The organism is Propionivibrio sp. (assembly GCF_029255185.1).
In the GTDB taxonomy this organism is placed as follows: Bacteria; Pseudomonadota; Gammaproteobacteria; order Burkholderiales; family Rhodocyclaceae; genus Propionivibrio.
Map to the genome: position 1 here is coordinate 1 of NZ_JAPUVO010000077.1, position 57671 is coordinate 57671.

Consider the following 57671-nt stretch of genomic DNA (forward strand, 5'->3'; position numbering starts at 1 on the left):
AGCTTAGATCTTGTTGTTCTTGTCCATGGCGCTCACCCATATGGTGAATGGGGGAAACCATGCAACACCTTGTTTTCTTTGCGATCTTCGCGTCTTTGCGCCTTTGCGGTGAGGTTTCTAGGTTCAAGATTCCGAGATTCCGAAGTTTTTTAGTTTCAATCCTCCGGAAATCGTAAAATAGCCGGCCTTATTCAACGGTTTCCGGAAATCAGCGATGTCCATCAAATCCGATAAGTGGATCCGCCGCATGGCGGAGCAGCACGGCATGATCGATCCTTTCGAGCCCAACCAGGTACGCGAGATCGACGGCCGGAAAATCGTCTCCTACGGCACGTCGAGCTACGGCTACGATATTCGCTGCTCGAACGAATTCAAGTTGTTCACCAACATCAACTCGACCATCGTTGATCCGAAAAACTTCGACCCGAATTCATTCATCGAGGTCAATAACGATTTCTGCATCATTCCGCCGAATTCGTTTGCCCTGGCGCGCACTGTCGAATACTTCCGCATCCCGCGCAGCGTGCTCACCGTTTGCCTGGGCAAGAGCACTTACGCCCGTTGCGGCATCATCGTCAACGTCACTCCCTTTGAGCCCGAGTGGGAAGGTTTTGTGACCCTCGAGTTTTCCAATACCACGCCCTTGCCAGCCAAGATCTACGCCAATGAAGGAATCGCGCAGGTGCTTTTCTTCGAGTCCGACGAAGAGTGCGAAACCTCGTACAAAGACCGCGGCGGCAAGTACCAGGGCCAGGTCGGTGTGACCTTGCCCAAGATATAACGACAAGCTCTTTCGACGCAGAGTTCGCAGAGACGCAAAGAACGCAGAGAATTTTCCCGTTTGGGTTTCTCCGCGCTCTCTGCGTCTCTGCGAACTCTGTCCCCCAAGGGGATTTCCTTCGGGGCACGTTAAAGGCGGTTTGCAGTATTTTCAGGAGCAGCCATGCATTTTCATTTTCCGATTATTATCATTGACGAGGACTTCCGCTCGGAGAACGCCTCGGGGCTGGGTATTCGCGCGCTGGCCGATGCCATTGAAGTCGAGGGCTTCGAGGTGCTGGGGGTTACCAGCTACGGCGATCTGACCTCGTTTGCCCAGCAGCAGAGCCGCGCTTCGGGCTTTATCCTGTCGATCGACGATGAACAGTTCAAGGCCGACGAAGCAGACAAAACGATTGCCGAACTGCGCGCCTTCGTCAAGGAAATCCGCTGCCGAAACGAGGATATCCCGATCTTCCTGTATGGCGAGACGCGCACCTCACGGCACATTCCGAACGACGTGTTGCGCGAGTTGCACGGTTTCATTCACATGTTCGAGGATACCCCCGAGTTCATTGGTCGTTACGTTGTGCGCGAGGCCAAGACCTACCTGAAGAGCGTACCGCCGCCGTTTTTTCGTGCGCTGACCAACTACGCCTCGGACGGCTCCTATTCCTGGCACTGTCCAGGCCACTCAGGCGGCGTCGCTTTTCTCAAGAGCCCGGTCGGGCAGATGTTCCACCAGTTTTTTGGCGAAAACATGCTGCGCGCCGACGTCTGTAACGCGGTCGAGGAGCTCGGCCAACTGCTTGACCACACCGGGCCGGTGGCTGCTTCGGAGCGTAATGCGGCGCGTATTTTCAACGCGGATCACCTCTATTTCGTAACCAACGGCACTTCGACGTCGAACAAGATTGTCTGGCACTCGACGGTGGCTCCCGGCGACATCGTCGTCGTAGACCGCAACTGTCATAAGTCGGTGCTTCATTCGATCATCATGACCGGCGCCGTGCCGGTCTTCCTGATGCCGACACGCAACCACTACGGCATCATCGGACCGATCCCGAAAGAGGAGTTCCGGTGGGAGAACATCCAGAAAAAAATCGAGGCGCACCCCTTCGCTCGTGAGGTGAACACCAAGCCGCGTGTGCTGACCATTACCCAGAGCACCTACGATGGAATTCTCTATAACGTCGAGGAAATCAAGGAAATGCTCGACGGCCGGATTGATACCCTGCACTTCGATGAAGCCTGGTTGCCGCACGCCGCTTTCCACGACTTCTACGGCGATTATCACGCCATCGGCGCCGACCGGCCACGCTGTAGGGAGTCAATGATTTTTTCGACGCAGTCCACGCACAAGCTGTTGGCCGGCCTGTCGCAGGCATCGCAGATATTGGTGCAGAACTCGGAAAATCGTCATCTCGACCGCGATATTTTCAACGAGGCTTACCTGATGCATACCTCGACGTCACCGCAATACGCGATCATCGCCTCCTGCGATGTGGCGGCGGCGATGATGGAAGCGCCGGCCGGGACGGCGCTGGTTGAGGAGTCAATCGCCGAAGCTCTCGATTTTCGCCGGGCTATGCGCAAGGTCGATGAAGAGTGGGGCGCCGACTGGTGGTTCAAAGTGTGGGGGCCGGATGATCTCTCAGAAGAGGGCATCGAGGAGCGCGAGGCGTGGATGCTCAAACCGGGCGAGCGCTGGCATGGTTTCGGCATGCTGGCCGAAGGCTTCAACATGCTCGATCCGATCAAGGCCACCGTGATCACTCCGGGTCTGGCTGTGGATGGTGACTTTTCCGAGCACGGTATCCCGGCGGCGATTGTGACCAAGTATCTCGCCGAGCATGGCGTCATCGTCGAGAAGTGCGGCCTCTACTCCTTCTTCATCATGTTCACCATCGGCATCACCAAGGGTCGCTGGAACACCATGGTGACCGAACTACAGCAGTTCAAGGACGATTATGACAAGAACCAACCACTGTGGAAGGTGCTGCCCGAGTTCGTCGCCAAATACCCGCGTTATGAGCGTATCGGCCTCAGGGAGTTGTGTCACCTGATTCATGGGGTGTACGCCGCCAACGACGTGGCGCGGCTGACGACCGAGATGTACCTTTCTGACATGATCCCCGCCATGCGCCCTGCCGACGCCTTCGCCAGAATGGCCCACCGCGAGATCGACCGCGTTCCGATTGACGATCTTGAAGGCCGTATCACCAGCATTTTGCTGACACCCTACCCGCCGGGCATTCCACTGCTGATTCCCGGCGAGCGCTTTAATGCTACGATTGTCCGCTATCTCAAGTTCGCACGATTTTTCAACGAACAGTTTCCCGGTTTCGAGACCGATATCCACGGCCTGGTCAAAGAAGTGATCGACAGTAAGCCGGCCTACTACGTGGATTGCGTGCGCTGAGCTGTTGTTTTTTGGAACACGAGGCAAAACAATGGCTTGGGCCGCCGTTTTTTGTTGACCGATTTTTTGTTGTGATTTAACTTCCGGTATGCTTTGTATCTCAATGAATTTGTTTGTAAATATTGATTATATTTACGCCTTTCGCGGCGCTGCCCGGGGTGCATCATTCGTAGTCCCTGGGAAAACCTCGTAGAACCTGGGTGCTTGGAGGGAAAAACGTGGCAAAGAAATCATTTCGCAACACCATGGCCGTGCTTCTGCTTACGCTGCTGTCCCAACTGGCGTTGGCGGATGAGCTGAGCAACAGGGCGAAGACGCTACTCGATCAAGGCAAGGCCGGCGAGGCATTTCAACTGTTAGATCCGGTTGAGGGCGCACGCGCTGGTGACCCGGCTTTTGATCTGCTATTCGGCATCAGCGCTGTCGAAGCGGGGCAGCACACGCGCGGCGTTTTTGCGCTGGAGCGGGTGTTGGCGGTGCAGCCCAACAACGCCCGGGCGCGCGCCGAAATCGCCCGCGCCTATCTGGCGCTCGGTGAAACGACAACGGCCAAGCAGGAATTCGAGACAGTACAAAAGCAGGGAGTGCCGCCCGAAGTCTCGGCAACCATCGACCGTTTTCTCGATGCGGTTGATCGTCTGGATAGCGTGTCCCGCGCCACGGTGCGCGGTTTTGTCGAAGGCGCGTCTGGTTACGACTCCAACGTCAACGTTGGTTCGAACAAGAGCTCGGTGGCTATCCCCGGTTTTGGCGGCCTACCCTTCACACTGACCGATGACAGCAAGGCCAATGCCGCCTGGTTTGCAACACTGGGCGGCGGACTGACTGTGCGTTCGCCGATCACCAGCGAACTGGCCCTGGTTGGCGGCCTGTCGGGCGCTTTGCGCAATAATTTCGGGGTCAGCCAGTTTGATACCGTGACGGCTGATGCCTACGCTGGCGTGGTGCTGACACGGGACAAAAACATTTTTTCGCTCAATGCACAGTTCAACCAGTATGACCTGGCCAGCGACCGTTATCGCACAGCGGCGGGCCTGTCCGGGCAGTGGCAATACAACTGGGATGCGCGCAATCAGTCGAGCGCCTTCGTCCAGTATTCCGATCTGCGTTATCCGATGCAAGCCGTTCAAAATGCCGATCGCTGGCTGGCTGGTGGTGCTTTTGCACACGCCTACCGCGAAGGCGAAGTGACTTTTGCTAGCGGCTACTGGGTTGGTCAGCGCCCGCAGGACGGTGGTAGCCCCTGGTTAGGATTTGATGGTCTTGGCATACGTGCCGGTGGGCAAATGAATTTCGACGCAAAAACGGTTCTTTTTGCCGGTGGGTCGGTTGAATATCGACGCTATGCTGCTGAGGACCCCTCATTCCTGAAGACACGCAAGGACACCCAGTATGATCTTGCACTGGGCGCCAATTACACACCGGCCAGAAACTGGAAGGTGACTCCCAGGATCAGTTACACCCTTAATGAATCGAACGTCGAACTGAACAAATATAACCGCGAGACCGTCTCGGTGACTGTACGCCGCGACTTTTGACAGCGAGGGATTTTGCCATGTCAGCACAACTGTTTTCCCGTTTGCGCACCCCGGCCCTGTTGATCGCCCTGGCGGCAACTTTTCCGGTGCTTTCCTACGCTGCCGGCGCAGCCAACGTCGATTTTGCCGCTGGCAGCGTGACTGCGGTCAGTGCCGCTGGCGTGCAGCGGCCACTGAGCAAGGGAGCGGAGATTGGCAACGGTGACACCATCCGTACTGGCGAGAGCGGCCGCGCCCAGGTGCGCTTCTCGGACGGCGCGATGGTCTCGCTGCAGCCGCAGACCGATTTCCGTGTCGATAACTACCAGTATTCCGGAACGGCTGACGGGCAGGAAAAGGGTTTTTTCAGCCTGCTCAAGGGGGGCTTACGTACCATCACCGGCCTGGTCGGGCGTACTAATCGCGATAATTACAAGGTCACGACCGGGGTGGCCACCATCGGCATTCGCGGCACGGAATATAGCGCTGGTTTAAGCCCCTCGGGCGACAATCTGACAGTAGCGACCGGGGAAGGTCTGGTCGAGGTCTGTAATGGCGCAGGGTGTGTAGTGCTTGCCAGTGGCGAGTCAGGAACCGTGTCTGGACTCGGGACGCTGCCCCGGCGCACCCAGTCGCATCCGCAACTGCCACCCGCTCAGCCCGACGATAGCCTGCTGCCGGCCTATTCGGCCGTTGATACACGAACTCCGGATGGCAGTTTGAATATGCTTGCGTTGACTGGCTCTGAGCCAACCACGACGCTCCCGCCACTTACGGGAACGCAGACCTACTCGACGGTTTACGGGAACGTGGGTGGTTTCGGTCCTGCGTCCGAAAGAGGCGTCGGAATTGGAACGCTTGATTTAAGCGGCGCGCTGACTGCCTTTGAAGCCGACGATGGACCTGCCGATCCCAATATTTCTGGAGGTAATTCGGTACAGAAGCTGGATAACGACGGCATTGTGGCCTGGGGACGCTGGGTCAATAACGGCAGCGGATTTGGTGGATCTCTAGGTGGTACCTTAGATGGGCCAGGCTACCTGCATTACGTGACAGGAGTTCCGACCGCAGACAGCCAGGTGGCCCTGGGCCCCCTGTCGGGAACCTACACCCTGCTCGGTGGCGGAGTGGCCGGCAGCCTTGATGGTCTCGGCAGCGTGACAAGCGCCTCGATGACCGTCAACTTCACGACGGCGACGGTGACTGCACTTGACGTTGGCATGACTTTGACGACCGGTAACTACAATGTTGCGGCTAGCGGTCTGAGCATTACGGGATTCGGTAATGCCGTTGTTTTCTCTGGAACCGGCTCTGTTTCGGGCTCAGGATGCGCTGCAGAGTGTTCGGACGCGCACATCAAAGGCGCGTTCTTCGGCGCCGGCGCCCCGCGTGCCGGCGTCGCATTCAAATTTAACGATAGCTCGCAGTATATTGCCGGCGCCGTTGCTTTGAAAAAATGATGCTCAGGTTCTATGCGTGCGTTTACGCAACCGATTGCTTTCGGCGCTGATACACCACAAAGGAAAATGCGGGTCCGGACGTTCCTTGGCTTGGCTGGCGCGAGATTTCTTCCCAGTCCTGCCGACAAATCTCCGGGAAAAAAACATCGCCATCGGCGCATTCCTCGATCTCGGTCAGATAGAGGCGGCGGCTTAAAGGCAGGGCCTGTCGATAGAGTTCGGCGCCGCCGATGACGAATACCTCATTGCTCTCCCCAGCCTCTTGTATAGCGGTTTCGAGCGTGCTGACGAGGGTGGCGCCGGGTGCCTGATACGCCGGGTTGCGACTGACCACGATATTATGCCGTCCGGGGAGCGGGCGGAAGGAATCGGGCAGCGACTCCCAGGTCTTGCGCCCCATGATCACCGGCTTGCCGCGCGTTGTTTCGCGAAAGTGCCGCATGTCTTCCGGCAGGTGCCAGAGCAGTTGTTGAGCCTTGCCGATGGCGCGGTTGCTGGCCAGGGCAGCGATCAATGAAATCATGGCTGGCGCTTATACGGCAACCGGCGCGGCGATGTGCGGGTGCGGGTCGTAGCCTTCAAGCGTGAAGTCTTCGAAGCGAAAAGCGAAGAGGTCACTGACCTGGGGATTCAGGCGCATGGTCGGCAACGGGTGGGGGGTGCGGCTCAGTTGCAGTTGCACCTGGTCGAAATGATTGCTGTAAAGATGCGCGTCGCCCAGGCTATGCACGAAATCCCCCGGCTGATAGCCGCAAACCTGCGCCAGCATCAGGGTGAGCAGGGCATAGGAGGCAATATTGAAAGGGACGCCGAGAAAAATATCGGCACTGCGCTGGTAGAGTTGGCAGGAGAGCTTCGGTCGCTGGTCGATGTCCTCCGACCTGGCCGGGGCAACATAGAGCTGGAAAAGTGCATGACAGGGGGGAAGCGCCATGCGTTCGACATCGCCTGGGTTCCAGGCGCTGACCAGGTGACGGCGCGAATCCGGATTATTTTTCAGGCCGTCGACGAGCTGGGCAATCTGGTCGATCTCGCGCCCGTCCGCCGTTTTCCAGTGGCGCCATTGGTGCCCGTAGACTGGGCCGAGGTCGCCGTTTTCGTCAGCCCACTCGTCCCAGATACGGACGCCGTTCTCCCTAAGATAGCGGATGTTGGTGTCGCCCTGCAGAAACCACAGCAATTCGTGGATGATCGAGCGCAGATGCAGTTTCTTGGTAGTCAACATCGGAAAGCCGGCGCCAAGGTCAAAGCGCATCTGCCAGCCGAACACCGAGCGGGTGCCGGTGCCGGTGCGGTCCGTCTTGGAAATGCCATGTTCGAGGACATAGCGCATCAAATCAAGGTAGGGCTTCATGCGTTTTCTGGGATGATTTTAATCCCCGGAATTGTAATGGATAGCTTGCTTGTCCCGACTGCTATTTAAAAACCCGGCGGGCTGTAGCTCAGGAACGGCTACGAAATAACTTCCCGGATTGATACGGAGTTAGCCTTCCGGAAATAATCCACGCCGTCCGTCTCTTGCTGTTTTTCGGCGTCGGGTCGACGGCAAGACGGTGCGCGGGTTCCGCTTTTCTCCTGTTGTGGCTTCGATCTTGGCATAGAGGCGTGAATTGCCCATCGGCTGACGTTTGGCATACGCTGGCGTTGATACAATGGCAGCCTCGTTCCCATTCTTAACCCTTCTTTCAAGAAAGATCGCATGGCTCTGAATAACGTTCCCTCCGGCATTTCTCTCCCCAACGACTTCAATGTCATCATCGAGATTCCGATGCACGCCGACCCCGTGAAGTACGAGGTCGACAAGGTCAGCGGCGCGATTTTCGTCGATCGATTCATGTCGACGGCCATGCATTACCCCTGTAATTACGGCTACATCCCGCACACCATCTCCGATGACGGCGACCCGGTGGATGTTCTGGTGCTGGCGCAGTTCCCGCTGCCGCCGGGGGTGGTCGTCCGCTGCCGCCCGATCGGCATGCTGGAAATGGAAGATGAAGCCGGTGGCGATGCCAAACTGCTCGCCGTCCCGGTCGACAAGCTGACGACGATGTATCGCCATGTCGTCAGCACGCGCGACCTGCAGCCCATGATCCTCGATCAGATCTCACACTTCTTCGCGCACTACAAGGATCTGGAACCTGGCAAGTTCGTCAAGCTCAAGGGCTGGCTTGGCGTCGAAGAGGCGAAGCAGGAGATCATGACCAGCGTCAAGCGTTTCAACGACGCCAAGGAAAAACCGGCGTACTGACCCGCATTTACTTCGCCAACCCGTACAGCGGATGGCGATCAAGGCCGGCGGCGACCCAGCCGCGCATGCCGGTGGGGAGTTCACGGATGACGGCTGCGGCCGTCTCCTGGCGTGGGAACTCGGCAAAGACGCAGGCGCCAGAACCGGTCATACGCGCTTTCCCATGAGCGCCAAGCCAGCGAAGGTGTTCGGCGATAGCGGGGAAGCGTGCAACGGCCACGGCTTGCAGATCGTTGCCGCCCATGCCTGGCATCCACTCGGCCGCCAGGATGGCCGCCGTATCGCGCGGCAGTTCGGGCGCGCTGAAAATTTCTGCCGTCGGTACGGCAACCGGTGGTTCCAGTACCACATACCAGGCCAACGGCAGTTCAAGCGGGTGCAATGCTTCGCCCACTCCCTCGGCAAAGGCGTTGCGTCCGCCGATGAAGACCGGCACATCGGCGCCCAGGGTCAGGCCGATTTCCTGCAAGCGCTGGCGCGGCAGGCCAAGCTGCCACAGATGGTTGAGCGCGAGCAGCACGGTGGCCGCATCCGAGCTGCCGCCGCCCAATCCGCCGCCCATCGGCAAGCGCTTTTCGACGTTGATTTCAACACCCCTACGACAGCCGGTTTTGGCCTGCAACAGACGCGCCGCACGCACCGTCAGGTCGCTTTCCGGCGGCACGCCGGGCAGCGGCGTGGTCAGGATCACTACGTCATCCGAGCGCGGCAAAAAGCGCACGCGGTCGCCGTGATCGACCAGGCGAAACAGGGTTTGCAGCAGATGGTAACCATCAGCGCGCCGCCCGATAACATGTAGAAAAAGGTTGAGCTTGGCCGGCGCCGGATACACGCTTTGCCAATCCCACTGCGCTGCACTGAAGCTCATGGCAGGCTGCTCCACTCGTCAATGCGCAGACGCAGTGTCAGCCCGTCGGCGCGTTCGGCAAACAGGCGGCTGGGCAGGGCCTGCGCCTCGCTGCTGTCGTACTCATAGTCGATGCGCCAGTCTTCATGACGCAAGCGCAGCGGGCGGCCCTGCCCATCCAGCTCAGCCAGTCCGGCGGCGCCGCGTCCGCGCACCCAGTCGGTCAGTTGCGCCAGCGGCAGCGGGTAACCGAGCACCTGGCGAGTCAGCATTTCGCTATTGGACGCCACGTACACCTTGCCGTCACTCGTCGTCAGTCGCGCGCCGCTGTCGCTGGTGGTGATTTGCGCCATGCCCTGGCCAAACGGCGAGGCCAACAAGAGTTCATTGTTCGCTCCATCGTGCCGCCAGCTCAAGCGCCCGGAGTAGTTCTTGTCGTCATGGTGCAGGGAAAACCGTCCCTCCAGGGCGAACGCCGCCAAGCTATCGCGCTGCGCTGGCGTGGCAGTGGGGGGCGCAGCAAGTGTGCTGCAGCCGCCAAGCCAGAGCAGGGTGGCGAAGAGCGCTCCAGCGCCGCGCCAGTGACGCATGATGAAGGGATTCAAGAACGCCTGCTTCAGGGCGCGAACTTCCTGACCGCATCAATCAGGGCCTCGTTGCCGGGGTATTTGTGCATCGCCTCGTGCAGGATGTGCCGCGCATCGTCCGTGCGCCCGAGTGCCGACAGCACCTCACCCAGATGCGCCGCAATTTCCGGGTCGTCGCGCTGGGCATAGGCCCGTTCGAGCTGGCTTAAGGCGGCAAGCGGATCGCCCTGGCGGTAAAGCACCCAGCCCAGGCTGTCAAGAATGAAGGTGTCCTCCGGCGCCAGCTTGAGCGCCTTTTCAATCAACTCACGCGCTTCCGGCAGGCGAAGATTGCGCTCTGCATAGGAATAGCCCAGCGCGTTGTAGGCCTGGGCACTGTCCGGGCGCAATTCGATCAGCTTGCGCAGGCGGCTTTCCAGAATGTCCATGCGTCCGAGTTTTTCAGCGAGCAGCGCGCTTTCATAGAGGAGGTCGGGCTGCTCGGGCTGGCCGCCGAGCGTCTGTTCGAGCAGGTCAAAGGCGGCCTGCGTCTGCTTGGCTTCGCGCAGCAATGCCGCTTCGGCGATCACCAACTGGACCCGCTCCTCCGGCGTTCTGGCCTTGGCTTCCCGGAGTTGGCTACGCGCCGCATCAAGCTTGCCCTGATCGGCCAGCAGGTGAGCGCGGCGGAATTGCGCCGGGAGATAGTGCTCGCCGGCGCCAACCCGCGCGTAATGGGCAATGGCCTCCTCGCTGCGTTTATCCCCTTCGGCAATCTGACCGAGGTAATAATAGGCCAGACTCTTGTCCGGAATATTGAGCGTCAGCAAATGCTGCAACTGCGCTTGGGCGAAGTCCCTGTCGTTCTGCTGCAAGGCCAGCAGGGCCGCCGGATAGACGACTTCCGGGCTATCCGGATAATCCCGTAACAACTGATCGAAATGGTGCTTGGCCTCGGCATAACGCTTTTCACCAAGCAGCGCACGGGCCAGAGTCAATTGCACGTCACGCGCTTTCGGGTAACGCTCGAGGAAGCCCTGCATGAAGCTGAGCGCTTGGTCAGCAGATTCGCGTGATAACAACTGTATCTGAAGCAGGGCTGCCATTTCCCAATCCGAGCGCAACTCGAGCGCGCGCCGGATCTCGGCCAGCGCACGTTCGTGCAGGCCGGCCGAACTGGCCGCCATGGCTAGCGAATAATGCGCTTCGGCAACGCCGAAGAAAGGCCGGCAGACTTGATCGATCAGGTGGAAAACGGCTTGACGATCGGTGTTGCGGGCAAACATGCGATTGAGCCCAAGGAGGTTCTCGCCAAGCGACGCCTTATCGACTTCAAGCATACGCACCAGATTTGGCGCGAGTTCGTCCAGTTGATTGGACAGGATCATGGCACTGACCACCAACTGCTGCGCGCGCTTTGATTCAGGCTCAAGCTCGACCCACAGGCGCGCAGCTTCAAGCGCCAGATCAAAACGGTGCGCATACCCGGCCACTTCGACCGTTCGCTCAAGCACCTTCGAATCACGGGTGCGCAAGGCGAGATCAGCGTAGGCCTTGCTGGCCAGAACTGCATCGCCGCGTTGCAGGGCGATTTCGGCAAGCAACACCTGATACACCAGTTGCCCGGGCTGATCCGCGTATTGCACGTCGCCAGGCCGGGGTTCGGCAGGCTCCAGGCGCTTGGCCTCGCGCACGACCGGCGCTGGTTTTTTGGCCAGAACCGTGCCGTCAGCGGCCAGGGCCGGTGGAGCGAAGACTAGGGTCAGCGCGGTAAAACAAAGGGGGAATCGAATGAATTTCATGTGTTCCTTGCATTGCTCGATCAGATAATGGTTTAGTACATGTTATGGACTTTTACCGGTAGCAGCAATGCCAGAACTCCCTGAAGTTGAAGTCAGCCGCCAAGGATTAATGCCCTTTTTAGTCGGGCAGCGCATCGTCAAGGCCATTTTTCGCACGCCAAAACTGCGCCACGAACTGCCGGCCAGCCTTGTTTCACGGCTGGCCGGCCTGCGTATCGACGCGATTTCCCGGCGCGGCAAGTATCTCCTTTTCGACTGTGAAAGCACGCAGGGCGGCGGTTGGCTGATTCTGCACCTTGGCATGTCCGGCAGTGTCCGCCTGGTCAAGCCGGACATGCCGCTACAAAAGCACGACCACGTTGACCTGGTCTTTGCCCATACGACCTTGCGTTTTCGCGACCCGCGACGCTTCGGCACACTGCTTTGGCACGAAGGCGAGGGGGTTGGGCAGCACCCGTTGCTGGCTGTGCTCGGCATCGAACCGCTCTCCCCTGCTTTCGACGGCGACTGGCTCTTCGCACAGACGCGCCGGCGCAGTGCGCCGATCAAACCCCTGTTAATGGACAGCCATCTGGTCGTCGGCATCGGCAATATCTACGCCGCGGAAAGCCTTTTCCGTGCCGGCATTTCACCTCTGCGCGCGGCCAATCGCATCAGCCGCGAACGCTACCGGATTCTCGTTCCGGCCATCCGCACCACGCTTGAAAACTCGATCGCAGCCGGCGGCAGCAGCGTTCGCGACTATGTACACAGCGACGGCGGAGCGGGCTGCTTCCAGCTTTCCTGCGCCGTCTATGATCGCCTCGGGCAACCCTGCCCGACCTGTGCGCAGCCGGTGTGTTCGCTACGCCAGGCGGGTCGGTCAACCTTCTACTGCCCGCGCTGTCAACGGTAACAGCTCATTCTGCCCACGCTTTCTTGTCTTGGTATCGCTGCGTTCCAGCGTATACTCGAGGCTTCTTGAAGCTCGCCCGCCCTCAACATGTTTGCAACCATTGCCACCTCTCCTGCCGACGCCTGTGACGTCGCCACACTCGGCCAGGTCTTCACGCCACCGGCCATCGTCGACTGTATGCACGCGCTGGTGCGCAATAGTGGTCGAGTACTCGAACCGGCCTGCGGCGATGGCGCCTTTCTCAGGCACTTCCCCGATGCGCTGGGGATCGAGATCGACCCCCGTCATGCCCCGCCAGGAGCCGAGGTCATGAACTTCTTCGAACTGGCGAAGGATGAATTTTTTGCCACGATCATCGGCAACCCACCTTACGTTCGCTATCAGGAAATCTCACCCGGTACGCGGCGACTGGCTGGCGACAGCGTGCTCGACAAGCGCGCCAACCTGTATCTGTTCTTCATCGAGAAATGTATTCGTCATCTTGAGCCCGGTGGCGAGTTGATCTTCATTACCCCGCGCGACCTGCTCAAAGCCACGTCGGCCGTACCGCTTAACCGCCTTTTGTTTGCCGAGGGAACGATCACCGATTTCATCGATCTGGGCGACTCGCGCCTGTTTGACGGCGCCACGCCCAATTGTGCGATCTGGCGCTTTGAGCGGGGCAATCACGCGCGACGCACACGCTATGCCACGCTGGGTCTGGCTGACGGCGCTGCCGGCCTGGAGCGCTTGCAGTGGCAAGACCGGCGTTTCGTCGAAAGCGGCGGCCACCTGTTGTTCACGCGGCACGACTATTCGCTGCATCTGTCCGACATTGCCTTTGTCAAGGTCGGTGCGGTATCGGGGCTTGATGATATTTATACCAGCGACATATTTGGCAATCGCGATTTTGTCTGTTCTTCAACGGTGGCGGATAGCAAGACCAGGCGCATGATCTGGTGCGAACCCGGTGAGCCACCGCCCGAGCCGCTACTGCCGCATAAGGCACGCCTGCTGGCGCGCCGCATCCGCACCTTTGACGAATCCAACTGGTGGCAGTGGGGACGGGGCTACTACCAGTCGCCACGGCCCCGCATTTACGTCAATAACAAGACGCGCCGGGCGCAACCCTTTTTCGTCAATGACTGCCCCAATTACGACGGCTCCGTGCTTGCCATCTTTCCAGCCGACCCGACGGTTGACGTGCAGGTGCTTGCCGCAGCGCTCAATGATGTTGACTGGGCTGACCTTGGCTTTGTCTGCGATGGCCGCTTTCTCTTTACCCAGCGCAGCCTGGAGCAATCGCCCCTACCCAAGTCTTTTCATACGTTCATGCCGGACGCCGGTTCGGCATGGTGGAGCAAACTCAAGAAGCTGTTCTGAAACTGACAATTCGTGCTTGCGGGCACAATTGGAGATAGATCATGGTTCCTCATCTGACGACCGCACTTAGCGGCCCCCTGCTGGCTTTGGAAGCAAAATTCCTTGACGCCACGCCAGACATTGAACGCTGGCTGCGTGGTCAGTGGCAGGAGCACACCCCGCCGTTCTATGGCTCGGTTGACCTGCGCAATTCGGGCTTCAAACTGGCGCCGGTCGACATGAATCTCTTTCCCGGCGGTTTCAACAATCTCAATTCCGCTTTTTTGCCGCTTTGCGTCCAGGCGGCGATGACGGCGATCGAGAAGATCTGCCCGAGCGCCAAAAGCCTATTGCTGATTCCCGAGAACCACACGCGCAATCTTTTCTACCTGCAGAATGTCGCCCAGCTCGTTGTCATTCTGCGCCTGACTGGTCTGGACGTGCGCCTCGGCTCGCTGCTACCCGAAATCGTCAAACCGACGCCGGTCGCGTTGCCCAACGGGACGACCTTATTGCTCGAACCACTGGTCAGAAGCAAATACCGGCTCGGCCTTGAGGGCTTTGATCCCTGCGCGATCCTGCTCAACAACGACCTGTCGGCCGGCATCCCGGAAATTCTGCAGAATCTCAACGAGCAGTTCGTGCTGCCGCCACTGCACGCTGGCTGGGCGATGCGTCGCAAATCCAACCACTTTGCCGCCTACGACGAAGTGGCCGGTGAATTCGCCAAACTGCTGGCTATTGACCCGTGGCAGATCAACCCCTACTTCTCGGTATGCGACAGCGTCAACTTTCACGAGCGGCAGGGCGAGGATTGCCTGGCATCGAACGTCGATGCCGTGCTAGGCATGATCCGCGAGAAGTACAAGGAATACAACATCAGCGAAACGCCATATGTCGTTGTCAAGGCCGATGCCGGAACCTACGGCATGGGCGTAATGACGGTCAAGGACGCTTCTGAAGTGACCGGTCTGAACCGCAAGCAGCGCAACAAGATGTCGGTCATCAAGGAAGGCATGAACGTCTCGCAGGTAATCATCCAGGAGGGAGTGCACACCAACGAGCGGGTCAGCGATGGCGTCGCGGAACCCGTGGTCTACATGATTGACCGCTTTGTCGTTGGCGGCTTTTACCGCGTGCATTCCGGCCGCGCCAAGGACGAGAATCTCAATGCTCCAGGCATGCACTTCGAGCCGCTGGCCTTTGAGACCAGTTGCTCACTCCCCGACCATTGCCAGAACCCGGACGCCCCGCCGAACCGCTTTTACGCCTATGGCGTGGTCGCCCGCCTGGCCCAACTCGCCGCCGCGCTGGAACTCGAACGCACAGCGCCGGAGGAAGCTTAGGTATGTTGGATGATTGATGTAAAAAGATTCACCACCAAAACACCAAGGGGGCACCAAGAAAAGCCTCGCAAATCTTCTGATTTCTTGGTGAGTCTTTGTGTCTTGGTGACTTGGTGGTTTGCTTTTTCTCGTTAACCGAATACAAGCTTCGACACTAACAAGGAGTAGATTCATGCGTTTCGCTTTCATTCTCGATCCACTCGACTCTCTGAATGCCCACAAGGATTCAAGTATTGCCATGATGCGTGCCGCGCAGGATGCCGGGCATGCGGTGTGGACTATCCAGCAGCCGGCCATTCATTGGTCGGCGCTGCACGGGGTATGCGCCGAAGCGGTGCATCTGGAACTGCTTGAAGACGATGCGCAGTGGTTCGTCGAGATCGACCGCCATGTTGTCCCGCTGCGTGATTTCGCCGTCGTGGTGATGCGCAAGGATCCGCCCTTCAATATGGAATACGTCACCGCGACCTGGCTGCTGACATGCGCGGAGTCGGAAGGCGCACGCATTTTCAACCGGCCGCAGGCGCTGCGTGATCATTCCGAGAAGCTTTCGGTCATGGAGTTTCCTCAATTTTCCGTGCCGACGCTGGTCGCGCGCGACGCCGGGCTGATCCAGGCGTTTATCGACCGACAGGGCGACGCCATTCTCAAACCGCTCGACGGCATGGGCGGCAGCCAGATTTTCCGCGTCCGCCATGACGACCCGAACCGCAACGTGATTGTCGAGACGGTGCTGCACGAAGGCGCACGCACGATCATGGCGCAGCGCTACATCCCAGAGATTGCCGACGGTGACAAGCGCATTCTGATCGTCGGCGGCGAAGTCGTTCCCTATTGCCTGGCGCGCATTCCCAAGGCCGGTGAAACACGCGGCAATCTGGCGGCGGGTGGTATCGGCGTAGCACGCGAACTGACGGCGCGCGACCGCGAAATCGCGCAGACCTTAGCTCCCGTGCTTGCCGCACGCGGCCTGCTGCTGGTCGGCATCGACGTAATCGGCGACTGGCTGACCGAAATCAACGTCACCAGCCCGACCTGCATGGTTGAAATCTGTGATCAGTCCGGCTTTGACGCGGCGGTGATGTTCATTGTCGCGCTGGAGCGTCAATGTGCACTGCAAAGGTGAAGTTTTCAGGTTTATTCCTGCTCTGCGCTCTCACCGCCTGTAGCAAGGCGCCGCTGCATCAACAGGAATCCTTCGTTTTCGGCACCCGCGTCGAACTGTTAATCGCCGGGCTCGATGAAGCGCAGGCGCGTCCGGCGGCGGCCGCCGTGCTGCGTGAGTTCGACCGGCTGCATCGTACTTACCATGCCTGGAAGCCATCCGAACTGAGTGAGCTCAACGCCGCCATCGCGACCGGGAAGTCACCCTCGGCGAATCCCGAAATGGCGCTTCTGATCACCGACGCACAGCAGCTTTCGAAACTCGGTGACGGGCTTTTTGACCCTGGCATCGGCGGCCTGATCCGCCTGTGGGGGTTTCAGTCGGACGAATTCAAAGCCCAACTGCCCGACCCCGTGGCGCTTGCCCAATGGCGTGCAAGCAAGCCGGGCATCGCTGACCTGCGGCTTGCGGGAGGGCGTGTGAGCAGCAAAAACAAGGACGTTGCGCTTGATTTTGGCGGCTATCTCAAGGGCGTCGCGCTTGATCGTGCAGCGGATATCCTCAGAGCGCAGGGCGTCAATAACGCCCTGATCAATATCGGCGGCAACGTTATGGCGCTCGGCACCAAGAACGGCGAGCGCTGGCGGGTCGGCATCCAGCATCCGCGCCAACCGGGCCCTCTGGCCATGGTTGCGCTTGACGATGGCGAGGCGATTGGCACCTCTGGCGACTACCAGCGCTACTTCGAACTCGATGGCAAACGCTATTGTCACCTGCTTGACCCGCGTCGTGGCGAACCGGTCATGCACACGCAAGCGCTGACCGTGCTCATCACGCCGCGGCCGGCGGCCGGTACGCTCTCCGATGTGGCGTCCAAACCGCTGTTCATCGCTGGCGCCGACTGGCCGGCCCTGGCGAAACGGCTGGCCATCGACCAGGTGTTGCGCGTTGCCGCCGACGGACGCATAGAGGTCAGTACGGCACTGCACCGCCGTCTTGAGTTTGTCGAGGTTGAACCGAAAATGCTAAAAATCATCCCCTGAGCTAATTCCAGCACTTCCGAATACGCTGGAAACCCTTAGAATGTTGGCTGGTTTGCACAGGAACGCAAGATGATCGGCATTCTCCTGATAACGCACGGCACGCTCGGTGAAAGCCTGATTCAGAACGTCTGCCATGTTCTCAACAAACGCCCGCCACTGATCGGCCAGTTTGGCGTTGCCGCGCAGGATGATCCTCTGGACGTTCTGCCGATGGCCAGGCTGCTGCTCAATGAAGTCAATGGCGGTGCAGGGGTGCTGATCATGACCGATATTCTGGGCGCCACACCGTCTAATCTTGCGCTCAAGCTGCTCGAGCCAGACCTGGTCGAGGGCGTTGCCGGCGTTAATCTGCCAATGTTGCTGCGGGCCCTGACCTATCGCAAGAACGGTATGGAGACGCTTTTAAAAAAAGCCATTAGCGGCGGCCATGACGGAATCATTAACTTGCATCGGCACTAGCCGAATGACCAACAGGACACCTTGATGGCACGCGCCGAAATAGAGATTTCCAACAAACTGGGCTTGCACGCTCGCGCTTCGGCCAAACTTACGCAGCTGGCCGGTAGTTTCAATTCCGAAATCTGGATCGAGAAGGGGCCTCGACGAATCAATGCCAAAAGCATCATGGGCGTGATGATGCTGGCCGCCGGAAATGGATCGACTGTCGTTGTCGAGACCCTTGGTCACGATGAGCAACCGGCTCTCGAATCCATCCTCAAACTGATCGCTGACAAATTCGGCGAAGGGGAGTAGGCAAACCATGAGCTTCACTCTGCACGGGCTTGCCGTTTCGAGCGGCATTGCGATTGGCCAGGCGCATCTCATCTCGCAGGCCACGCTCGAGGTGTCGCACCTGGTCATCACCCCACGGATGGTGGAGAAAGAGGTCACGCGCTTTGAATCGGCGGTGACCCAAGTTCGCAACGAGTTCCAGTCGATGAAAATCGGCATGGAAAACTCGCCGACCGATATCGGCGCCTTCATCGACCTGCATCTGATGATCCTTGCCGATCCCGAATTGTCCGAAGTGCCCAAGCAGATTATTCGTGAACGGCGCTGCAACGCAGAATGGGCGATCGTGCAGCAGATGGAAGTGCTGGTCGCCCAGTTCGAGAAAATCGATGATATTTACCTGCGCGAGCGCAGTTACGACGTGCGCCAGGTGGTTGAACGCGTCGTCCGCGAACTCGTCGGTCGGCCAGGCCATGCGGCGGTCAAAGTACCGAAATCGACCAAGGGAGAAGCCCTGATTGTCGTTGCCCACGATCTTTCCCCGTCCGACGTTATGGCCTTCAAGGATCAGCATTTTGCCTCCTTTGTCACCGATGTCGGCGGCGCCACTTCGCATACGGCGATTCTGGCGCGCGGGATGGGAATCCCGGCGGTGCTTGGTCTGCACAACGCCCGCCAACTCATTCGCGACAAGGAAACACTCATTGTCGACGGCTCCCGCGGCGTGCTGATCGTCAACCCCGATGCGCGAGTCATCGAGGAATACACGCTCAAGAAGAGTCAGCTCGAAATCGAGCGCGCCAAGCTCAAACTCCTGAAAACCGCACGCGCGACAACGCTCGATCGTGTCAAAGTCGATCTGCTCGCCAACATTGAGGAGCCGAGCGATGTCGCTGCCATGCTTGAAAGCGGCGCTGACGGCGTCGGCCTGTTCCGTACCGAATTCATTTTTCTCGGTCGCGGCGACATGCCCAGCGAGGAGGAGCAGTTCGAGGCCTATCGCAAAGCCGTCAAAGGCATGCAGGGACGGCCAATAACGATTCGTACCTTTGACCTTGGCAACGACAAGAACCTGCAACCGGAGGACACGCTCGGCGAGCGGCAACGCGACAACCCGGCGCTTGGCCTACGCTCGATTCGCCTCTCGCTGGCCGATCCGAAATCCTTCCTGGCGCAATTGCGGGCCATTTTGCGCGTTTCAAAGTTGGGCAAGGTCAAGATCTTAATTCCCATGCTTTCGCACGCCATCCAGATTGACCAGACCCTGGCGCTCCTGGAACAGGCCAAGTCCAGCCTGCGCGGGGAAAAAATCACTTTCGACGAAAGCATCGAAATTGGCGGAATGATCGAGGTTCCGGCGGCCGCACTGGCGGTCGGCATGTTCCTCCGCCGCTTGAATTTTCTCTCCATCGGCACCAATGACCTGATCCAGTACACCCTGGCCATCGACCGTACCGACGAACAGGTTTCGAACCTCTATGACCCACTACATCCGGCCATACTGATGCTGTTGGCGCACGTTATCAGCACCGCCGAGAAGGTGCATATGCCGGTATCGATGTGCGGCGAAATGGCAGGCGACCCCAACCTGACCCGCCTGCTGCTGGGCATGGGTTTACGCCAGTTTTCGATGTACCCGGCGCAGATTCCGGCGGTCAAGCAGAGGATCAAGCAGAGCGACATTTCTGAAGTGACGCCGATCGTACGACGCATCCTGCGTCTTGAGGAGCCGGCGAAAATTCAGGAGCAGATCGAACGCCTCAATATGTGACGGGCACAGCACCAGGGAACAGCAGCTTCAAACCACAACGAACACAACGGGCACAACGAAAACCAAAAAACAAACGAGTCAAACTTTATCTTTCGCTTTCCTTGTGCCCGTTGTGGTTAACTACTCCCTTTAAGCATAAAATATGTCACCAAAAAATTCAGTCGGAGTCGTTGCTGCGCAACGGGTCCGTTTCGATGAGCCGATCGTTTTGAAAAGCGGCGCCGTGCTGCCCGGTTTTGAACTCGCCTTCGAAACCTATGGCGCGCTTAATGCGGCGCGTTCAAATGCCGTGCTGGTTTGCCACGCATTGTCCGGCGGCCATCACGTCGCCGGTGTTTATGCCGACAGGCCGAAGGATCTTGGCTGGTGGGACAACCTCATCGGCCCGGGTAAGCCGCTCGATACCAACAAGTTCTTTGTCGTCGGAGTCAACAATCTCGGCGGTTGCTACGGTTCAACCGGGCCGTTGTCGATCAATCCGGAAACCGGAAAACATTACGGTGCTGATTTTCCGATGGTCACGGTCGAGGACTGGGTTGCGGCGCATGCCCGGCTTGCCAACCACTTAGGCGTAGACACCTGGGCCGCAGTCATCGGTGGCAGCCTGGGCGGCATGCAGGCGCTCGAGTGGTCGTTGCAGTTTCCCGATCGCATCCGGCATGCCATGGTGATTGCCTCGGCACCCAAACTTTCAGCACAGAACATCGCCTTCAACGAAGTGGCCCGGCAGGCCATCATCTCCGACCCCGATTTTCGCGGCGGACATTACGCCGAACATGGTCTGGTGCCGACCAATGGCTTACGGCTGGCGCGCATGGTCGGCCACATCACCTACCTTTCAGACAGCCAGATGGGCGAGAAATTTGGCCGCCAGTTGCGCCATGGCGAGCATCGTTTCAGCTACGACGTCGACTTCGAGATCGAATCCTACCTGCGTTATCAGGGCGACAAGTTCGCCGGTTTTTTCGACGCCAACACCTATCTGATCACCACCAAGGCGCTCGACTATTTTGACCCGGCTTACGCCTATAACGGCGACCTAGCTGCGGCACTGGCGCGCGCCAAGGCCCGTTTTTTTGTCGCCAGCTTCTCAACCGACTGGCGCTTTGCCCCGGCTCGCTCGCGCGAAATCGTCTTCGCCCTGCTGCACAACCAGCGCCATGTCGCCTACGCCGAGATCGACTGCGACGCCGGGCATGACTCATTTTTGCTTGATGACGCCCACTATCACGCCGTGCTGCGCGCTTATCTGGAGAATATATCCGTATGAACTTTACGGCCAAAGAACGGGAGCGTTTCGACTTCGCCGTCATCGCCAACTGGATTCCGCCCGCTGAGCGGGTACTCGACCTCGGCTGCGGTGACGGACGATTGCTGCGCTATCTGCGCGAAACCAAGGGGGTCACCGGTTATGGCGTCGAGATCGATCCCCAGAGCGTACTCAACTGCATTCGCAACGACGTCGACGTGATCCAGATTGACATTGAAAGAGGGCTCTCGGGCTTTGAGAACCAGTCCTTCAATCACGTCATCATTTCCCAGGCCTTGCAGGCCATGCATGCCACCGAACGCATCCTGGGCGAGATGTTGCGTGTTGCCGAAGAGGCCGTCGTCAGTTTCCCGAATTTCGCCTATCGCGCCAATCGGGCAGCAATTGCGCAGGGGCACATGCCGGTGTCCGAGAATCTGCCTTATCAGTGGTACGAGACGCCAAACGTGCGCTTTTTCACCATCGCTGACTTTGAGGCGCTGTGCGGCAAGCTCGATATCAAAATCCGCGAACGCCTGGCTTTTGACGAAAACGGGCAAGAGGTGAACGACGACCCCAATCTGAATGGCAGCCTGGCCTTTTACCGTCTCGGTCAAAAAACCTGATGCCAGGGGAGTTGCCAGACGCTCTGCGCGTCTTGCTGACGCGCAAGATGTTGATCTGCGTGTTCACCGGTTTTAGCTCTGGCCTGCCGCTCTACCTGCTGCTTAATCTTCTCCCGGCATGGCTGCGCAGCGAGGGGGTCAATCTCAAAACCATCGGTTTTTTTGCTCTGGTCCAGATCCCCTACACCTGGAAGTTTCTCTGGTCTCCCTTCCTCGATCGTTATGCCCTGCCCCTGCTTGGCCGGCGGCGCAGCTGGGCCCTGCTCATGCAGATCAGCCTGCTGCTGTGCATCGGCCTGCTCGGCGGGTTTTCGCCGCGGGACAACATTGCTCCGGTGCTGTGGATCGCGACCTTGCTCGCACTTTTCTCCGCGACCCAGGACATCGCGCTCGATGCCTATCGGCGCGAGTTGCTCTCTGAACTCGAACTGGGCCTGGGCAACGCCGTGCATGTCAATGCTTACCGCGTCGCCGGGCTGGTCCCGGGTTCGCTGTCGCTGATTCTGGCCGACCTCTTGCCGTGGTCGCAGGTCTTCTGGATCACTGCCGCCTTCATGCTGCCCGGCATGGTTATGATCCTGCTGGTCAAAGAACCAGCCGCTGCCCATGCCGCGCCAAGAACCCTGCGTCAGGCCGTCGTCGAACCCTTCAATGAATTCATGGGGCGCGCCGGTTTGCATGGCGCGCTGCGGGTGCTGGCCTTCATTTTCCTCTACAAGCTCGGCGACTCGCTGTGCACCGCGCTGGCCACCCCCTTTTATCTCGACATGGGCTTCACGAAAACCGACGTCGGCCTGATCGCCAAGCACGCCGGCCTGTGGCCGGCAGTGATCGGCGGCCTGCTCGGCGGCCTGTGGATGGTACGCCTAGGAATCAATCGCGCGCTGTGGCTGTTCGGCGTCGTGCAACTCGTTTCGATTCTCGGCTTTGCGATGCTCGCCTGGCTCGGGCCGCAGACAGTCATCGGCGTCGACCAGCGTCTGGCGCTGGCCGCCGTCATCGGTGTCGAGGCGCTCGGCGTTGGCCTGGGCACCGCCGCCTTTGTCGCCTTCATTGCGCGCGCTACGCACCCGGCCTACACGGCCACCCAGTTTGCCTTGTTCACCAGCCTGGCCGCCGTCCCGCGCACCTTCATCAATGCCTCGGCAGGCGCTCTGGTCGAAAGTATGGGCTGGTTTCACTTCTTCCTGCTATGCACCGTGCTGGCGGTTCCCGGCATGCTGCTGCTATCGCGCGTGGCGCCGTGGAATACACCTCCGCCACCGCCCCCTGTAAAAGGAGTGCCCGTTGCCTGAGCAAACCATCGCCGAAACACTGATCGCCGCCGCCCGCGAATTGTCGGCCAGGGTCGAAAATCTCGCTTTCGCCCCACCCGTGTCACACCGCTACAATCCGCTCGACTACGCCTGGGCCCCGCATGAGTTGTATCTGCGCAGCTATGGCGCCAGTCGCAAGAAGGTGGTTTTCATTGGCATGAATCCTGGCCCCTTCGGCATGGTGCAATGCGGTGTTCCCTTTGGCGAAATCGCCGCCGTTCGCGACTGGATGGGAATCGAGGCCAAAGTCAAACAGCCGGAACGGGAAAACCCAAAACGTCCAATCGAGGGCTTTGCCTGCACCCGCTCCGAGGTCAGCGGCCGGCGCCTGTGGGGCCTGTTTGCCCAGCGTTTTGCCAGCGCCGACGACTTCTTCGCCGAGCATTTTGTCGCCAACTACTGCCCGCTAGCGTTTTTCGACGGCGGTCGCAACCTCACCCCGGACAAGTTGTCCGCCGCCGAAACGATGCCACTCTACGCAGCCTGCGACCAGCACCTCAGAGCGCTGATGACGGCGCTCGAACCGCAGTGGGTGATCGGCGTCGGTGGCTTTGCCGAAGCACGTGCAGCGCAGGCGCTGGACGGAATGGGTGTGCGCATCAGCAAGGTGCTGCACCCGAGCCCGGCCAGCCCGGCTGCCAACCGCGGCTGGGCCGAGGCGGCGACAAGGCAGATGACGGAGTTGGGAATCTGGGCCTGAGCCTTGAACCAGAAGAGCCCTTTTAAATGGGAGTTTGATTTCCATGAACGAATTCAGATTGCGCGCTGAAATAATTTTATGGCATATTTAATCGTCAAGAGAGAATCGGTCTCAGTTCGGCCATTTGACTACTCCACAACGGATGCTCGCGTCGGCTGTAATGCCCTATTGCGTCTCGCAGGCAACATCAAGCGCGCAAGCTTGGCATGGCTATCGGAGGTGCTCTCATGCGCCCGCTGAAACTGAGCAAGGCTTTTACTCTGATGGAGTCAGGGCCTGTGGTCCTTGTGACGACGCATGACGGGAAAAAAGACAACATCATGACTATTTCCTGGACCATGGTGATGGATTTCACTCCGGTATTTGCTATCACCACGGGTGAGTGGAATCACTCCTTCGCGGCGTTGCGAGAGAATCGGGAGTGCGTCATTGCCATTCCCACCGTCGACCTACTGGATAAGGTGGTTGGCATAGGGACGTGCTCCGGGGCGGATACAGACAAGTTTGCCCGGTTTAAGCTCACCCCAGTGCAGGCCAAGCTCGTCAGGCCGCCCTTGATCAAGGAGTGCCTCGCCAACATCGAGTGCAGGGTCATCGACATCATCCAAAAGCACAACATTGTCGTGTTAGAAGCGGTTGCCGCATACCTCGATACCACACGCAAGGAGAGGCGTATGGTTCACGCTGTTGGTGACGGAACGTTCATTGTCGACGGGCGCAAGATCGACCGGAAGGAGATGATGGCCTCCAAGCTCCCATCGGATATTTAGCGTTCATTGCCCAGCCCCCCGGCTCAAGTCGGCCGGATTCAGCCACTCCGTCGGGATGCGAGTATGCTGGCTCCGATTTATTTGAAGCGCGACAAACGACAATGTCACCGACAAAGAACCGCTAGGAGGTCAAAAATGGGACGGGGAACGGAGTTCTTCCGTTGTCTGCTGTTTGGCAGCATTTTCTGCTCATCAAGCACGAAAATTGGCGATCCAATTTAAACCACGCTCCGAGTATTCCGAGCGAAATTCATCATCTGAATGTGTTCTGCGTCAAACATCCCTGAATTGGGGATTTTAGTCCCTAAAATGGGGAGTATAAACCGTCAGGGATTGACTCTTATTCCTCCCGGCACATGCGGCGAATCTCGTTTTCCCTGATTGCCATCTCGACCTGCAACAGCACCGCATCGACGTCGGCGAGACTTTCGTCAAGCTCGACGCGGCCGGTCAAGGGCAGTTCTGGGGTCAGCAGGCCGCTTTCGTAGTGCGCCCAGATTTCCTTGCCGTACTGGCTGTCATTGAGCGAGGGGGCGAAGGCGCCAAAATAGCTGCGCAGGTTATTGACGTCGCGCGCTAGCAATTCGGCGGCGTTGCTGTTGCCCGCCGCATCGATCGCTTGCGGCAGGTCGATGATCACCGGGCCGTCGGCACCGACCAGGATGTTGTATTCGGAAAGGTCGCCGTGAATGACACCGGCGCAGAGCATGCGCACCACCTGATTGATGAGTATGTCATAAAATTTCAGCGCTAGTTCCTCGGAGAGTTCGACATCATTCAGACGCGGCGCCGGATGACCTTCAGCGTCGACCACCAGATCCATCAGCAAGACCCCCGCGAAGCAGATATGCGGCTGTGGAACCCGCACACCGGCGGCAGATAGGCGGTACAGGGCATCGACCTCGGCGCTTTGCCAGACTTCCTCCTGCATCTTGCGCCCGTAACGGCTGCCTTTTTCCATGGCGCGCGCCTGCCGGCTGTTCTTGACCTTGCGCCCTTCCTGGTAGGAAGCGTTATTGCGGAAGCTGCGCTGATTGGCTTCCTTGTAAACCTTGGCGCAACGGATATGCTCACCACAACGAACAACGTAGACGGTGGCCTCCTTGCCGCTCATTAGTTGGCCAATCACCTCGTCGACGAGGCCCTCTTCAACCATCGCGGCGAGTCTTTTCGGAGTTTTCATGAAATGGTCATGGTTTCGCTGTTTTTGGAAAATGGTTTCGAGGCGCGAGTGAGCTGAAGTCAAACATGCAGCAACGCAATTTTCAGCGGCGCCTGCCCGTCTGAGCTTGGAAAATCTGCTTCGGGCGCAATCCACTCGACGTCACGAATCCCTCTCCTGGCCTTGCGCGCGCTGCGTTCGAGTTGATCAAGCCAGGTTTCGGAGTTGACCTCGGCAACGTTATTGCAGCAGATCAGCGTGCCGCCTTCAGCGGTGCACAACAGCGCCGGCTTGAACAGTGCGGCATAATCGTTGACCAAATCGACGACGCCAAACGGGCTCTTGGCATAACGCGGCGGATCGAGAAATACGACGTCGAACTGGTGCGCATCGAGCTTGGGAAAGGGGGGCATGCGTTTTCCGCGCACCATCTGCGCCTGTCCCTGCCCGGAGAGCTGACGCAACGCGGCGAAGGCGTCGCTTTTGACGAAACGCAGGCGAATCGGCAAGTCGTTCAGACGCGCATTGTCCTTGCCGATGGCGATGCTCGCTTCGGAAAAGTCCACATTCACCACGTGCCGCGCGCCGGCCCTGGCGGCGGCAATACCGACGCCACAGGTATAGGCAAAGAGGTTGAGCAGCGATTTTCCGGCGCTTTCCTGCATCACACGGCGACGACCAGCACGCAGATCGAGGAAGAGCCAGGGGTCCTGCCCGGCGTGTCGCGCCTGAAAGCGATAATTGACGCCCATCTCCTGAAACTGGCGTAACTCGTGAGCGGCGGCAATACTCTCGGACGGCAGCGCATTGGCGATTCTCGAGTTGGCCTGGCTGCGATCGTTGTAAAACACGGGCAGTGCGGGAAATACGCCAGCGTAGAACGTTTCAAGTTCAGCCAGCAGACTCGCCTCCAGCGGTCGGTGGAAACTCTGCGCCAGCAATACGTCGCCATAGCGATCAACCGTCAGTCCGGCCCCCCCTCGACGCTGCCATGAAAGAGGCGGTAGGCATTGGTTTGCTCGGCGTGTAGTTGTTCAAGCAGGGTGTGGCGCGCGGCCAGGGCGGTACCCAGAAGATCGCTTAGATTGGCGGGCATTGGTGATTCCTCAATTGCGAGCAACTTGTGACTGCTCCAAGCTATCGCGACTGCGACATCGAGAGCACCGGTTGCGTCTCCGACTCGGAAACCAGTACGGTGAGTAGATTGCTGGCAAGCTGCACCCGATCGGCGTCGGACAGGGTGACCACGCCATCGGCCTGCAATTTGTCGAGCGCCATCTTGACCATGCCGACGGCGCCTTCGACGATCAGCTGGCGTGCGGCAATGACCGCTGCGGCCTGCTGCCGGCGCAGCATCGCGGCAGCGATTTCCGGGGCGTAGGCGAGGTGGGTGATCTTAGCTTCGATGATTTCCAGCCCGGCCAGTTCGACGTGTAACTGGATCGTTTCGGTGAGCATTTGCGCTACAGCGACAAGATCGCCACGCAATGAGTTTTGTCCATGCGGGTCGCCGTCGTAGAAACGTGTGCTGCTTACTGCACGGATCGCCGACTCGCCTTGGATGGCGAGGAAGGCGGCATAGTCTTCAACCTCGAAGCTGGCTTTGGCGGTATCGTTAACGCGCCAGGCGATGACAGCAGCAACTTCGATCGGGTTGCCGGCCATGTCATTGACCTTGAGCGTCGGGGTGTTGAGATTGACGACGCGCAACGAGATGTTCTGCCGTCGGCTGAAGGGGTTGAACCAGCAGAAGCCACCCTCGCGAATGGTTCCGGAATAGCGCCCGAAGAAGATCAGCACACCGGCAATATTTGGCTGCAGAATGACGAAGCCCTTGCTCAGAAATCCGAGCAGCAGGATGCTGAGCAGCCCGGCGAGGGGCAGTTCACCGCGAAACAGAATGCTGCCGATAAAAAACCGGACAACCCCTGCCAGTGCCAGCAGCCATAAAAAAAGCGCCAGCCAACCGGAGAGATAGTGCGCTTTTCGTTCAGAGATCGTTTTGCTGCCCATAGTGTTCTCCCGTAACAATCGTGCCGCTATTATCCCCCTTGAACGATCGGCAACCGTTAGAGAATTCGCCCTAACTGGCCGGCCTGAGCCACGGCAAGTTCTACCGCGGATTGAACACCTGAAACAGGCAAGCGAAGACCGTAAGAAACGGTGATCGACCCGTTTCAGAATCTGCGTCGCCCGATCAGCGAAGAATAAGGTTGTCGCGGTGAACGATTTCGGGCTCGTCGATATAACCGAGAATCGCTTCGATGTCCTGGCTGGCGCGCCGGGCAATCCGTCGCGCGTCGCTGCTGCCGTAGTTGATGAGGCCACGGGCGACCTCGACGCCATCTGCTGAGAGGCAGGCAACAGCAGCGCCACGCTCGAATTCGCCCTGAACGCCGAGCACGCCGATTGGCAGCAGGCTTCTTCCCGCGCGCAGCGCCTTGACGGCACCGTCGTCGAGAACAAGTTTTCCATTAAGCAGCAGGTGATCGGCCAGCCATTGCTTGCGTGCATTGAGTGGCTGGGTCTCAGACACCAGCAGGGTGCCGAGGGATTCGCCAAGCGCCAGCCGCGGCATGACGTTCTGCTCACGCCCACTGGCGATGACGGTGTGTGTGCCACTGCTGGCCGCGCGTTTGGCAGCGATAACTTTGGTGATCATGCCGCCCTTGCCGAATTGCGTTCCGGCGCCACCGGCCATGGCTTCCAGCGCCGGGTCGCCGGCACGGGCTTCGGCAATCAGCGAGGCGCTCAAGTCCTTGCGCGGATCTGCGGTAAACAGCCCCTGCTGGTCGGTGAGGATGATCAGACAATCGGCGTCGACCAGATTGGCAACCAGTGCGCCGAGCGTGTCGTTGTCACCGAACTTGATTTCGTCAGTAATGACTGTGTCATTTTCGTTGATGATTGGCACCACTCCCAATTGGAGCAGGGTGGACAGGGTTGAGCGCGCATTCAGGTAGCGCTTACGGTCGGCGAGGTCGTCGTGTGTGAGCAGGATCTGAGCAGTGTGCAATCCGTGGCTGGCAAAAGCGCTTTCATAGACCTGCGCTAGCCCCATCTGGCCGACCGCAGCACAGGCCTGAAGTTCATGCACCGCGCGCGGACGTTTGCTCCAGCCAAGGCGCTGCATACCACAGGCAATGGCGCCCGAGGACACCAGAAGAACCTCCTTGTTGCTCTGCCGCAACTGGGCAATTTGCCGCGCCCATTCGTTGATGGCTGATAGATCGAGGCCCTCGCCATTGTTGGTGACGAGGGCTGAGCCTACCTTGATGACAAGTCGTTTTGCTTCAGCGATGCGGGTCGGGGCCATGGCTAGGTGTTTGCGTCGTCGTTTTCTAAATCTTCCGGGAAATGCTCGTCAAGCGCAGTATCGGCCATCGGGGGCGGCGGGGCCAAAGTGTCGAGCGCGTCCTGCAATTTGTAGATCAAGGGACGGCAGCCTTCGCCGCTGATCGCGCTGATCCGGAAAAAGGGGGCGTTATCACCATCACCGTAGGCGGTCAGAAAGTCGCTGACACGCTGGTCACGTTCGTCTTCGGGGATCAGGTCCAGTTTGTTGAGAACCAGCCAGCGTGGCTTGGCCGCAAGTTCGGGGCTGTATTTTTCAAGTTCCCTGACAATCGCACGGGCGTCATGAACCGGATCGGCTTCCGGGTCGGGCGGTGCTAGATCGACAATGTGCAGCAGCACGCGCGTGCGTGCCAAGTGTTTGAGAAAGCGGATGCCCAGGCCGGCGCCTTCGGCTGCCCCTTCAATCAGGCCGGGAACGTCGGCGATAACAAAACTCTTGTTTTCATTGACGCGAACCACGCCCAGATTCGGGTGCATGGTGGTGAAAGGGTAATCGGCAACCTTCGGACGCGCCGCCGAGACGGCACGGATAAAAGTGCTCTTGCCGGCATTGGGCAGGCCGAGCAGACCCACATCGGCGAGTACGCGCAGTTCCATGCGCAGATCGCGCTCTTCGCCCGGCTCACCCTTGGTGAATTGGCGAGGTGCGCGATTGATGCTTGACTTGAAATGGATGTTGCCGAGGCCGCCACGACCGCCTTTGGCGATCAGAACCGTCTTGCCGTCAACGTCGAGGTCGGCGACGATCTTGTCGCTGTTGACGTCGGCAATCACGGTGCCGACCGGCACGTGCAGGGTGATGTCGTCGCCGCCTTTGCCGTAGCAATCGCTCGACGCCCCGTTGCCACCGCGCTGGGCAAGGAATTTCCGAGAGTAACGGAATTCGATTAGGGTATTGAGATTGCGATCGGCGACCGCATAAACACTGCCACCGCGGCCGCCGTCACCGCCATTTGGACCACCTTCCGGCTCGTACTTCTCGCGCCGGAAGGTTGCGGCGCCGTTGCCGCCGTCGCCGGCTGCAACGTAAATTTTGGCCTCGTCGATGAATTTCATGAAACGGTTCCGTGGTGGATTCGGTCTGCGAAATTAAAAAGCCCTACCAACAGGATAGGGCTTTTGGGCAGAGGTGTTACGCGATCAGGCAACAGGAGCGATACTGACCGTGCGCCGACGCTTTTCACCTTTGACGGCAAATTGAACGTGACCTTCAACCAGTGCGAACAAGGTGTGATCCTTGCCCATGCCAACGTTTTCACCCGGGTGAAACTCGGTGCCACGCTGGCGAATGATGATATTACCGGCAACCACCAACTGTCCGCCGTAACGCTTTACGCCAAGACGCTTCGACTCGGAGTCGCGACCGTTCCGGACACTGCCGCCTGCTTTTTTATGTGCCATGAGTCAGTTTCCTTTCAGTTAAGCCGCGATGCCGTCGATGCGGATTTCGGTGTAGTTTTGACGGTGGCCCTGATGCTTCTGATAATGCTTGCGGCGACGCATTTTGAAGATCGTGACCTTGTCGTGACGGCCTTGTGAAAGCACAGTCGCCTTGACTGAAGCACCGGTAAGCAGGGGAGTGCCGACTTGCACGGACTCGCCTTCGCCTACCATGAGGATCTGGTCAAGAGTGATTTCTGCGCCAACTTCTGCCGGTATCTGTTCTATTTTCAATTTTTCGCCGGTGACAACGCGATATTGCTTGCCCCCGGTTTTTATGACCGCGTACATGTTGGACTCCAAAGAACAAAGTAAAGTGTTAAGAAGAACCGCGCATTATACGCGATTTCCTTGCGATGCAAAAAATTGAAAATACTCCCAGAGCGCAAGCTCGAAGAAATCGAGCGCTTTCTGACCGAGGCCGAAGCGCCCCAAGCCTACGATGCCTTTAGCATCCTATCGAGCGCCAGCCGGGCGAGGCCGGCTTCGTGATCTGGCACCTTGATCTGGTTGACGACATTGTCTTCGGCCAGATTTTCCAGCACCCACGCCAGGTGCTGCGGGTCGATGCGCTGCATCGTCGAGCACATGCAAACGGTCGGCGCCATGAACTGGACGGTCTTGCCTTCGAGCTTTACTTCTTCGGCCAGCCGATTGACCAGATTGAGTTCAGTACCAACCAGCCAGCGCGTGTTTGGCGCGGCCTCTTTGATGGTCTTGACGATCAGTTCAGTCGATCCGACGAAGTCCGACTGCTTGCATACCTCGAAGCTGCACTCGGGGTGAGCGATGACCAACCCGTCCGGGTGCTGGTTGCGGAACTTCAAGATGTGCGCTGGCTGGAACATCTGGTGCACGGAGCAATGGCCTTTCCAGAGCAGCAGCCTGGCTTGGCGGATTTGCTCCGGAGTCAGCCCACCCATTTCGAGATCGGGATCCCAGACCATCATTTCGTCGAGCGGGATTCCCATTTTGTAACCCGTCCAGCGGCCCAGATGCTGGTCGGGGAAGAACAGGATCTTCTCGCGCCGGGCGAACGCCCATTGGGCAATCCTTTCCGCATTCGACGAGGTGCATACAATGCCGCCATGGTCGCCGCAAAAGGCTTTCAAGTCAGCCGCCGAGTTGATGTAGGTCACCGGGGTGAACATCTCATCGGCGCTCAACACCTCGTTCAGTTCGCGCCAGCAGCGTTCGACCTTGGCCAGATTGGCCATGTCGGCCATCGAGCAACCGGCCGCCAGATCGGGCAGAATCGCCTTCTGGTGCGGTTTCGACATGAAGTCGGCGACCTCGGCCATGAAATGCACGCCGCAGAAAACGATATAGTCGGCGTCGGTCTGCGAGGCCAGGCGCGAGAGCTTGAGCGAGTCGCCGGTCAGGTCGGCGTATTGATAGACATCGGCGCGCTGGTAGTGGTGACCGAGAATGACCGCACGCTGGCCAAGTTTGGCGCGAGCGATGCGAATACGCTCGTGGCAGGCGGCATCCTGCAATTGGTTGAATTTGTCGAAATTAATGCTGGCGGTCTTCATTGACTGATCTCGGATCGTCGGCGCGGTCAGCTTTTCCAAGGCAGGCCGGCGTGGCGCCAACCGCCAGTCTTTCCGCGCTGTCCGTTGGCGTCCTTGTCGCCCTCGAAGCCTTCAAGTACGTTGTAGGACGCGCTATAGCCGGCCTGGCTGGCGAGGCAGGCGGCGTTGTGCGAGCGCGCGCCGCTGCGGCAAATAAACATGACCAGCGCTTCCGGGTCGACCTGTTGCTTGAGCTGGGCGAGGAAATGGCTGTTGGGCTGATTCACCGGGTAGCTCATCCACTCAATTTCCTCGGCCCCCGGAATTCTGCCAACCCAATCCCACTCGGCACGGGTGCGGACATCGACGAGTTTGGCGCCGGGGGCCAACTGCCCAATTTCGAAGGCTTCTTTTGGCGTCAGGGCGCCGGCATAGGGCAGTCCGAGTTCGCGCGCGCGCGCCTGGGCGAGATTAAGAAGTTCGGTAAGCTTTCCCATGATGGCAAGGTCCAGATTTAAGAGTTCAAAGTATAAATCAGTTGCCCCACCCGTGCCGGTCCTGGAACATACACGGCAAGGCACTGTTATGGTGCAAAACTTGAATACAGCGCACCATGTGGACGCGGAAAAATACTCCGGGCAAGCCATAATGCCTTATGGCACAATGCCACGTTGCCCGCGCGTGAGTTGGCATGGATTCTGCTGATACCGAGAGCACCTTTTTCTATTGTCGCCGGATTCACCGGCATCCGCTGAGGAGATTTTGCATATGGCAAGCCCGCAAGACGTAATCAAGATGGTCAAGGAAAACGACGTCAAGTTTGTTGATTTCCGTTTCACCGATACCCGTGGCAAGGAACAGCACGTCACCGTTCCGGTCAGCGCCTTTGGCGAAGACAAGTTTGAGAACGGCCACGCTTTCGACGGTTCTTCAATTGCCGGCTGGAAGGGTATTCAAGCCTCTGACATGCAGTTGATGCCTGACCCCACGACCGCTTACATCGACCCCTTCTTCGACGAAACAACCCTTGTTTTGACCTGTGATGTTGTCGATCCGGCCGATGGTCGTGGTTACGATCGCGATCCGCGCTCGATCGCCAAGCGCGCTGAAGCTTATCTGAAATCCACCGGTATCGGCGACACCGCCTTTTTTGGTCCGGAACCCGAATTTTTCATCTTCGACTCGGTCGAGTGGAGCGTCGATATGTCCGGTTGCAACCTGAAAATCTATTCTCAGGAAGCGGCCTGGACTTCGGGTGAGAAGAGCGATGGCGGCGGCGGTTCGGGGCACCGTCCAACAGTCAAAGGCGGCTATTTCCCAGTGCCGCCGGTCGATAGCCTGCACGATATCCGTTCGGCCATGTGCCTGACACTGGAAAGCCTCGGCGTTCCGGTTGAAGTGCATCACCACGAAGTGGCCACCGCCGGTCAGTGCGAAATCGGCACCCTGTTTAGCACACTGGTCAAGCGCGCCGACTGGACGCAGATCCTCAAATACGTGGTGCATAACATTGCCCACCAGTACGGCAAGACGGCGACCTTCATGCCCAAGCCCATCGTCGGCGACAACGGCTCGGGAATGCACGTGCACCAGTCGATCTGGAAGGATGGCAAGAACCTGTTCGCCGGCAACGGCTACGCCGGCCTGTCTGAACTGGCGCTCTTCTATATTGGCGGTATCATCAAGCATGCCAAGGCGCTCAATGCCATCACTAATCCGGGCACCAATTCGTACAAGCGTCTGGTTCCGCATTACGAAGCGCCGGTCAAGCTGGCGTACTCGGCCAAGAACCGCTCGGCGTCGATTCGTATTCCGCACGTTGCCTCCGACAAAGCGCGCCGCATCGAAACCCGCTTTCCGGATCCGATCGCCAATCCTTACTTATGCTTCACGGCCTTGCTCATGGCCGGCCTGGACGGCATCCAGCACAAGATTCACCCCGGCGATGCTGCCGACAAGAACCTCTACGATCTGCCGCCAGAAGAAGATGCGAAAATCCCGACCGTTTGCGCCAGCCTTGAAGAAGCTCTGTCCGAACTCGACAGGGATCGCGACTTCCTAACGCAAGGTGGTGTCTTCTCCAACGACTGGATCGATGCCTACATCGAACTGAAAATGGACGAGGTCAACAAGATTCGCATGACGACCCACCCGGTCGAATTCGATTTGTACTACAGTTGCTAATGCGTTATTAGCCGAGCAGGCAGGAAAGGACGGGCGTGCCCGTCCTTTTTTTGTGCACCGTCCGTGTGCTTGCGGCGTTTGTAATTCACCGGGTCATCCCATACACTGCTCTTCGTAGTCGACTTCAGGCCACCACCAACGGACAGGAACACGATGAATTCCCAAAAGCTGTATTTTCCGGTCGCATTGTTTTTTCTGGCCGCGATGCCGGTACAGGCGGATGTCATGTATCAGTGCGTTGACGAAAGTGGGCACAAATCGTTCTCAAACATCAAGTCCTCCGCCAAGGGCGCCAAATGCACGGCTATGGATCTAGGCACCCCCGCCGCTGTTCCAGCACCAGCGCCCAGGGCGGCAGTAAAACCGTCGACGCCAGCAACTTTTCCGAAGGTTGACGACACGACGCAGAAGGCGCGCGATACGGATCGCCGGCGTATTCTCGACAGCGAGTTGGCGGCCGAGCAGAGAAATCTCGAAGAGGCCAGGAAGGAACTTGCCGAGCAGGAGGCGACCGTACTGCCCAATGAACGCATGCAGAATAAAGGCGGTGGCGGCATCAGTGGCGGCAAGATTGATGAGCGGGTGCAGCCTTACCGGGACAAGGTGGCTTTGCACGAGCGCAATATCGAGGCTATCCAGAAAGAGATTTCCAAGCTGCGCTGATCCTGGCCTGGCACTGTCACTGGTCCCTGAAGAAAATGCCTGACCCCTCGCTCAATCCATTCGGCGGGCTTGACCTGCTGTCCTCGTCAGTGGTGCTGCTCGACGAGAATTTTGCCATCCGTTACATGAATTCCGCTGCGGAGAATCTGCTGGCGATCAGCAGCAAGACCTTTGTCGGATGTCGCCTGGACAGCGTTGTTGAATGCCCGGGCGCACTCCAGGATGCGCTCGAAAATACCTTCGCGCAGGGCTGGAGTTATACCGGCCAGAGCATCACGTTCAAGCGCAATGATGGGGTGGTCCTACATCTGAACTGTACGGTCAACCCGACCGATTCGCCGCAGGCGCGCCTGCTCGTCGAGTTGTGGCCGATCGATCAACAACTCAAGGCCTCGCGTGAAGAGCGTCAGATTACCGATCAACTGGCGAGCCGCGAACTGATCCGCAACCTGGCGCACGAAATAAAGAACCCGCTGGGGGGCATCCGCGGTGCGGCGCAGTTGCTCGAACACGAGCTTAACAACCCGGGCCTGCGTGAATACACCCAGGTCATCATCAAGGAAGCTGATCGCCTGCAGGATCTGATGAAGCGGCTGCTTTCGCCGCATCGGCCGATGCAGCCGGGGCCGGTCAATATTCACGAAATACTCGAACGGGTGCGCAGCCTGTTGACCGCCGAATTCCCGCAGACGCTTAGCGTCCGCCGCGATTATGACACCAGCCTGCCAGAACTGGTGGGTGATCGCGAGCAACTGATTCAGGCCGTTCTCAATATCGCGCGCAATGCCGCGCAGGCCATCAAGGCGTCGCTTGGCGGCGAGCCCTCGGTCGGCCAGATCACGCTGCGCACCCGGGTCGGCCGGCAGGTTACGCTGGCCAAACGGCGCTACCGGCTGGCGCTCGAATTACAGGTGATCGACAACGGCCCGGGAATTCCGGATGACATTCGTGAGCGCATGTTCTATCCGCTGGTTTCCGGTCGCCAGGGCGGCAGCGGCCTTGGCCTGACCCTGGCACAGAGCTTTGTTCAGCAGCATCAGGGAACGATCGAGTGCGAGAGCCGTCCGGGCTACACCTGCTTCACGATTCGCATGCCGCTAATCACGGGGTGATGGCAAGCTAATTGCTACAGCTTACGCATCCTCTTCATGATGTCTGATAAAACAATGAAACCTGTCTGGATCGTCGACGACGACAAGTCAATTCGCTGGGTGCTCGAAAAGACCCTTGCCCGAGAGCAGGTGCCCTTCCGCAGTTTTTCCTCGGCCAGCGAAGCGCTTTCGCAACTCGATCTGGGCACCGAACCTCCACAGGTGCTGGTCTCGGACATTCGCATGCCGGGTGAATCGGGGCTTGAGCTGCTCAAACAGGTCAAGCTGCGCTTCCCCTCGCTGCCGGTCATCATCATGACCGCCTACTCGGATCTGGACAGCGCGGTCGCCGCTTTTCAGGGCGGAGCGTTCGAGTATTTGCCAAAACCCTTTGATGTCGACCAGGCGCTGGAGCTGATCCGCCGGGCCATTGACGAGAGCTTGCACCAGATTGATGCGTCGAGCGAAATTGGCCTGGTGCCCGAGATTCTTGGTCAGGCGCCGGCTATGCAGGAAGTTTTTCGGGCTGTTGGCCGCCTGAGTCAGTCAAACGCGACGGTGATGATCACTGGCGAATCGGGTTCGGGCAAGGAACTGGTCGCTCGTGCCGTGCATCGACACAGTCTGCGTTCAGACAAACCCTTCATCGCCATCAATACGGCGGCGATTCCCAAGGATCTGCTCGAATCCGAGCTTTTTGGTCACGAACGCGGCGCTTTTACCGGCGCCGCAGCACAGCGGCGCGGACGTTTCGAACAGGCCGAGGGCGGTACGCTTTTTCTCGACGAGATCGGCGACATGCCCGCCGAATTGCAGACACGCCTGCTGCGCGTGCTTTCCGACGGCAACTATTACCGTGTCGGCGGGCATTCGCCGATCAAGGCCAATGTCCGCATCATTGCGGCAACCCATCAAAATCTCGAAACCCGAGTCAAGGAAGGCTTGTTTCGCGAAGATCTTTTCCACCGTCTCAACGTGATTCGCGTGCGTCTGCCGAGCCTGCGTGAGCGGCGCGAGGATATTCCGATCCTGGCCCGTCATTTTCTGCACAAAAGCGCGCAGGATCTTGGGGTCGAAGCCAAACGCTTTTCCGAGGCGGCACTCAGACATCTTGCGTCGCTCGATTTTCCAGGCAATGTGCGACAACTGGAAAACATCTGTCACTGGCTCACCGTCATGGCTCCGGGGCAACTGGTTGATCTGGCCGACCTGCCCGCTGAACTGCGCGATTCGTCGCTACTGTCCACGACGTTCGACTGGGAGAGCGGACTGGCCATGGAAGTTGACCGTTTGCTCGCCGGCAGTGTTGGCCAGGTTCACGAGAAACTGATCAGCAGCTTTGAGCGCGTCCTGATTGCACGGGCGCTGGCCCACACCGGAGGGCGGCGGATCGAAGCAGCGCAGGCTCTGGGCATCGGCCGTAACACCATTACGCGCAAGATCCAGGAACTGGGTCTGGACAGTGAGCGGAGCAACAATCCAGAACCCGCGCCAGGATAATCAGTGATAATGCCGGCATTCGCTGATGCCGACGCAATGACTGACACCCCCTCTTCCCTGCTGATCGATCCGCTTCGTTTGCCCGCCCTGCTCGGGATTGCGCGAGGGCGTTTTGATGTCGATGCATTGCTCGCCTGCGAATCAACCAGCACGCTGCTACTCAAGCGCGCCGCCCAGGGCGCGCCGTCCGGTAGCGTTATCGTCGCCGACCGGCAGAGCGCCGGGCGCGGCAGTCGCGGACGCCAGTGGCTGGCGACGCCGGAAGCTAGCCTCACCTTTTCCGTACTTTGGCGTTTCGACGGTGGGCTGGAACGACTGGCTGGACTCTCGCTGGCGGTTGGTTCCGCCGTGGTGCAGGCTCTTGAAGCCTGTGGCGCCACGGGCCTGTCGCTCAAATGGCCGAACGACATTTTGCATGACAACGCCAAGCTGGGAGGCATTCTCGTCGAGTTGCAGAACGAGCCCGACCGTGCGCTGGCGGTGATCGGCATTGGCCTCAATCTGACCCTGCCGGACAGCCTGGTCGAACGTGACGACTTCGCGCTGCCCGCTGCCGCCCTGGATGGCGTTCTCTTGCCACTACCGGAGCGTCATCGCCTGTTTGCACAACTCCTGCTTGAACTGGCGCAGGTTCTCGACCGCTTTGCCGACGGTGGATTTGCTGTGTTGCGCGACCAATGGCAGGCGCGGCATGCCTGGCAGGACAGGCCAGTGCGCCTGCTGCGCGATGGCCGGGTTGAGATGGAAGGGGTCTGCCGCGGCGCCGACCTTGACGGCGCCTTGCTGGTGCAGACCGGGACCGGTATTAAACGTTGCCTGTCCGGCGACCTTTCCCTGCGTGCCCTATGATCGCCATCGACGCTGGCAATACGCGCATCAAATGGGGCATCCACGATGGCGTCGCCTGGCAGGCGCAGGGCGCCCTACCCACGGCCCAAGCGTCACGCCTGGCTGAAGTTTCCACCGGGTGGCCAGACGCTGAGCGCGTGGTCGCCTGCAATGTGGCCGGCGAGGCGGTTGGTGCGGCAATCAGCGTGGCACTGGCCAAACGCTACGACCCGCTGCTCTGGTTGCACTCGAACGCAGCATGCTGTGGCGTGCGCAATGGTTATGAAGTGCCCGAGCGCCTCGGCGCCGATCGCTGGGCAGCGCTGATCGGCGCCCGCGCTCAGGTCTCCAGCGCCTGCCTGGTCGTCTGTGCGGGGACAGCGACCACCGTCGATTGGCTCGATGCGCATGGAGATTTCCGTGGCGGCCTGATCCTGCCCGGCGTTGACCTGATGCGCGCCTCGCTGGCGCGCAACACGGCGCAACTGCCGCTGGCTGAGGGCGAGTTCCGCTGTGCGCCGCGCAATACCATAGATGCCATCGTCAGCGGCTGCCTGCATGCCCAGATCGGCGCTATCGAACGCATGTTTGCCGCGCTTTCCGCCGAACCAGGCGCTGTCTGCCTGCTGACCGGGGGAGCTGCGCCGCGCCTGACGCCACATTTGGGCATTCCGTTCCGCATGGTGGAGACTCTGATTCTCGATGGGCTGGTACGCTTTAGCGCTTCGCAGTAATCTTGCGCCTATAGTGACCGGATCAGTCCGGCCACGTACCGGAGTCTGTTGGCGTGTCCTGGAGAATGTCATGCTGCCCAAAATGTTGACCCTGCTACCCACCTTTCTGGCCTACCTGTCGCTGGCCGTCGGCTTGCTTGCCGCATTCCTGCTGGTCTATGTCAACGTCACGCCGTATGACGAAATCGCCTTGATCCGGCAGGGCAACACGGCAGCGGCGGTGAGCCTTTCCGGCGCCGTGCTCGGTTTTGCCATGCCGATCGCCAATGTCATTGCTCATAGTGACACCCTGGCCGACCTTGCCGCCTGGGGAGCGATTGCCGGCGCCGTCCAGATTCTGACCTACCTGCTTGCCCGCTTTACCCTGCCGCATCTGACTGAAGACATTCCAGCCGACAAGGTGGCTCCGGCCATTTTCCTGGCGGCACTTTCACTGACTGTAGGCTTAACTAATGCCGCTTGCATGAGTTATTAACCGAAACTCTTTCAACGCAGAGATCGCAGAGGCGCAGAGTACGCAGAGAAATTCGATGTTCACCCTACAGAGGATTAGGCTTCTTCTCAAAACTCTTTAAGTTCTCTTGGTTTTTCTCTGCGTCCTCTGCGCCTCTGCGATCTCTGCGTTGAAAGAGGTTGCAACCAACGTTTCACAGATTAATCCGGAAGTATTTTTTCAGGGAGATTGACATGGCACTTATGGATTTCATCAAGAAGCAGTTCATCGACGTCATTCACTGGACAGAGGACGGCGATGGTGTTCTGGCCTACCGCTATCCGATGCGGGACTTTGAAATCCAGAATGGCGCCCAGCTTACGGTGCGCGATTCGCAGATGGCGGTGTTCGTCAATGAGGGGCAGGTCGCTGATGTCTTCGGACCTGGTCTGTATTCACTGACCACGCACACGCTGCCGGTTCTGACCAACCTGAAGAACTGGGACAAGCTGTTCGACTCGCCTTTCAAGTCCGACATTTATTTCTTCTCGACTCGCCTGCAACTCGACCACAAGTGGGGAACGCCGAACCCGATTACCATTCGCGACAAGGACTTCGGCATGGTGCGGATGCGCGCCTTCGGCATCTATTCGTACAAGCTCACCGACCCGGGCAGGTTCTATAAGGAAATCTCGGGAACCCGCGAGCAGTATGGCGTCGATGATCTTGACGGCCAATTGCGTGGCCTGGTGATTGGCACCATGACCGACCTGTTTGGCGAATCGGGCGTTCCCTTCATCGACATGGCGGCCAATCAGGCCGAATTTGGTGCGACGCTCAAGGACAAGCTCACGCCGGTTTTCGACCGCTATGGCCTGGCGCTCGACAGCTTTGTCGTGCAGAACGTCTCGCTGCCCGAAGAATTGCAGAAGATTCTCGATACCAAGATCAGCATGAATATGCTTGGCGACATGGGGCGCTTTACCCAGTACCAGGTGGCCAACAGCATACCGCTGGCGGCGCAAAATGAAGGCGGGATGGCTGGGATCGGCGCCGGTCTGGGCGCTGGCCTGAGCATCGGGCAGGGCATGGCACAGGCCATGACCCAAGCCATGCAACCGGGTTTGGCCGCAACTGCTGCGGCAACGGTCAATGCCGATGAGGTGGTCGCTACGCTGGAGAAATTGCACGCACTGGTGGCCAAGGGCATCCTCTCGCAATCCGAGTTCGACACCAAGAAGGCCGAGTTGCTGGGCAAACTAAGCTGAAGCGCTAGCAGCCTCTCGCCCTTCAGTGAAAACCGCCAACTGCCCCTCCTGCGGCGCGCCGGTCAGCTTCCGCTCGCCGGCTTCGGTTTATGCCGTGTGCGAGTTCTGTCGCAGCACCTTGCTGCGTGACGGCGAGGCTCTGAAGAACCTCGGGCGCATGGCCGACCTGATGGATGACCCGACTTGCATCCAGATCGGCAGCGAGGGAACATTCCGTGGGCTTCACTTCGGCGTCATCGGGCGCATCCAGCTCAAGCATGAGGCAGGGCTCTGGAACGAATGGCACATCCTCTTTGACGATGCGCGCAGTGCCTGGCTATCGGAGGCGGGTGGCGAATACGTCGTCAGTTCGCAGGTGCCGGTGACTGACATACTGCCTGCATTCGAGGCTCTGCGACCCGAAATGCAGCTTAGCATCGCCGGACGCAGTTTCCGGGTCAGCGATCTTGCGTCAGCACGCTGCATCTCCGGGCAGGGCGAACTACCGTTCAAGGTCGAGGCCGGTTACGACGTCAATACCGCCGACCTGAGAAGCAACGACCGCTTCGTCACCCTCGACTACAGCGAAACGCCGCCACTGGTTTTTGTCGGCTACCCGGCGACCTTCGACGAACTCAAGCTGACCCATCTGAAGGATGCCACAGCGGCCTCTGCTGGCGGCGCCACCATCAAGGCCACGGCCTTCAACTGCCCGCATTGCGCGGCGTCGCTCAGCGTGCACTCGGGCGCCATCGAGAGCGTCGCCTGCGACAGTTGCGGCTCGGTCATCGGCATTGAAAACGAGAACGTCCGACTGCTCGCCAGTGCCGCACAGTCGATGCGCATCGTTCCCTGGTTACCGCTTGGCAGCAAGGGCCGCTTGCACGACGCCGACTGGGAAGCGATTGGTTTCCTGCGCCGCAGCACACGAGCTGACGACGTAGAGTACGCTTGGTCCGAGTACCTGCTGTTCAACGCCGAACAGGGCTTTGCCTGGCTGACGGAATACCAGGGGCATTGGAACTACGCGCGAACCCTTTCCAGCCCGCCCTCGGTCAGTCGCGGACAACCTTCCTTCTCGCGCAAACGCGACGAGTTCAAACTGTTCAGTTCGGGCCGGGCGGAAGTCACCTACGTCGTCGGCGAATTCTACTGGCGCGTCGCAGTCGGTGAATCCTGCTTCATTGAGGACTACATCTGCCCGCCGCTGATGCTCTCGCGCGAGGTCACAGACAAGGAGGCCAACTGGTCGGAGAGCGAGTATCTGGAACCGGAAGACCTTTGTAGCGCGTTCAAAATCAGCTTTTCGCCACCGGCGCGGATCGGCATTTTTGCCAACCAGCCCAACCCGCTGGTCGAACGTCATCGCGCCATGGCGCGCCTATTCTGGAAACTGGCGCTGGCGGCGACGCTGGTGCAACTGGCCTTCGTTTTCTTCTTCTCGTCGCAGCTCGTTCTCAAACAGCAACTGGTACTCTCGCCGCATAATGAAGAAGCGACACTGAGCACGCAGGAATTCGTGCTGCACAGCCGGGCGCGGACCCTGCGCGTCAAGCACAGCACCGACATTGAGAACAACTGGATCGATCTCACCACCACGCTGGTCGAAAAGCAAACCGGCGAGGCCTATCAGGGTGCGCAGGAAGTCAGCTACTACCGTGGCGTCGATGATGGCGAAAGCTGGTCGGAAGGCGATCGGAATGACGCCATTGCCTTCCGCAACCTGCCACCCGGAAATTATTACCTGAGCATTGAGTACGAGTTAGGCAAGGACCGCCGAGCCGCCGTCGTCGATACGGTTGAAGTCATCCGCAATCCGGTGACCTGGTCGAACTACGTGCTGGTGATGATCCTCCTCGTCGTTTTCCCGCTCTTTTCGCGCTGGCGGCGCAACGCCTTTGAAGCGCAGCGCTGGAACGAAAGTGCCATTGAGGGCGATGCTGAAAGTGATTCAGAGGGCGAGGAGGACTAGATGATTAGGACCAACCTCGTCATCGGTCTGCTCGCGCTGGCTTTCTTCGCCAACGCCCAGTATCAGGGCTGGAACCTCTTCGAGCGCAATACCGGCGCGCAGACCTCGCGCCTCTCGGGCAGCGGCAGCCGTGCGTACCACAAGTGATGAATTTAAGAACCTCACCGCAAAGGCGACCAAAGAAAGTGCAGAGCCCGGGACCCAGCATCGGAGACTTTCCCTTTAATCGATTTGGATATGAAACTCTAACAAACAGGATAAAAACATGAAGATTCCTACAGCATTTTTTCTCGCTGCGCTTTCCTGCTGCAATTCGGTTTGGCCTGCTACGGGTGCCCCCGTCGATCTGCAAATGCGGGTCGGTCGTTACTACGAGTCTTTTCTCGTGAACGAAGACGGGACCGCTGTCGAATCACTTGAGTGGTCGAAGACCGTACTCAAGGAAACGGCACTGGAGCGAAGCAAGCGTGCGATTGTCAGTTACAGCACTAGCGCTCAAACTGCCGAAGTCATCGCCGCTTACACATTGAAGGCGGATGGACGGCGTATTGACGTCCCGAAGGATAATTACCAGGTCGAGGTCAATCGCGGCCAGGGCAAGGATTCGCCGGTGTATTCAGACTGGACCACGCTGACTGTGGTTTTTCCAGAGGTCGCTGTCGGGGATTCGGTTGTGCTCTCCTATAAAGTCACGCAAACCGAGCCTATGTTTCCGCAGCACTACTCGACGGCGCAATTCTTCAGCAATCAAATCGCCTTCGATGACCTCCGTGTGCGCTTCGATTACCCCGCATCGATGTGGGTGCAGTATGAGGCACGCGGCATGAAGGAAGCGGAAAATCGAGTGATCGGGGATCGCAAAATCATCGAATGGCGCTACGCCAACGAGCGGCCTGTCCAGAACGACCGCCGCGATTACACTGTCTTCGACCCGGACCAGGAAATAGGTTACGCCTTTTCCACCTTCAAGACCTACGCCGACATCGCGACCGCCTATGGTGCACGCGCGCTCCCCAAAGCCGTGGTTACAGAGCGTATCGCAGCGCTCGCCACGGAAATCGTCAAAGGCAAAGCAGCCAAGGTCGACCAGGCTCGCGCGCTATATGAGTGGGTAGCCAAAAACATCACTTATGCGGGCAACTGCATCGGCGTCGGCGCGGTCGTACCACGCGACGTGTCTTTCGTTATTGACAACAAGATGGGCGACTGTAAAGACCACGCCACGCTGCTTCAGGCGCTCCTGACTGCGCAGAGCATTAAAAGCACTCAGGCCCTGGTTAATGCCGGCTCGGTCTACCGGTTACCGAAAATCCCGGTTGTCGCCAACGTAAATCACGTCATCACGTACCTGCCGGAATTCGATGAGTACGCCGACTCGACATCGGATTCAACGCCATTTGGGATGTTGCCGTTCAGCGACCAAGACAAGCCGGTCTTGCTTGTTGAAGGGTTCAAGGAGGGTGCCAAGACGCCTGTTGCACCGATCAATAGCAACCGCGAACACGTAAAAAGTGCCATCAAAATCGCACCGGATGGGTCTGCCTCAGGCAGCATTGAAGTTGTTGAAAAAGGGGAAGGCGCCGTGCGCTCGCGTGCTTGGGCGCGCAAGATATCGAAGGATGCCGAGGAAGATTTGGTCAAGAACGTTTTCCGTGGCCAGGGCATGATTGGTTATGGCAAGTTTGAAAAGGACGACCCGACCGGGATGGTCGATAGCTATCACTACAAAGCGAGTCTTAACGCTGAAAAGTTCTTGAAACTGCCAGGCCCGGGGGCTTTTTATATCTCACCGCCACTTGGTCTCTCAGCGTCAATTGCGGGTGCTGTCAGAACGCCCGCCGAGTCTGAAAAAGAGGCTGATGTCACGTGTTCAGGCGGTTCCATCATCGAAGAGTATGTGATTGAACTTCCCAAAGCGCTAAGAGTATTGTCGATTCCGAACAACGCGAAACTGAAGAACGAGTTCCTGTCCTACGCTGCAACTTACGTTTTGAAAGGCAAGGTGCTAACCGTAAAACGTACCCTTGACGATCACACAAAAGGTAACGTCTGCTCGCCGCAGTATTTCGCGGAATACAAAAAAATTGCCGACAAGGTGATGGACAATTTGAAAGAGCAAGTGCTGTACAAGTAGACTAAGGTTTGTGGCTGAGCCGTGGGATTGTGATTTTTTGCGGCACTCCGCGTTTTTTTGGCCCTGCACTTCCTTCGGTCGCCTTTGCGGTGAATATCTGAGCTTTTCAGTATGAATCAGGCGCTGCTCTTTTCGGTTTTCATCGTCGCCTCCTGCGGCCTGGCCTACGAGCTGATCGCTGGCGCGCTGTCGAGCTATTTGCTCGGCGATTCGATCACCCAGTTTTCCACCGTCATTGGAAGTTATCTGTTCGCTATGGGCATTGGCTCGTGGCTGTCGCGCTACGTCGAGCGCAATCTGGTGGCGCGCTTTGTTCAGATCGAGCTGATGGTTGGCGTACTGGGCGGGTTTTCGGCGGCTGGACTGTTTTTCATTTTTGTCTGGTTCTCGACGCCATTCAAGCTCGCGCTGTATCTGGCGGTATTTGGCATCGGCGTGCTGGTCGGGCTGGAAATCCCGCTGATCATGCGCATCCTCAAGCGCGACCTGAGTTTCAAGGACGTGGTTTCACAGGTACTGACCTTCGACTATCTGGGCGCGCTCGCCGTCTCCATCCTCTTCCCCCTGCTGCTGGTGCCGCAACTCGGGCTGGTGCGCAGCGGCCTACTCTTTGGCCTGCTCAACGTGCTGGTCGCCCTGTGGGCGCTGTGGCTGTTTCGTGAACCGCTGCGCAACAGCGGCTGGCTGAAGACCCAGGCTTTCGTCTCGCTCGCCGTGCTGACCATTGGCTTTGCCGCCGCTGGTCAATTCACCTCGCTGGCCGAAGCGCATCTTTATGCCGATGAGATCGTGTACAACGAGACCTCGCCGTATCAGCACATTGTCATTACCCGCTGGAGGGATGACCTGCGCCTGTTTCTCAACAACAACCTGCAATTTTCTTCGCGCGACGAATACCGCTATCACGAGGCGCTGGTGCATCCGGCACTGGCCACGCTGCCCGGTGCGCGGCGCGTGCTGGTCCTCGGCGGCGGCGACGGACTGGCGGTGCGCGAAATTCTGAAATACCCGCAGATCGAGTCGGTGACCCTGGTCGATCTCGATCCGGCGATGACGCAACTGTTCTCGACGGCCGCTGCGCTGCGCAAGCTCAATGCGCAGGCACTCAGTTCGCCGAAGGTCAGGGTGCTCAATGCCGACGCACTGAAATGGCTGGAGGATAACGACGATGTGTTCGACTTTGTCGTTGTCGACTTTCCCGATCCGTCCAATTTCGCCATTGGCAAACTCTACAGCGCGGCCTTCTATCGCCTGCTGGAGAAACACCTGTCAGCGGGCGCGCTGGCCGTCATTCAATCGACCTCGCCACTTTACGCTCGCCAATCATTCTGGTGCGTCGTGGCGACGCTGGAGAGTGTCGGTCTGGTGACCACGCCCTATCACGCGCTGGTGCCGTCTTTCGGCGAGTGGGGCTTCGTCCTGGCAGGTCGTCGCGCCTACCAGCCTCCGGCCGGTTATAGCGTCGAAACACGTTTCCTGACCGCGGAAACCACCCCGGCGCTGTTCCAGTTTGCCAAGGACATGGCGCGCGTCGACGCCGAAGTCAATCACCTGAACAATCAGGCGCTGGTCCGCTACTTCGAGCGCGAGTGGCGACAGGTCATCCGCTAAATCATGGAGCGCCGTGATTTTCTCTCCGCACTGGCTGCCGCCGGCCTCGCGTCCTTGCCCGGATGCGGCGCTCCGGCCCAAGCCGCCTTGCCGCCCGGTGCACTGCTCGGCACAGCAATCGACCCCGCCCATCGGCTACGCGAGCGTAATCTGCCGCCACCATCCGCGACGCGCGAGGTTCCAGTGCTCATCGTTGGCGCAGGAATCGGTGGACTATCGGCCGGATGGAAGCTCGCCAAATCCGGATTCAATGACTTTCTCATGGTCGAGCTGGAAGCTGAAGCGGGCGGAAATTCGCGGTCCGGACGCAACGAAGTCAGTGCCTTCCCTCTGGCAGCGCATTATCTACCACTGCCGACACGAGAAGCGACTGCCGTACGCGAGTTGCTGGCTGAACTCGGCGTTCTGCACGGCGACCCGCGCGCCGCCCGACCACGTTATGACGAGCGCTACCTTTGCGCCACGCCGCAGGAGCGGCTGTACCGCAATGGCTGGTGGCAGGAGGGCATCCTGCCGCACAACGGCGTCAGCGCCGCCGAGCTTGAGCAGTACCGACGTTTTTACGCGCTGATCGACGCTTTCAAACAGCGGCGCGATGGCCAGCGCCGCGCCTTTGCCCTGCCCATGGCGCTTTCCAGCCGCGCCCCCGACCTGCTGGCGCTCGACCGGCTCAGCATGCGCGACTGGCTGCTGGCGCAGGGACTCGATTCGCCGCAACTACACTGGTACGTCGACTATGCCTGCCGCGATGATTACGGCACCAACATCTCTGAAGTTTCGGCGTGGGCCGGCATTCATTATTTTGCCTGCCGCAGCGGTGAAGCGCAGGACGCGGCAAGCGATACCGTGCTCACCACGCCGGGGGGCAATGGCTGGCTGACCGAAGGCTTGGCGCAAAGCATCAAGGCCCGTGCCGGAGACCGTCTGCTCACCGGGTCGCTGGTTTTTCGCGTTGCCGAAGAGGGCGGCCGAACCAATGTCGATCTGTGGCAGCCTGAGCAACAGCGCACTGTGCGCCTGTCCGCCGGACAATTGATCTGGGCCGCGCCGCTCTTTCTCGTGCCGCATGTCTTTGCCGGACAGGACACCTTGAAGCTGGCCGCCCGGAGCTTTTCATATGCCCCTTGGCTGGTTGCCAATCTGACGCTGTCGCGTTTCCCGACGGACAGGGCCGGCGCGTCAATGGCCTGGGACAACGTGCTCTACGATAGCCCCGGCCTAGGCTATGTGGTGTCGACCCACCAGCAGATGCGGATGCGTCCCGGCACGACGGTGTTCACCTACTACCGCGCGCTCTCCGGAATGTCGCCGCAACAGGGCCGGGCGATTTTGCAGGAGACGACGCGCAAAGCCTGGGCCGATCAGATTCTCACCGAGCTCGAGCGGCCGCATCCGGATATCCGGCAGGTGACCACACGCCTGGACGTCTTCCGCAATGCACACGCCATGGCGCGGCCACTGCCGGGGTTGATCTGGGGCCAGCAACGTGCACTATTTGCCGCCGACCGGCCGCGTCTGCGCTTTGCCCACGCCGACGTCAGCGGCTTCTCGCTGTTCGAGGAGGCGCAGTATCGCGGCGTGCTGGCGGCAGAGCGAACGCTGCATCGCCTTGGAAAATCCTTCGTCACGTCGTTAAGCTAAGAACCCTTGTCATGAATGGATTACACCTCATCGCCGAACTCCACGACTGCCGCTGCGCGTCACGTCTGCTATGCAGCGTCGATGCACTACGCGAACTATGCCTCGCGGTGTGCGCGGTCCCCGGCCTGACGCCGGTCGGCCAGGTCTTTCATCAGTTTGGCAGCGCCGCCGAACCGGCCGGCGCCACCGGCGCCGTGATCCTTGCCGAGTCGCACCTGGCGGTTCACACCTGGCCCGAGCAGCATGCCGCAACGCTCGATCTTTACGTCTGCAATTTCAGTCAGGACAACAGCATTGCCGCTCGCGCCGCCTGTGAGCAACTAATCGCCGCTTTTGCGCCACAGCGGGTTGAACTGCGCGAGGTACAACGCGGCGCGCCATCAGCCATGCATGCTGCTCCTTGCGATGCGCAGCATTGCCAGGAATTACCTGAACAAGGAGGATGATTGATGCAGGGGTTTAAGGTATAAGTCATCCCCACGGCTATACTTGAACTTTTCCGACCAATAACAAGTGCCACTTGCCGAAGTTTGCTTGAGGTTCCCTATGCGCGCCTTTGTTTTTCTGTTGATCCTGATCAATCTTGTGTTTCTGGCGTGGACGCAGGGCTACCTCGGCACGTCGTTCGAGCCCGATGCTTTTCGTGTGCAGCAGCAGTTGCTGGCCGATCAGATCAAGGTGGTAGCGCGCGACGAAGCACCGGCCGAAACAGCCAAGCCTGAAGTCGTGAAGACAGAGGAAAAGAAGGCGCCCGAGCTATGCCTTGCGCTCGGTGATCTCCCGGTCGCCGACAGCACGCGCATCGAAAGTCTGTTGGCCGAAAAGTTTCCGGCATTCACGACGGCGCGTACCACGATCGAGGGCAGTGCCAATTATTGGGTCTATATCCCCCCATTGTCCTCAAAACAGGAGGCCAACATCAAAGCCGCCGAGTTGAAAAAGCTGCGTGTTCCGGAATTCTTTATCGTGCAGGAGACCGGGCCGGACAATCGGGCCATTTCGCTTGGCCTGTTTTCCAGCAAGGAGGCGGCCACGGCACGCCTTGAAGCGCTGCGTAGCCAGGGCGTCAAATCGGCCAGGGTGGGCGAGCGCAACGTCAAGCCGGCAAGCACCTTGCTTGAAATTCACGGGTCGGAAACGCAGGCCGATTCGTTGCGCAAAGCCATTGCCGAGGCGCTGCCGGAAAGCCGGATGGTTGCCTGCAAGAAAACGACGGCGCAATGAGCCTGGTCATTGGCCTGACCGGCGGTATTGGCAGTGGCAAGAGTACGGTGGCTGATTTATTTGCGTCGCTCGGGGTGGCGATCGTTGATACCGACGTCATCGCGCATGAGCTCACCGGCGTGCAGGGCGCCGCCATGCCGGAAATTGCTGCCGCTTTTGGCCCGTCAATGCGTCTTGCCGACGGCGGTCTGGATCGCTCGGCAATGCGCCGCCTTGTTTTTTCCGACCCATCGCTCAAGAGCCGGCTGGAGGCCATTCTCCATCCGATGATCCAGCGTGAGAGTAAAGCCCGTTGCCAGGCCGTGTCGGAAGCACCCTATGTGCTGCTGGTCGTGCCCCTGCTCGTCGAGTCCGGGACGTATCGTCAGTTGGCAGACCGGATTCTGGTGGTCGATTGCGACGAAGCAGTGCAGCGTTCACGTCTCATGGCGCGCAGCGGCCTCTCACTCGATGAAGCGCAGGCGATCATGAACACCCAGGCAACGCGCACAGAACGACTGGCGGTCGCCGATGACGTAGTCTTCAATGGGGCAGGACGCGATAATTTGCAGGCTCAGGTTGTCGCCCTGCATCGGCGCTATCTTGCGTTGGCGGCAGAGGCCAAAAATCCGCTCAATACTTAATGCAAACTGTTGAGATTTTGCTGCAAATGCCTCAGAATCATGCGAATTTCGCGTTTTCTTACCTGGCGGCGGCGTGATCACATACGAATATCCCTTCAATGAGCGCATACGCACGCTGCTGCGCCTTGAGGATTTGTTCGACAAGGCGAACTACTTTCTTGAGCGGAAAGGCTCGCGGGAGCATCACGCGGCCCTCTTGGCGCTATTTGAGATTCTCGAAGTAGCCGGTCGCGCCGATCTCAAGATGGACATGATTCAGGAACTCGAACGTCAGCGTCAGTCCCTTCTTGTCTTTCGCAATAATCCGGATATTTCCGAAGAGGCGCTTTCCGGCGCACTCTACGAAATTGAGCAGTGCTCTGCGGCGCTGCTCGGCATGACTGGAAAAATCGGCCAGTTTTTGCGCGAGAACGACTGGTTGATGGGAATCAAGAGTCGCGCCGTGATTCCCGGTGGCGTCTGTGAATTCGATTTGCCCTCCTACCACTACTGGCAACACCAGGCGCCCGAAGTGCGCCGTACGGCCTTGCTCGCCTGGCTTAAGCCGTTAACGCCGCTGCGCAGCGGCTTGTCCATCGTACTCAGGCTGTTACGCGGCAGCGGACGTTCGGAGCATCAGCTTGCAGAGGGCGGCGCATTCCAGATGATGCTCAGTGGCAGTGCCGCGCAGATGGTGCGGGTTTCGCTCAAGCCGCAAGTGGCGTTCGTTCCGGAAATCAGCGCCAACAAATACGCGCTCAATATCCGCTTCACCTGCCCTGACTACGACCATCGACCACGTCATGCCGAGACCAATGTCGAATTCGACATGGTTTTCTGCAATCTGTAGTGACTTTTCTGCGTGCTGCCCTCCTGCTTATCGGCTTGGGCGCTCACGCCGACGAAGTATGTCGCCATACTGGTTAGCATCGGCATGACACGTAGGGCGGGTTGCCGGTTCGGCAGCAGGGCGATGCGTTCGCGCTGTTCGCTCATTTTCAGTCTCGTTTCTGCTTCAGGTAATTTAGCGGCCCGCCGGTAAACGGGGAAAAACCGGTGCCGAAGATGACTCCGGCGTCGGCCAGATCGGCGTCAGCGACAACCCCCTCGTCCGCAAGCTGCTGTGCACGTTCAAGCAAGGGCTTGAGCAGGCGCTCGGCCAGACCTGCCGGAATGGGTCCCGCCGCAGCCTTGACCACGCCTTTGCCAGAGCTCCCGCTGGCATGGTCGTAAAAACCCCGACCGCTCTTCTGGCCAAGATGGCCCGCATTGAACCGCTCGAGCAGACACTGTGGCAAGTCGATATTCGCTCCCCCCAGTCCCTTGCCGGCAGCCATGGCAACATCGAGCCCGACCATGTCAACCAGTTCGATCGGTCCCATCGGCATGCCGAAGGCGAGCATCGCTGCATCGACGGTTTCCGGCGTGATGCCCTCATCGACCGCACGCATTGCTTCGAGCATATAGGGGGCGAGCACGGCGTTGACCAGAAAACCCGGGGCGCTTCTGACCGGCAAGGGCAAGCGGTCGATCTGCCTGACGAAGGCGGCGGCACGACTGGCCATCTCGGGATCGCCACCTGAGGCTGAAACAACTTCGACGAGCGGCATCTTGGACACCGGATTGAAGAAATGGATGCCAACCAGACGTGCCGGATTGGCCAGCACCGTGCTCAAATCTTCGAGTTTCAGGCTGGAGGTATTGGTGGCCAGCACTGCGCCCGGCTTCATCACGGCCTCCAGCTTCTTGAGCAGTGCCTGCTTGGCTTCGATGTTTTCGAAAATCGCCTCAATGACGACGTCAGCCTGCGCCGCGCCGTGGCCTTCGGGATCGGGAATCAGCCGGTCCATCACGTCGCGTAGCTGCAACGGGTCACGAATGCGCTTGCCGTAGGCCGCATAGGCGCGCTTGAGCGCCGGCGCAATACGTTCCATTCCCTGATCCTGCAAAGTCACCGTCAGGCCGCGCAGGGCGCACCAGGCGGCAATGTCGCCGCCCATGACGCCGGCGCCGACGACATGCACCCGCCTGGCCTGGAAATCACTTTCCTTGCCAAAACCCTTCAGGCGTTCCTGCATGAAGAAAACCCGAACCAGGTTGCGCGCGGTGCTTGAACGGACAATGGCGTCAACCAGTTGCGGTGCCGCGAGGGCGTTGCCCTGGTGTTTGGCCCAGATGTCGATGATCGCGTAGGGCGCCGGATAATGTTCGGGGCGGGCGCGTATGGCGACCTGCTTGCGGGCGCCGCTGGCCACCAGTCCCTTGAACGGGCCGCCCAGCAGACGCTGCAAGAGACTCAATGAACGACGCGCAGTATTGGAGAGGAGCAGCATTGTTGCCGCATTCTCCATCACCCGCGATGGCACGCACTCGTCGGCCAGCCCCATGCGTTTGGCGCGTTTGGCATCGATGGTCTTGCCGGTGAGCATCATGTCCAGCGCCGCTTGTGCACCGACCCGCTGCGGCAGTCGCAGCATGCCACCCCAGCCGGGAAAAATGCCGAGCATGACTTCCGGCAGCCCCATTTTGGTCGCCGGCTCGTCGACGGCCAGCAGATAGCGGCAGGCCAACGCCAGTTCGAGGCCGCCCCCCAGGCAGTGCCCGCGCACCATAGCCAGCGTCGGGTAGCGTACCGCCGCCAGCCGGTTGAAGAGATTCCAGCCACGAGCCACCAGTTTGAGGCCTTTTTCCGGCGTGTCGAGTTGGGTGAATTCCTGGATGTCAGCACCGGCGATGAAACCGGCCAGCTTTCCGGAGCGGATGATCAGCCCCCTGGGCGGACTTTCCTCAAGCTGGTCAAGAATCCGACCAAATTCATCCATCACTGCGCTGGACAGGGAATTGGCCGTCTCACCGGCTTTGTCGAAGGTCGCCGAGGCGATTCCTTCGGCGTCGATTTCGAGTTGCCAGTGCTGGTAGGCTCTTGTGCTCATGGTCGTCAAATCCTTTTCTCGCCGATCAACTCAGGGTTTCGACCAGCATGGCGCCACCCAGCCCGCCACCGATGCAGATCGAGGCGATGCCGCGCCTGGCTTGATTGGCACGCAGCACGTGCAGCAAGTGGAGCACTATGCGGGCGCCGGAGGCGCCAACCGGATGACCGAGCGCAATGGCGCCACCATCGACGTTGAGCCGGCCGTGCGGCAGCGTGCCCAGGGCTTCCGGCAAACCAAGCTGTTCACGGCAGTAGTCGTCTGACTCCCAGGCGGCAAGACAACCGAGCACCTGGGCGGCGAAGGCTTCGTTGATTTCCCAGGCGTCAATATCGTCAAGACCCCAGCCGTGACGCTGCAAAATTGGCGTTGTGGCATGCACCGGACCGAGCCCCATCTGTGCCGGATCAAGGCCGGCCCACTGGCTGTCGCTGATTCTGCCGATCGGCTGCAACCCCCACTGGTCGACGGCGGCTTGCGAGGCGAGAATCAACCAGGCGGCGCCGTCGGTGATCTGCGAACTGTTGCCCGGGGTGACGCGGCCGTATTTCTTGTCGAAGAAGGGTTTGAGTTTGGCGAGGCCAGGCAGGCTCGAATCGAGACGAACACCGTCATCTTCGGCGTACACGTTACCCTTGGCATCGACCAGTGGAACGATCTCGTCATAATGACCTGCCGCACGGCCCTCGACGACAAGCTGATGGCTATGCACCGAGAACTCATCCATCTGCTCGCGCGAGATGCCGAACTTCCAGGCCAGATTCTCGGCAGTTTGCCCCATCAGCAGGCCGACCATCGGATCGGTCAAGCCCTTCATGATGCCAATCACCGGCGCGAGCAAGGCCGACGGTCTCAACTTTGCGAACATGCCTAGTTTCTGACCCAGGCTTCTGGCCTGCATCAGCCCGGCAAACCACATGACCATGACCTTGTTGTAGAGCAGCGGCGCGTGCGAGAGAGCGTCAGTACCTCCGGCCAGTACCAGTTGCGCGCGTCCAGCCTGAATGTTAGCGATCGCCGAATCGATGGCCTGCATGCCGCTGGCACAGTTGCGCATCGCCGTCCACGCCGGAACCTTGTGACCACACCCCATGCGCAGGGCAACGAGACGCCCGATATTGACTTCATCCGGCGAAGGGCTGGCACAACCGAGGATGACCTCGTCAAGCTCAGTCGGCGCAAAGACCTGGCGCATCAGCAGGGCACGCCCGGACTGGACGGCAAGATCGCTCGCCGAAAATGGCCCGGGCGCATTGCGCGCTTTCAGAAACGGTGTTCTTGCGCCATCAACAATGTAGACGGGTTGAAATGCCATGGCACTCCCTTCGAATCCTTGAATGAATTGATGCCTGGTGGAAGTTAGACGTTAGAGGTTACGCAACGGCTTTATGCGCCAAGGGCTGGCATTCGCTGGAAGCATAATCGAAGGGGAAATCGTCGACGTGGATAACAATGTCGCGCAGTTGGTTGCGCCGCTTGAGCAGCGCGTATTCTTCTGCGTTGACCAGTCCTTTGGCGAATGCCACCTGGGCAATGTCACGCACATTGGCCGCCGGCAGGTTATCAAACACGCCTTCCTTCTCGGCGGAACGAATCCTGGCCTCGATCGGCTCGGCATCGATTGTCGCCCTTAGCGCCAGTTCAAGCGCACCGACCGCCTCGGTCTCGACCTTCGGCAGATAGGTTTCGGCAGTCAGACGATCGCGCGCCGCTGACGGTGTAAGCAGCAGCTTGGCCACCTGATGGCCGATCTTGTCAGACGGCACATCATAGGGATGGCCGAGCGGGAAGATGATGCGGTAGAGCATGCGGCCAATCAAACGGTTCGGAAAGTTGGCGATGACGCCGTCAAAGGCCATCTGTGCCTTGTACATGGCATCCCAGATGGCCCAGTGCATGAGCGGCGCATCGGCCTGCTGACGCCCTTCGGACTCGTAGCGCTTGAGCGTCGCCGAGCACAGATACAGCATCGACAGGATGTCGCCGAGACGGGCTGAAAGCTTCTCGCGACGCTTGAGTTCACCGCCCATGACCAGCATCGAGATGTCGGCGAGAAAAGCAAACGCCGAAGAAAACCGCGTTAGTTGCTGATAGTAGCGCCGCGTTTCCGGAGCAACGTCGGTCGGCACCGGAACAAAGTGCGAACCAGTGACACCTTTTCTGAGCGCCCTGACAAAATGGCGAACGGTAAAGGCGATGTGATCAAACAAGGCCTTGTCAAAATCAATCAGCCCCTGCTCGGTATCCGGATTGTGCGCCGCCTGCATTTCCTTGAGTACATAGGGATGGCAGCGGATGGCGCCCTGCCCGAAAAGAATCAGGCTGCGGGTCAGGATATTGGCGCCTTCGACCGTAATGCTGATGGGAATTTGCTGATAAGCACGACCCAAAAAGTTCGACGGGCCAAGACAAATGCCCTTGCCGCCGACGATATCCATGCCATCATTGATCACCTTGCGGGCCAATTCGGTAACGTGGTACTTGGCGATCGCCGAAGCAACCGAGGGCTTCTCGCCAAGGTCGACCGCACCTGCGGTCATCTTGCGAACAGCGTCCATCATGTAGGTGTACGCACCAATCCGCGTCAACGGCTCTTCTATCCCTTCAAAGCGACCGATGGCCATTTTGAATTGACTGCGCACCCGTGCATATGCGCCGACAGTACGTGCCGTCAATTGCGCCATGCCAGCGTTCGATGACGGCAGAGAGATCGAGCGGCCTGCCGCCAAACACTCCATCAACATGCGCCAACCGTGACCGGCCATCTGCTGCCCGCCAATGATGAAATCGAGCGGCATGAAGACATCCTTGCCGCGTGTCGGGCCGTTCATGAACATGGCATTGAGCGGAAAATGGCGGCGCCCAAGTTCGACTCCGGGCGTATCTCGCGGCACCAGAGCGCAGCTTATGCCCAGATCCTTCTTGCCGCCAAGCAAGCCTTCCGGGTCATACAAACGAAACGCCAGTCCGAGAATAGTACAGATGGGGCCGAGCGTAATGTAGCGCTTGTCCCAGGTGACCCGCATACCGAGCACTTCCCTGCCCTGCCACTGGCCCTTGCAGACAATCCCGTTGTCAGGTATCGATGCGGCATCGGAACCCGCCCACGGGCTGGTCAGAGCGAATGCCGGAATCTCCAGCCCCTTGGCCAGACGTGGCAAGTAGTAGTTTTTCTGTTCTTCAGTGCCATAGTGCAGCAAGAGTTCCGCTGGGCCGAGCGAGTTGGGCACCATCACGGAAACCGCCTGCGCCGAACACCGCGTGGACAGTTTGGTCACCACCTGCGAATGCGCGTAGGCTGAAAACTCCAGACCACCGTACTGCCTGGGAATGATCATGCCAAGGAAACCCTTTTCCTTGATGAATTTCCAAGCCCCCGACGACATATCATGCAATTCGCTGGTGACTTGCCAGTCATCAACCAGAGCACAGGCCTGCTCGACCTCATTGTCCATGAAGGACTGTTCCTCGACGGTCAGCTTGGGCACCGGATAGGCAAGCAGCACGTTCCAGTCGGGATTGCCCTGGAACAGCTGGCCTTCCCACCACACCGTGCCGGCTTCGAGCGCATCGCGCTCAGTTTCCGACATCTGCGGCAAAATGCTCTTGTAGGTCTTGAAGATGGAGCGTGACAGCAGCGCCCGTCGCAACGGAGAGATGCAGAAAAGTAGAACGCCTCCGACCAACGCTAGCACCACGACCATTAAGATCGTTATTAGGATCATTTTTTCTTCTCCTGTGATTTACTTCGGACCGTCTTGGCAAGCGGCGCCTGTTGTCGATTGGATGAATCAGCGAACTGCGGCAAGGCCGCACGCAGGCCGCCGAGAAGAAAAGGCATGAGGCGCTCGGAAAGTCGCCTGGCTTCACTCTTGGTGCCCTCTTCCTTGCCCGAAATATCACTCATCTCATGACCGGTGATAACGCGCAGGATGTCGGTCCCGGCAATAGCGTAGGACATTGCCCCCAGCATGAAATGAAGACGCCAGACGATTTCCGCCTTGGGGACGTCCGGCACGGCACGAAAAAGCGCCAGCTTGTAGCGTTCGATGACTTCAGCATATTCTGTCGCAAAAAAAGTACGGATGAATTCGGCCGGGTCGGTTAGCGTACGTCCCAGCAAGCGCAGGAAAGTCATTCCTCCCAGACTCTCGTCCTCCCCGATGCGCAACAAGGTGCCGAAAAATGCTTCCAGCACTTGCGAAGGCTTGAGCGGCGCCCCCTTGGCACGTTCTTCAAGCGCATCAAGTACCGCCAGACGCTCACTGTTCAGCCAAGTCAAACGACGCCTGAAGACCTCGCGCAACAGACCTTCTTTCGAACCGAAATGATAGTTAACCGCCGCCAGGTTAACCTTCGCCATACTCGTGATCATCCGCATCGACGTCCCCTCGTAGCCGTGCGCCATGAACTGGCGTTCGGAGACATCAAGGATGCGTACTCGCGTATCAGAATTCAGTTTAGCGTCGGGCATTGGCCGGCCATCAAGTTTCCGCAGTGTTGCGACAGTGCACAGTAGCGCATAATTCATACGTTCGTTTGAATAGTAGGATCTTGCCCTTGTCTTTGCAACAATTTTTTACTGGGTGCGCACGCAACAAAACGTCATACTCGGCATTATCAAACTCTCGGATACGCTAGGCATGCGCCGTTCATCCAACAAGTCATACTCCTTGCGTCCACCTGTAGCAGACTCCAGCGTCTGGAAAACGCTGCGCAGTCTCGCGCCTTATCTGTGGCAATACAAATGGCGCGTTCTGATCGCTCTGTCCTGCCTGATAACGGCAAAACTGGCCAACGTCAGCGTACCAATCGTTTTCAAGTCGATGATTGACAATCTGACCAACAATCAGTTGGCCATTGCCTTGCCGGTTACGTTGCTGATG

55 protein-coding genes (1 of these 55 running past the window's edge) are annotated in these 57671 nt (G+C 59.0%); 36 read left to right on the plus strand and 19 right to left on the minus strand.

Annotated elements, in window-relative coordinates; translation table 11 throughout:
• Positions 1-214: 214 nt before the first annotated feature.
• From dcd to Q1J43_RS04585, 4 genes are all read left to right on the plus strand, one after another.
• Positions 215-781 (plus strand): dCTP deaminase, encoded by a 567-nt coding sequence (dcd, locus tag Q1J43_RS04570; RefSeq protein ID WP_301101202.1) that lies wholly within the window; start codon positions 215-217, stop codon positions 779-781.
• Between the two features lie 162 nt (positions 782-943).
• Positions 944-3181: an arginine/lysine/ornithine decarboxylase gene (locus Q1J43_RS04575; protein WP_301101203.1), complete on the plus strand. Its 2238-nt coding sequence runs from the start codon at positions 944-946 to the stop codon at positions 3179-3181.
• A gap of 218 nt (positions 3182-3399) precedes the next feature.
• Positions 3400-4719 carry a surface lipoprotein assembly modifier gene (locus tag Q1J43_RS04580; protein ID WP_301101205.1) on the plus strand — a complete coding sequence of 440 codons (1320 nt, stop codon included), beginning with the start codon at positions 3400-3402 and terminating at the stop codon, positions 4717-4719.
• A 17-nt stretch (positions 4720-4736) separates the two neighbouring features.
• A complete protein-coding gene (locus Q1J43_RS04585; protein ID WP_301101206.1) occupies positions 4737-6158 on the plus strand; it encodes a FecR family protein in 1422 nt (473 codons plus the stop codon).
• A gap of 22 nt (positions 6159-6180) precedes the next feature.
• Here Q1J43_RS04585 and Q1J43_RS04590 read toward each other — a convergent pair whose 3' ends face one another.
• Both Q1J43_RS04590 and Q1J43_RS04595 read right to left on the minus strand, forming a co-directional pair.
• Positions 6181-6681, minus strand: a complete 501-nt coding sequence (locus Q1J43_RS04590) for a dihydrofolate reductase (RefSeq protein WP_301101207.1) — start codon at positions 6679-6681, stop codon at positions 6181-6183.
• 9 nt (positions 6682-6690) lie between these two features.
• Positions 6691-7512, minus strand: a complete 822-nt coding sequence (locus Q1J43_RS04595) for a thymidylate synthase (protein ID WP_301101208.1) — start codon at positions 7510-7512, stop codon at positions 6691-6693.
• Between the two features lie 345 nt (positions 7513-7857).
• Here Q1J43_RS04595 and ppa point away from each other — a divergent pair, with 345 nt between their 5' ends.
• Entirely contained in the window at positions 7858-8406 is a 549-nt protein-coding gene (gene ppa / locus Q1J43_RS04600) for an inorganic diphosphatase (RefSeq protein ID WP_301101209.1), read from the plus strand.
• A gap of 7 nt (positions 8407-8413) precedes the next feature.
• Here the strand turns inward: ppa and ispE are convergent, their stop codons facing one another.
• The 3 genes from ispE to Q1J43_RS04615 are packed head-to-tail and all read right to left on the minus strand — an operon-like array spanning position 8414 to position 11621.
• Positions 8414-9274 (minus strand): 4-(cytidine 5'-diphospho)-2-C-methyl-D-erythritol kinase, encoded by an 861-nt coding sequence (ispE, locus tag Q1J43_RS04605; RefSeq protein ID WP_301101210.1) that lies wholly within the window; start codon positions 9272-9274, stop codon positions 8414-8416.
• Positions 9271-9858: a lipoprotein insertase outer membrane protein LolB gene (gene lolB / locus Q1J43_RS04610; RefSeq protein WP_301101211.1), complete on the minus strand. Its 588-nt coding sequence runs from the start codon at positions 9856-9858 to the stop codon at positions 9271-9273. The genes ispE and lolB overlap by 4 nt, the downstream gene beginning before the upstream one ends.
• An 11-nt stretch (positions 9859-9869) precedes the next feature.
• Positions 9870-11621 (minus strand): tetratricopeptide repeat protein, encoded by a 1752-nt coding sequence (locus Q1J43_RS04615; protein ID WP_301101212.1) that lies wholly within the window; start codon positions 11619-11621, stop codon positions 9870-9872.
• A gap of 67 nt (positions 11622-11688) precedes the next feature.
• Here Q1J43_RS04615 and mutM point away from each other — a divergent pair, with 67 nt between their 5' ends.
• From mutM to Q1J43_RS04680, 13 genes are all read left to right on the plus strand, one after another.
• Positions 11689-12516, plus strand: coding sequence for a bifunctional DNA-formamidopyrimidine glycosylase/DNA-(apurinic or apyrimidinic site) lyase (gene mutM, locus Q1J43_RS04620; RefSeq protein WP_301101213.1), 828 nt, complete (start codon positions 11689-11691; stop codon positions 12514-12516).
• Between the two features lie 87 nt (positions 12517-12603).
• Complete coding sequence (locus Q1J43_RS04625) at positions 12604-13878, plus strand: class I SAM-dependent methyltransferase (protein ID WP_301101215.1); 1275 nt, start codon at positions 12604-12606, stop codon at positions 13876-13878.
• Between the two features lie 41 nt (positions 13879-13919).
• Positions 13920-15203, plus strand: a complete 1284-nt coding sequence (gshA, locus tag Q1J43_RS04630) for a glutamate--cysteine ligase (RefSeq protein ID WP_301101216.1) — start codon at positions 13920-13922, stop codon at positions 15201-15203.
• 172 nt (positions 15204-15375) lie between these two features.
• The gene (gshB, locus tag Q1J43_RS04635; RefSeq protein WP_301101217.1) at positions 15376-16329 is read left to right on the plus strand and encodes a glutathione synthase; all 954 of its coding nucleotides are present in this window, start codon (positions 15376-15378) and stop codon (positions 16327-16329) included.
• Positions 16311-17351 (plus strand): FAD:protein FMN transferase, encoded by a 1041-nt coding sequence (locus Q1J43_RS04640; RefSeq protein WP_301101218.1) that lies wholly within the window; start codon positions 16311-16313, stop codon positions 17349-17351. The genes gshB and Q1J43_RS04640 overlap by 19 nt, the downstream gene beginning before the upstream one ends.
• Before the next feature lie 69 nt (positions 17352-17420).
• Entirely contained in the window at positions 17421-17810 is a 390-nt protein-coding gene (locus Q1J43_RS04645) for a PTS fructose transporter subunit IIA (protein ID WP_301101219.1), read from the plus strand.
• Positions 17811-17834: 24 nt separating this feature from the next.
• Positions 17835-18104 (plus strand): HPr family phosphocarrier protein, encoded by a 270-nt coding sequence (locus Q1J43_RS04650; RefSeq protein ID WP_301101220.1) that lies wholly within the window; start codon positions 17835-17837, stop codon positions 18102-18104.
• A gap of 7 nt (positions 18105-18111) precedes the next feature.
• Positions 18112-19854, plus strand: a complete 1743-nt coding sequence (gene ptsP / locus Q1J43_RS04655) for a phosphoenolpyruvate--protein phosphotransferase (protein WP_301101221.1) — start codon at positions 18112-18114, stop codon at positions 19852-19854.
• Positions 19855-19996: 142 nt separating this feature from the next.
• Complete coding sequence (locus tag Q1J43_RS04660) at positions 19997-21124, plus strand: homoserine O-acetyltransferase (RefSeq protein ID WP_301101222.1); 1128 nt, start codon at positions 19997-19999, stop codon at positions 21122-21124.
• Entirely contained in the window at positions 21121-21729 is a 609-nt protein-coding gene (gene metW, locus Q1J43_RS04665) for a methionine biosynthesis protein MetW (RefSeq protein WP_301101223.1), read from the plus strand. The genes Q1J43_RS04660 and metW overlap by 4 nt, the downstream gene beginning before the upstream one ends.
• Positions 21729-23024: an AmpG family muropeptide MFS transporter gene (locus tag Q1J43_RS04670; protein WP_301101224.1), complete on the plus strand. Its 1296-nt coding sequence runs from the start codon at positions 21729-21731 to the stop codon at positions 23022-23024. Before metW ends, Q1J43_RS04670 begins: the two co-directional genes overlap by 1 nt.
• A complete protein-coding gene (locus tag Q1J43_RS04675; protein ID WP_301101225.1) occupies positions 23017-23745 on the plus strand; it encodes a uracil-DNA glycosylase family protein in 729 nt (242 codons plus the stop codon). The genes Q1J43_RS04670 and Q1J43_RS04675 overlap by 8 nt, the downstream gene beginning before the upstream one ends.
• Positions 23746-23972: 227 nt before the next feature.
• Positions 23973-24515 (plus strand): flavin reductase family protein, encoded by a 543-nt coding sequence (locus Q1J43_RS04680; protein ID WP_301101226.1) that lies wholly within the window; start codon positions 23973-23975, stop codon positions 24513-24515.
• Positions 24516-24855: 340 nt separating this feature from the next.
• Here the strand turns inward: Q1J43_RS04680 and Q1J43_RS04685 are convergent, their stop codons facing one another.
• The 10 genes from Q1J43_RS04685 to Q1J43_RS04730 all read right to left on the minus strand — a co-directional run bounded on the left by Q1J43_RS04685 (position 24856) and on the right by Q1J43_RS04730 (position 32485).
• Positions 24856-25698: a PA4780 family RIO1-like protein kinase gene (locus Q1J43_RS04685; protein ID WP_301101227.1), complete on the minus strand. Its 843-nt coding sequence runs from the start codon at positions 25696-25698 to the stop codon at positions 24856-24858.
• 59 nt (positions 25699-25757) lie between these two features.
• The gene (locus Q1J43_RS04690; RefSeq protein ID WP_301101228.1) at positions 25758-26618 is read right to left on the minus strand and encodes a class I SAM-dependent methyltransferase; all 861 of its coding nucleotides are present in this window, start codon (positions 26616-26618) and stop codon (positions 25758-25760) included.
• Positions 26619-26641: 23 nt separating this feature from the next.
• Positions 26642-26773 (minus strand): hypothetical protein, encoded by a 132-nt coding sequence (locus Q1J43_RS04695; protein ID WP_301101229.1) that lies wholly within the window; start codon positions 26771-26773, stop codon positions 26642-26644.
• A gap of 41 nt (positions 26774-26814) precedes the next feature.
• Positions 26815-27690 (minus strand): SPFH domain-containing protein, encoded by an 876-nt coding sequence (locus tag Q1J43_RS04700; protein WP_301101230.1) that lies wholly within the window; start codon positions 27688-27690, stop codon positions 26815-26817.
• A gap of 184 nt (positions 27691-27874) precedes the next feature.
• The gene (proB, locus tag Q1J43_RS04705; protein WP_301101231.1) at positions 27875-28993 is read right to left on the minus strand and encodes a glutamate 5-kinase; all 1119 of its coding nucleotides are present in this window, start codon (positions 28991-28993) and stop codon (positions 27875-27877) included.
• Between the two features lie 2 nt (positions 28994-28995).
• A complete protein-coding gene (gene cgtA / locus Q1J43_RS04710; RefSeq protein WP_301101232.1) occupies positions 28996-30090 on the minus strand; it encodes an Obg family GTPase CgtA in 1095 nt (364 codons plus the stop codon).
• 84 nt (positions 30091-30174) lie between these two features.
• Positions 30175-30435: a 50S ribosomal protein L27 gene (gene rpmA, locus Q1J43_RS04715; protein WP_301101233.1), complete on the minus strand. Its 261-nt coding sequence runs from the start codon at positions 30433-30435 to the stop codon at positions 30175-30177.
• 18 nt (positions 30436-30453) lie between these two features.
• On the minus strand, positions 30454-30765 hold the full coding sequence (rplU, locus tag Q1J43_RS04720) for a 50S ribosomal protein L21 (protein ID WP_301101234.1): 312 nt from the start codon (positions 30763-30765) through the stop codon (positions 30454-30456).
• 146 nt (positions 30766-30911) lie between these two features.
• Complete coding sequence (nadA, locus tag Q1J43_RS04725; RefSeq protein ID WP_301101236.1) at positions 30912-32009, minus strand: quinolinate synthase NadA; 1098 nt, start codon at positions 32007-32009, stop codon at positions 30912-30914.
• 26 nt (positions 32010-32035) lie between these two features.
• Complete coding sequence (locus Q1J43_RS04730; protein WP_301101237.1) at positions 32036-32485, minus strand: rhodanese-like domain-containing protein; 450 nt, start codon at positions 32483-32485, stop codon at positions 32036-32038.
• A gap of 271 nt (positions 32486-32756) precedes the next feature.
• Between Q1J43_RS04730 and glnA the strand changes: the two genes are divergently transcribed.
• The 17 genes from glnA to zapD all read left to right on the plus strand — a co-directional run bounded on the left by glnA (position 32757) and on the right by zapD (position 50702).
• A complete protein-coding gene (glnA, locus tag Q1J43_RS04735) occupies positions 32757-34172 on the plus strand; it encodes a type I glutamate--ammonia ligase (protein WP_301101238.1) in 1416 nt (471 codons plus the stop codon).
• A gap of 153 nt (positions 34173-34325) precedes the next feature.
• Positions 34326-34835: a DUF4124 domain-containing protein gene (locus Q1J43_RS04740; RefSeq protein ID WP_301101239.1), complete on the plus strand. Its 510-nt coding sequence runs from the start codon at positions 34326-34328 to the stop codon at positions 34833-34835.
• Positions 34836-34870: 35 nt separating this feature from the next.
• A complete protein-coding gene (gene glnL, locus Q1J43_RS04745) occupies positions 34871-35947 on the plus strand; it encodes a nitrogen regulation protein NR(II) (RefSeq protein WP_301101240.1) in 1077 nt (358 codons plus the stop codon).
• Between the two features lie 54 nt (positions 35948-36001).
• Complete coding sequence (ntrC, locus tag Q1J43_RS04750) at positions 36002-37426, plus strand: nitrogen regulation protein NR(I) (RefSeq protein ID WP_301101241.1); 1425 nt, start codon at positions 36002-36004, stop codon at positions 37424-37426.
• Positions 37427-37435: 9 nt separating this feature from the next.
• The gene (locus Q1J43_RS04755) at positions 37436-38275 is read left to right on the plus strand and encodes a biotin--[acetyl-CoA-carboxylase] ligase (protein WP_301101243.1); all 840 of its coding nucleotides are present in this window, start codon (positions 37436-37438) and stop codon (positions 38273-38275) included.
• Positions 38272-38988: a type III pantothenate kinase gene (locus Q1J43_RS04760; RefSeq protein WP_301101244.1), complete on the plus strand. Its 717-nt coding sequence runs from the start codon at positions 38272-38274 to the stop codon at positions 38986-38988. Before Q1J43_RS04755 ends, Q1J43_RS04760 begins: the two co-directional genes overlap by 4 nt.
• A gap of 70 nt (positions 38989-39058) precedes the next feature.
• Entirely contained in the window at positions 39059-39463 is a 405-nt protein-coding gene (locus Q1J43_RS04765; RefSeq protein ID WP_301101245.1) for a DUF350 domain-containing protein, read from the plus strand.
• 212 nt (positions 39464-39675) lie between these two features.
• Positions 39676-40689: an SPFH domain-containing protein gene (locus tag Q1J43_RS04770; RefSeq protein ID WP_301101246.1), complete on the plus strand. Its 1014-nt coding sequence runs from the start codon at positions 39676-39678 to the stop codon at positions 40687-40689.
• A 25-nt stretch (positions 40690-40714) separates the two neighbouring features.
• Positions 40715-42640: a DUF4178 domain-containing protein gene (locus tag Q1J43_RS04775; protein ID WP_301101247.1), complete on the plus strand. Its 1926-nt coding sequence runs from the start codon at positions 40715-40717 to the stop codon at positions 42638-42640.
• Positions 42641-42787, plus strand: a complete 147-nt coding sequence (locus tag Q1J43_RS04780; protein WP_301101248.1) for a hypothetical protein — start codon at positions 42641-42643, stop codon at positions 42785-42787.
• Positions 42788-42992: 205 nt separating this feature from the next.
• Positions 42993-44774, plus strand: coding sequence for a DUF3857 and transglutaminase domain-containing protein (locus Q1J43_RS04785; protein WP_301101249.1), 1782 nt, complete (start codon positions 42993-42995; stop codon positions 44772-44774).
• Positions 44775-44885: 111 nt separating this feature from the next.
• Entirely contained in the window at positions 44886-46385 is a 1500-nt protein-coding gene (locus Q1J43_RS04790) for a polyamine aminopropyltransferase (RefSeq protein WP_301101250.1), read from the plus strand.
• A gap of 3 nt (positions 46386-46388) precedes the next feature.
• Positions 46389-48026: an NAD(P)/FAD-dependent oxidoreductase gene (locus Q1J43_RS04795; RefSeq protein ID WP_301101251.1), complete on the plus strand. Its 1638-nt coding sequence runs from the start codon at positions 46389-46391 to the stop codon at positions 48024-48026.
• A gap of 11 nt (positions 48027-48037) precedes the next feature.
• Positions 48038-48472: an adenosylmethionine decarboxylase gene (gene speD / locus Q1J43_RS04800; RefSeq protein ID WP_301101252.1), complete on the plus strand. Its 435-nt coding sequence runs from the start codon at positions 48038-48040 to the stop codon at positions 48470-48472.
• A 100-nt stretch (positions 48473-48572) separates the two neighbouring features.
• Positions 48573-49250, plus strand: a complete 678-nt coding sequence (locus tag Q1J43_RS04805) for an SPOR domain-containing protein (protein ID WP_301101253.1) — start codon at positions 48573-48575, stop codon at positions 49248-49250.
• Positions 49247-49873, plus strand: coding sequence for a dephospho-CoA kinase (coaE, locus tag Q1J43_RS04810; RefSeq protein ID WP_301101254.1), 627 nt, complete (start codon positions 49247-49249; stop codon positions 49871-49873). The genes Q1J43_RS04805 and coaE overlap by 4 nt, the downstream gene beginning before the upstream one ends.
• A 73-nt stretch (positions 49874-49946) precedes the next feature.
• A complete protein-coding gene (zapD, locus tag Q1J43_RS04815; RefSeq protein ID WP_301101255.1) occupies positions 49947-50702 on the plus strand; it encodes a cell division protein ZapD in 756 nt (251 codons plus the stop codon).
• Between the two features lie 148 nt (positions 50703-50850).
• On the opposite strand, the gene Q1J43_RS04820 is transcribed toward zapD, so the two are convergent.
• From Q1J43_RS04820 to Q1J43_RS04835, 4 genes are read right to left on the minus strand one after another with little or no spacing between them, the layout of a single operon-like run.
• On the minus strand, positions 50851-52785 hold the full coding sequence (locus Q1J43_RS04820; protein WP_301101256.1) for a 3-hydroxyacyl-CoA dehydrogenase NAD-binding domain-containing protein: 1935 nt from the start codon (positions 52783-52785) through the stop codon (positions 50851-50853).
• A gap of 25 nt (positions 52786-52810) precedes the next feature.
• Entirely contained in the window at positions 52811-54100 is a 1290-nt protein-coding gene (locus Q1J43_RS04825) for an acetyl-CoA C-acetyltransferase (RefSeq protein WP_301101257.1), read from the minus strand.
• 58 nt (positions 54101-54158) lie between these two features.
• The gene (locus Q1J43_RS04830) at positions 54159-56510 is read right to left on the minus strand and encodes an acyl-CoA dehydrogenase (RefSeq protein ID WP_301101258.1); all 2352 of its coding nucleotides are present in this window, start codon (positions 56508-56510) and stop codon (positions 54159-54161) included.
• The gene (locus Q1J43_RS04835; protein WP_301101259.1) at positions 56507-57259 is read right to left on the minus strand and encodes a TetR/AcrR family transcriptional regulator; all 753 of its coding nucleotides are present in this window, start codon (positions 57257-57259) and stop codon (positions 56507-56509) included. The genes Q1J43_RS04830 and Q1J43_RS04835 overlap by 4 nt, the downstream gene beginning before the upstream one ends.
• Positions 57260-57428: 169 nt before the next feature.
• Here Q1J43_RS04835 and Q1J43_RS04840 point away from each other — a divergent pair, with 169 nt between their 5' ends.
• Positions 57429-57671 carry the start of an ABC transporter ATP-binding protein/permease gene (locus Q1J43_RS04840; protein ID WP_301101260.1) on the plus strand. Its footprint extends 1557 nt past the window's final position, so the window shows 243 of its 1800 coding nt (coding positions 1-243); the start codon lies at positions 57429-57431; its stop codon lies off the right edge, out of view.

Bases quoted from the DNA above. Each gene is read 5' to 3' on its own strand.
- dcd (WP_301101202.1), top strand. From the start codon at position 215: ATGTCCATCAAATCCGATAAGTGGATCCGCCGCATGGCGGAGCAGCAC.
- Q1J43_RS04575 (WP_301101203.1), top strand. From the start codon at position 944: ATGCATTTTCATTTTCCGATTATTATCATTGACGAGGACTTCCGCTCG.
- Q1J43_RS04585 (WP_301101206.1), top strand. From the start codon at position 4,737: ATGTCAGCACAACTGTTTTCCCGTTTGCGCACCCCGGCCCTGTTGATC.
- Q1J43_RS04590 (WP_301101207.1), bottom strand. From the start codon at position 6,681: ATGATTTCATTGATCGCTGCCCTGGCCAGCAACCGCGCCATCGGCAAG.
- Q1J43_RS04595 (WP_301101208.1), bottom strand. From the start codon at position 7,512: ATGAAGCCCTACCTTGATTTGATGCGCTATGTCCTCGAACATGGCATT.
- ppa (WP_301101209.1), top strand. From the start codon at position 7,858: ATGGCTCTGAATAACGTTCCCTCCGGCATTTCTCTCCCCAACGACTTC.
- ispE (WP_301101210.1), bottom strand. From the start codon at position 9,274: ATGAGCTTCAGTGCAGCGCAGTGGGATTGGCAAAGCGTGTATCCGGCG.
- Q1J43_RS04615 (WP_301101212.1), bottom strand. From the start codon at position 11,621: ATGAAATTCATTCGATTCCCCCTTTGTTTTACCGCGCTGACCCTAGTC.
- mutM (WP_301101213.1), top strand. From the start codon at position 11,689: ATGCCAGAACTCCCTGAAGTTGAAGTCAGCCGCCAAGGATTAATGCCC.
- Q1J43_RS04625 (WP_301101215.1), top strand. From the start codon at position 12,604: ATGTTTGCAACCATTGCCACCTCTCCTGCCGACGCCTGTGACGTCGCC.
- gshA (WP_301101216.1), top strand. From the start codon at position 13,920: ATGGTTCCTCATCTGACGACCGCACTTAGCGGCCCCCTGCTGGCTTTG.
- gshB (WP_301101217.1), top strand. From the start codon at position 15,376: ATGCGTTTCGCTTTCATTCTCGATCCACTCGACTCTCTGAATGCCCAC.
- Q1J43_RS04640 (WP_301101218.1), top strand. From the start codon at position 16,311: ATGTGCACTGCAAAGGTGAAGTTTTCAGGTTTATTCCTGCTCTGCGCT.
- Q1J43_RS04645 (WP_301101219.1), top strand. From the start codon at position 17,421: ATGATCGGCATTCTCCTGATAACGCACGGCACGCTCGGTGAAAGCCTG.
- Q1J43_RS04650 (WP_301101220.1), top strand. From the start codon at position 17,835: ATGGCACGCGCCGAAATAGAGATTTCCAACAAACTGGGCTTGCACGCT.
- ptsP (WP_301101221.1), top strand. From the start codon at position 18,112: ATGAGCTTCACTCTGCACGGGCTTGCCGTTTCGAGCGGCATTGCGATT.
- Q1J43_RS04660 (WP_301101222.1), top strand. From the start codon at position 19,997: ATGTCACCAAAAAATTCAGTCGGAGTCGTTGCTGCGCAACGGGTCCGT.
- metW (WP_301101223.1), top strand. From the start codon at position 21,121: ATGAACTTTACGGCCAAAGAACGGGAGCGTTTCGACTTCGCCGTCATC.
- Q1J43_RS04670 (WP_301101224.1), top strand. From the start codon at position 21,729: ATGCCAGGGGAGTTGCCAGACGCTCTGCGCGTCTTGCTGACGCGCAAG.
- Q1J43_RS04680 (WP_301101226.1), top strand. From the start codon at position 23,973: ATGCGCCCGCTGAAACTGAGCAAGGCTTTTACTCTGATGGAGTCAGGG.
- Q1J43_RS04685 (WP_301101227.1), bottom strand. From the start codon at position 25,698: ATGAAAACTCCGAAAAGACTCGCCGCGATGGTTGAAGAGGGCCTCGTC.
- Q1J43_RS04695 (WP_301101229.1), bottom strand. From the start codon at position 26,773: ATGCCCGCCAATCTAAGCGATCTTCTGGGTACCGCCCTGGCCGCGCGC.
- Q1J43_RS04700 (WP_301101230.1), bottom strand. From the start codon at position 27,690: ATGGGCAGCAAAACGATCTCTGAACGAAAAGCGCACTATCTCTCCGGT.
- proB (WP_301101231.1), bottom strand. From the start codon at position 28,993: ATGGCCCCGACCCGCATCGCTGAAGCAAAACGACTTGTCATCAAGGTA.
- cgtA (WP_301101232.1), bottom strand. From the start codon at position 30,090: ATGAAATTCATCGACGAGGCCAAAATTTACGTTGCAGCCGGCGACGGC.
- rpmA (WP_301101233.1), bottom strand. From the start codon at position 30,435: ATGGCACATAAAAAAGCAGGCGGCAGTGTCCGGAACGGTCGCGACTCC.
- rplU (WP_301101234.1), bottom strand. From the start codon at position 30,765: ATGTACGCGGTCATAAAAACCGGGGGCAAGCAATATCGCGTTGTCACC.
- nadA (WP_301101236.1), bottom strand. From the start codon at position 32,009: ATGAAGACCGCCAGCATTAATTTCGACAAATTCAACCAATTGCAGGAT.
- Q1J43_RS04730 (WP_301101237.1), bottom strand. From the start codon at position 32,485: ATGGGAAAGCTTACCGAACTTCTTAATCTCGCCCAGGCGCGCGCGCGC.
- glnA (WP_301101238.1), top strand. From the start codon at position 32,757: ATGGCAAGCCCGCAAGACGTAATCAAGATGGTCAAGGAAAACGACGTC.
- Q1J43_RS04740 (WP_301101239.1), top strand. From the start codon at position 34,326: ATGAATTCCCAAAAGCTGTATTTTCCGGTCGCATTGTTTTTTCTGGCC.
- glnL (WP_301101240.1), top strand. From the start codon at position 34,871: ATGCCTGACCCCTCGCTCAATCCATTCGGCGGGCTTGACCTGCTGTCC.
- ntrC (WP_301101241.1), top strand. From the start codon at position 36,002: ATGAAACCTGTCTGGATCGTCGACGACGACAAGTCAATTCGCTGGGTG.
- Q1J43_RS04755 (WP_301101243.1), top strand. From the start codon at position 37,436: ATGCCGGCATTCGCTGATGCCGACGCAATGACTGACACCCCCTCTTCC.
- Q1J43_RS04760 (WP_301101244.1), top strand. From the start codon at position 38,272: ATGATCGCCATCGACGCTGGCAATACGCGCATCAAATGGGGCATCCAC.
- Q1J43_RS04765 (WP_301101245.1), top strand. From the start codon at position 39,059: ATGCTGCCCAAAATGTTGACCCTGCTACCCACCTTTCTGGCCTACCTG.
- Q1J43_RS04770 (WP_301101246.1), top strand. From the start codon at position 39,676: ATGGCACTTATGGATTTCATCAAGAAGCAGTTCATCGACGTCATTCAC.
- Q1J43_RS04780 (WP_301101248.1), top strand. From the start codon at position 42,641: ATGATTAGGACCAACCTCGTCATCGGTCTGCTCGCGCTGGCTTTCTTC.
- Q1J43_RS04785 (WP_301101249.1), top strand. From the start codon at position 42,993: ATGCGGGTCGGTCGTTACTACGAGTCTTTTCTCGTGAACGAAGACGGG.
- Q1J43_RS04790 (WP_301101250.1), top strand. From the start codon at position 44,886: ATGAATCAGGCGCTGCTCTTTTCGGTTTTCATCGTCGCCTCCTGCGGC.
- Q1J43_RS04795 (WP_301101251.1), top strand. From the start codon at position 46,389: ATGGAGCGCCGTGATTTTCTCTCCGCACTGGCTGCCGCCGGCCTCGCG.
- speD (WP_301101252.1), top strand. From the start codon at position 48,038: ATGAATGGATTACACCTCATCGCCGAACTCCACGACTGCCGCTGCGCG.
- Q1J43_RS04805 (WP_301101253.1), top strand. From the start codon at position 48,573: ATGCGCGCCTTTGTTTTTCTGTTGATCCTGATCAATCTTGTGTTTCTG.
- coaE (WP_301101254.1), top strand. From the start codon at position 49,247: ATGAGCCTGGTCATTGGCCTGACCGGCGGTATTGGCAGTGGCAAGAGT.
- Q1J43_RS04820 (WP_301101256.1), bottom strand. From the start codon at position 52,785: ATGAGCACAAGAGCCTACCAGCACTGGCAACTCGAAATCGACGCCGAA.
- Q1J43_RS04825 (WP_301101257.1), bottom strand. From the start codon at position 54,100: ATGGCATTTCAACCCGTCTACATTGTTGATGGCGCAAGAACACCGTTT.
- Q1J43_RS04830 (WP_301101258.1), bottom strand. From the start codon at position 56,510: ATGATCCTAATAACGATCTTAATGGTCGTGGTGCTAGCGTTGGTCGGA.
- Q1J43_RS04835 (WP_301101259.1), bottom strand. From the start codon at position 57,259: ATGCCCGACGCTAAACTGAATTCTGATACGCGAGTACGCATCCTTGAT.